The organism is Pediococcus parvulus (genome assembly GCF_964063155.1).
GTDB classification, from domain to species: Bacteria; Bacillota; Bacilli; order Lactobacillales; family Lactobacillaceae; genus Pediococcus; species Pediococcus parvulus.
In genome coordinates, this window is record NZ_OZ061292.1 from 1,960,834 (window position 1) to 2,018,504 (window position 57,671).

Annotated in this window: 48 protein-coding genes, 1 tRNA gene, 3 rRNA genes, 2 pseudogenes and 2 other annotated features (2 of these 56 only partly in view); of the genes and pseudogenes, 11 read left to right on the top strand and 43 right to left on the bottom strand. The window is 39.8% G+C overall.

The window, feature by feature from the left end:
- The 3 genes and pseudogenes from AB3217_RS09875 to AB3217_RS09885 form a co-directional block, all read right to left on the bottom strand.
- Positions 1-120 (bottom strand): annotated as a pseudogene (locus tag AB3217_RS09875) (family 1 glycosylhydrolase); its annotated part reaches 315 nt to the left of the window's first position; the annotation flags it as partial.
- A 33-nt stretch (positions 121-153) separates the two neighbouring features.
- Positions 154-507, bottom strand: coding sequence for a PTS lactose/cellobiose transporter subunit IIA (locus tag AB3217_RS09880; RefSeq protein ID WP_068806532.1), 354 nt, complete (start codon positions 505-507; stop codon positions 154-156).
- 33 nt (positions 508-540) lie between these two features.
- Positions 541-927 carry a PRD domain-containing protein gene (locus tag AB3217_RS09885; RefSeq protein ID WP_367366061.1) on the bottom strand — a complete coding sequence of 129 codons (387 nt, stop codon included), beginning with the start codon at positions 925-927 and terminating at the stop codon, positions 541-543.
- Between the two features lie 92 nt (positions 928-1,019).
- Here AB3217_RS09885 and AB3217_RS09890 point away from each other — a divergent pair, with 92 nt between their 5' ends.
- Complete coding sequence (locus AB3217_RS09890; protein WP_100078201.1) at positions 1,020-1,694, top strand: helix-turn-helix domain-containing protein; 675 nt, start codon at positions 1,020-1,022, stop codon at positions 1,692-1,694.
- Positions 1,691-2,584 (top strand): IS3 family transposase, encoded by an 894-nt coding sequence (locus AB3217_RS09895; protein ID WP_087128590.1) that lies wholly within the window; start codon positions 1,691-1,693, stop codon positions 2,582-2,584. The genes AB3217_RS09890 and AB3217_RS09895 overlap by 4 nt, the downstream gene beginning before the upstream one ends.
- Positions 2,585-2,598: 14 nt before the next feature.
- On the opposite strand, the gene AB3217_RS09900 is transcribed toward AB3217_RS09895, so the two are convergent.
- From AB3217_RS09900 to AB3217_RS09945, 10 genes and pseudogenes are all read right to left on the bottom strand, one after another.
- Positions 2,599-3,093, bottom strand: a complete 495-nt coding sequence (locus AB3217_RS09900) for a CAT RNA binding domain-containing protein (RefSeq protein ID WP_367366062.1) — start codon at positions 3,091-3,093, stop codon at positions 2,599-2,601.
- A 29-nt stretch (positions 3,094-3,122) separates the two neighbouring features.
- On the bottom strand, positions 3,123-4,877 hold the full coding sequence (locus AB3217_RS09905) for a PTS lactose transporter subunit IIBC (RefSeq protein WP_367366063.1): 1,755 nt from the start codon (positions 4,875-4,877) through the stop codon (positions 3,123-3,125).
- 242 nt (positions 4,878-5,119) lie between these two features.
- On the bottom strand, positions 5,120-6,532 hold the full coding sequence (lacG, locus tag AB3217_RS09910; protein ID WP_367366064.1) for a 6-phospho-beta-galactosidase: 1,413 nt from the start codon (positions 6,530-6,532) through the stop codon (positions 5,120-5,122).
- A gap of 13 nt (positions 6,533-6,545) precedes the next feature.
- Positions 6,546-6,941, bottom strand: a pseudogene (locus tag AB3217_RS09915) (lactose/cellobiose PTS transporter subunit IIB); the annotation flags it as partial.
- A 91-nt stretch (positions 6,942-7,032) separates the two neighbouring features.
- Positions 7,033-7,125, bottom strand: coding sequence for a hypothetical protein (locus AB3217_RS09920; RefSeq protein WP_332308924.1), 93 nt, complete (start codon positions 7,123-7,125; stop codon positions 7,033-7,035).
- Positions 7,086-7,871, bottom strand: coding sequence for an IS3 family transposase (locus AB3217_RS09925; protein WP_367366065.1), 786 nt, complete (start codon positions 7,869-7,871; stop codon positions 7,086-7,088). The genes AB3217_RS09920 and AB3217_RS09925 overlap by 40 nt, the downstream gene beginning before the upstream one ends.
- Before the next feature lie 35 nt (positions 7,872-7,906).
- Positions 7,907-8,632, bottom strand: a complete 726-nt coding sequence (locus AB3217_RS09930) for a helix-turn-helix domain-containing protein (protein WP_068806516.1) — start codon at positions 8,630-8,632, stop codon at positions 7,907-7,909.
- Between the two features lie 405 nt (positions 8,633-9,037).
- Complete coding sequence (locus AB3217_RS09935) at positions 9,038-9,850, bottom strand: hypothetical protein (protein ID WP_367366066.1); 813 nt, start codon at positions 9,848-9,850, stop codon at positions 9,038-9,040.
- Positions 9,851-10,775: 925 nt separating this feature from the next.
- Positions 10,776-11,432: a CPBP family intramembrane glutamic endopeptidase gene (locus tag AB3217_RS09940; RefSeq protein ID WP_068806510.1), complete on the bottom strand. Its 657-nt coding sequence runs from the start codon at positions 11,430-11,432 to the stop codon at positions 10,776-10,778.
- Positions 11,433-12,088: 656 nt separating this feature from the next.
- Complete coding sequence (locus AB3217_RS09945; RefSeq protein ID WP_057784977.1) at positions 12,089-12,601, bottom strand: TetR/AcrR family transcriptional regulator; 513 nt, start codon at positions 12,599-12,601, stop codon at positions 12,089-12,091.
- A 138-nt stretch (positions 12,602-12,739) separates the two neighbouring features.
- Between AB3217_RS09945 and AB3217_RS09950 the strand changes: the two genes are divergently transcribed.
- From AB3217_RS09950 to AB3217_RS09960, 3 genes are all read left to right on the top strand, one after another.
- Positions 12,740-13,402: a hemolysin III family protein gene (locus AB3217_RS09950; protein WP_057784976.1), complete on the top strand. Its 663-nt coding sequence runs from the start codon at positions 12,740-12,742 to the stop codon at positions 13,400-13,402.
- Positions 13,403-13,427: 25 nt separating this feature from the next.
- Positions 13,428-13,676 (top strand): hypothetical protein, encoded by a 249-nt coding sequence (locus AB3217_RS09955; RefSeq protein ID WP_260267777.1) that lies wholly within the window; start codon positions 13,428-13,430, stop codon positions 13,674-13,676.
- Between the two features lie 127 nt (positions 13,677-13,803).
- Entirely contained in the window at positions 13,804-13,998 is a 195-nt protein-coding gene (locus AB3217_RS09960; protein ID WP_057784974.1) for a hypothetical protein, read from the top strand.
- 68 nt (positions 13,999-14,066) lie between these two features.
- Here AB3217_RS09960 and ispE read toward each other — a convergent pair whose 3' ends face one another.
- From ispE to AB3217_RS10005, 9 genes are all read right to left on the bottom strand, one after another.
- The gene (ispE, locus tag AB3217_RS09965) at positions 14,067-14,921 is read right to left on the bottom strand and encodes a 4-(cytidine 5'-diphospho)-2-C-methyl-D-erythritol kinase (protein ID WP_057784973.1); all 855 of its coding nucleotides are present in this window, start codon (positions 14,919-14,921) and stop codon (positions 14,067-14,069) included.
- A 168-nt stretch (positions 14,922-15,089) separates the two neighbouring features.
- Positions 15,090-15,326, bottom strand: a complete 237-nt coding sequence (locus AB3217_RS09970) for a Veg family protein (RefSeq protein ID WP_057784972.1) — start codon at positions 15,324-15,326, stop codon at positions 15,090-15,092.
- 372 nt (positions 15,327-15,698) lie between these two features.
- Positions 15,699-16,571, bottom strand: coding sequence for a 16S rRNA (adenine(1518)-N(6)/adenine(1519)-N(6))-dimethyltransferase RsmA (rsmA, locus tag AB3217_RS09975; RefSeq protein WP_068806507.1), 873 nt, complete (start codon positions 16,569-16,571; stop codon positions 15,699-15,701).
- A gap of 10 nt (positions 16,572-16,581) precedes the next feature.
- Positions 16,582-17,133 (bottom strand): ribonuclease M5, encoded by a 552-nt coding sequence (rnmV, locus tag AB3217_RS09980; protein WP_057784970.1) that lies wholly within the window; start codon positions 17,131-17,133, stop codon positions 16,582-16,584.
- Positions 17,120-17,905 carry a TatD family hydrolase gene (locus AB3217_RS09985; protein ID WP_068806504.1) on the bottom strand — a complete coding sequence of 262 codons (786 nt, stop codon included), beginning with the start codon at positions 17,903-17,905 and terminating at the stop codon, positions 17,120-17,122. Before AB3217_RS09985 ends, rnmV begins: the two co-directional genes overlap by 14 nt.
- Positions 17,906-18,004: 99 nt before the next feature.
- A complete protein-coding gene (metG, locus tag AB3217_RS09990; protein ID WP_367366067.1) occupies positions 18,005-20,035 on the bottom strand; it encodes a methionine--tRNA ligase in 2,031 nt (676 codons plus the stop codon).
- 149 nt (positions 20,036-20,184) lie between these two features.
- Positions 20,185-21,033 carry a DUF72 domain-containing protein gene (locus tag AB3217_RS09995; protein WP_068806499.1) on the bottom strand — a complete coding sequence of 283 codons (849 nt, stop codon included), beginning with the start codon at positions 21,031-21,033 and terminating at the stop codon, positions 20,185-20,187.
- Positions 21,034-22,328: 1,295 nt separating this feature from the next.
- Positions 22,329-23,294, bottom strand: coding sequence for an AEC family transporter (locus tag AB3217_RS10000; protein WP_367366068.1), 966 nt, complete (start codon positions 23,292-23,294; stop codon positions 22,329-22,331).
- 41 nt (positions 23,295-23,335) lie between these two features.
- Complete coding sequence (locus AB3217_RS10005) at positions 23,336-24,964, bottom strand: malolactic enzyme (RefSeq protein WP_367366069.1); 1,629 nt, start codon at positions 24,962-24,964, stop codon at positions 23,336-23,338.
- Positions 24,965-25,207: 243 nt separating this feature from the next.
- Between AB3217_RS10005 and AB3217_RS10010 the strand changes: the two genes are divergently transcribed.
- Complete coding sequence (locus AB3217_RS10010; RefSeq protein WP_057784560.1) at positions 25,208-25,393, top strand: PspC domain-containing protein; 186 nt, start codon at positions 25,208-25,210, stop codon at positions 25,391-25,393.
- A 503-nt stretch (positions 25,394-25,896) separates the two neighbouring features.
- A complete protein-coding gene (locus AB3217_RS10015; protein WP_317763045.1) occupies positions 25,897-26,793 on the top strand; it encodes a LysR family transcriptional regulator in 897 nt (298 codons plus the stop codon).
- Positions 26,794-26,828: 35 nt separating this feature from the next.
- On the opposite strand, the gene AB3217_RS10020 is transcribed toward AB3217_RS10015, so the two are convergent.
- The 5 genes from AB3217_RS10020 to trpS all read right to left on the bottom strand — a co-directional run bounded on the left by AB3217_RS10020 (position 26,829) and on the right by trpS (position 32,118).
- A complete protein-coding gene (locus tag AB3217_RS10020) occupies positions 26,829-27,152 on the bottom strand; it encodes a hypothetical protein (RefSeq protein ID WP_367366070.1) in 324 nt (107 codons plus the stop codon).
- A gap of 103 nt (positions 27,153-27,255) precedes the next feature.
- Positions 27,256-28,212, bottom strand: coding sequence for an IpaB/EvcA family protein (locus AB3217_RS10025; RefSeq protein WP_367366071.1), 957 nt, complete (start codon positions 28,210-28,212; stop codon positions 27,256-27,258).
- Positions 28,205-29,506, bottom strand: coding sequence for a hydroxymethylglutaryl-CoA reductase, degradative (locus AB3217_RS10030; protein ID WP_367366072.1), 1,302 nt, complete (start codon positions 29,504-29,506; stop codon positions 28,205-28,207). The genes AB3217_RS10025 and AB3217_RS10030 overlap by 8 nt, the downstream gene beginning before the upstream one ends.
- A gap of 41 nt (positions 29,507-29,547) precedes the next feature.
- Positions 29,548-30,468: an exopolyphosphatase gene (locus AB3217_RS10035; protein WP_367366073.1), complete on the bottom strand. Its 921-nt coding sequence runs from the start codon at positions 30,466-30,468 to the stop codon at positions 29,548-29,550.
- A 630-nt stretch (positions 30,469-31,098) separates the two neighbouring features.
- Entirely contained in the window at positions 31,099-32,118 is a 1,020-nt protein-coding gene (trpS, locus tag AB3217_RS10040) for a tryptophan--tRNA ligase (RefSeq protein ID WP_057784554.1), read from the bottom strand.
- Positions 32,119-32,186: 68 nt separating this feature from the next.
- Positions 32,187-32,361 (bottom strand) — a binding site (T-box leader).
- 207 nt (positions 32,362-32,568) lie between these two features.
- Between trpS and helD the strand changes: the two genes are divergently transcribed.
- Complete coding sequence (gene helD, locus AB3217_RS10045; RefSeq protein WP_367366074.1) at positions 32,569-34,875, top strand: RNA polymerase recycling motor HelD; 2,307 nt, start codon at positions 32,569-32,571, stop codon at positions 34,873-34,875.
- 252 nt (positions 34,876-35,127) lie between these two features.
- On the opposite strand, the gene AB3217_RS10050 is transcribed toward helD, so the two are convergent.
- From AB3217_RS10050 to AB3217_RS10110, 13 genes are all read right to left on the bottom strand, one after another.
- Entirely contained in the window at positions 35,128-36,372 is a 1,245-nt protein-coding gene (locus AB3217_RS10050) for a KxYKxGKxW signal peptide domain-containing protein (RefSeq protein ID WP_367366075.1), read from the bottom strand.
- A 121-nt stretch (positions 36,373-36,493) separates the two neighbouring features.
- Positions 36,494-37,651: a cation:proton antiporter gene (locus tag AB3217_RS10055; RefSeq protein WP_367366076.1), complete on the bottom strand. Its 1,158-nt coding sequence runs from the start codon at positions 37,649-37,651 to the stop codon at positions 36,494-36,496.
- Between the two features lie 18 nt (positions 37,652-37,669).
- Complete coding sequence (locus AB3217_RS10060) at positions 37,670-39,001, bottom strand: NAD(P)/FAD-dependent oxidoreductase (RefSeq protein ID WP_367366077.1); 1,332 nt, start codon at positions 38,999-39,001, stop codon at positions 37,670-37,672.
- Between the two features lie 37 nt (positions 39,002-39,038).
- The gene (locus AB3217_RS10065) at positions 39,039-40,007 is read right to left on the bottom strand and encodes an ABC transporter ATP-binding protein (protein ID WP_367366078.1); all 969 of its coding nucleotides are present in this window, start codon (positions 40,005-40,007) and stop codon (positions 39,039-39,041) included.
- Positions 40,007-41,536 carry an ABC transporter permease/substrate-binding protein gene (locus AB3217_RS10070; protein ID WP_367366079.1) on the bottom strand — a complete coding sequence of 510 codons (1,530 nt, stop codon included), beginning with the start codon at positions 41,534-41,536 and terminating at the stop codon, positions 40,007-40,009. The genes AB3217_RS10065 and AB3217_RS10070 overlap by 1 nt, the downstream gene beginning before the upstream one ends.
- Positions 41,537-41,661: 125 nt before the next feature.
- Positions 41,662-42,897, bottom strand: a complete 1,236-nt coding sequence (codA, locus tag AB3217_RS10075; RefSeq protein WP_367366080.1) for a cytosine deaminase — start codon at positions 42,895-42,897, stop codon at positions 41,662-41,664.
- Positions 42,887-44,263, bottom strand: coding sequence for a cytosine permease (locus tag AB3217_RS10080; protein ID WP_068806471.1), 1,377 nt, complete (start codon positions 44,261-44,263; stop codon positions 42,887-42,889). The genes codA and AB3217_RS10080 overlap by 11 nt, the downstream gene beginning before the upstream one ends.
- A 136-nt stretch (positions 44,264-44,399) precedes the next feature.
- A complete protein-coding gene (locus tag AB3217_RS10085; protein ID WP_367366081.1) occupies positions 44,400-45,470 on the bottom strand; it encodes a hypothetical protein in 1,071 nt (356 codons plus the stop codon).
- Between the two features lie 80 nt (positions 45,471-45,550).
- Positions 45,551-45,624, bottom strand: a tRNA-Thr gene (locus AB3217_RS10090).
- Positions 45,625-45,724: 100 nt separating this feature from the next.
- Positions 45,725-45,841 (bottom strand): 5S ribosomal RNA (gene rrf / locus AB3217_RS10095).
- A 92-nt stretch (positions 45,842-45,933) separates the two neighbouring features.
- Positions 45,934-48,857: ribosomal RNA gene (locus AB3217_RS10100) — 23S ribosomal RNA — on the bottom strand.
- A 234-nt stretch (positions 48,858-49,091) separates the two neighbouring features.
- Positions 49,092-50,669 (bottom strand): 16S ribosomal RNA (locus AB3217_RS10105).
- Together the 16S, 23S and 5S rRNA genes with 1 tRNA gene alongside form the textbook arrangement of a ribosomal RNA operon.
- A gap of 378 nt (positions 50,670-51,047) precedes the next feature.
- Positions 51,048-52,241 carry a PLP-dependent aminotransferase family protein gene (locus AB3217_RS10110; RefSeq protein ID WP_260268001.1) on the bottom strand — a complete coding sequence of 398 codons (1,194 nt, stop codon included), beginning with the start codon at positions 52,239-52,241 and terminating at the stop codon, positions 51,048-51,050.
- Between the two features lie 161 nt (positions 52,242-52,402).
- On the opposite strand from AB3217_RS10110, the gene AB3217_RS10115 reads away from it, so the two are divergent.
- A complete protein-coding gene (locus AB3217_RS10115) occupies positions 52,403-53,308 on the top strand; it encodes a LysR family transcriptional regulator (protein ID WP_057784829.1) in 906 nt (301 codons plus the stop codon).
- A gap of 218 nt (positions 53,309-53,526) precedes the next feature.
- Positions 53,527-53,853: an inorganic pyrophosphatase gene (locus tag AB3217_RS10120; RefSeq protein ID WP_057784830.1), complete on the top strand. Its 327-nt coding sequence runs from the start codon at positions 53,527-53,529 to the stop codon at positions 53,851-53,853.
- A 794-nt stretch (positions 53,854-54,647) separates the two neighbouring features.
- On the opposite strand, the gene tyrS is transcribed toward AB3217_RS10120, so the two are convergent.
- From tyrS to AB3217_RS10135, 3 genes are all read right to left on the bottom strand, one after another.
- A complete protein-coding gene (gene tyrS, locus AB3217_RS10125) occupies positions 54,648-55,901 on the bottom strand; it encodes a tyrosine--tRNA ligase (protein ID WP_068805056.1) in 1,254 nt (417 codons plus the stop codon).
- A 57-nt stretch (positions 55,902-55,958) separates the two neighbouring features.
- Positions 55,959-56,160, bottom strand: a binding site (T-box leader).
- 47 nt (positions 56,161-56,207) lie between these two features.
- The gene (locus AB3217_RS10130; protein ID WP_068805053.1) at positions 56,208-56,534 is read right to left on the bottom strand and encodes an AzlD domain-containing protein; all 327 of its coding nucleotides are present in this window, start codon (positions 56,532-56,534) and stop codon (positions 56,208-56,210) included.
- Positions 56,519-57,229, bottom strand: a complete 711-nt coding sequence (locus AB3217_RS10135; protein WP_068805050.1) for an AzlC family ABC transporter permease — start codon at positions 57,227-57,229, stop codon at positions 56,519-56,521. Before AB3217_RS10135 ends, AB3217_RS10130 begins: the two co-directional genes overlap by 16 nt.
- A gap of 116 nt (positions 57,230-57,345) precedes the next feature.
- On the opposite strand from AB3217_RS10135, the gene AB3217_RS10140 reads away from it, so the two are divergent.
- Positions 57,346-57,671: the 5' portion of a methylated-DNA--[protein]-cysteine S-methyltransferase gene (locus tag AB3217_RS10140; protein WP_057784834.1), read on the top strand. The gene runs 175 nt beyond the window's last position; only the first 326 of its 501 coding nucleotides appear in the window; its start codon is at positions 57,346-57,348; its stop codon lies off the right edge, out of view.

Sequence of the window (57,671 nt, forward strand, 5' to 3'; positions counted from 1 at the left end):
ATCCCACATGGTTTTCCCTTTTCCATCAACCTTCGTGGCTCCTTCTACTTGATAGGCCGCAGTAGCACCTCCCCAAACAAAATTCTTTGGTAAAGACTTCACACGTTTCAATAGTGTCATACTAATTTCACTCTCCTCATTCTAGGCTCGCAACTACTTTGGTGCATCAATTCCGAGTTGTGTTTCTATTTTGTGAATACGTTCATATTCATCAATAAAGAATGTCACCTCATCTTTTAGCATCATGGTTGTCATTAATGTGTCTTGACCATGAACCATAATAAACGTCACATCCATGTCACTACCACCCGCTTCTTTACTAAGCAGTTTAGTTTGTTCATTGTGGGCATCCACAATTGATTGGTTAGATTCTTCAACCAAAGAGCGGGCATGGTCAAAATTACCTTTACGAGCCTCCTGCAAGGCCTCAATTAAATCAGTTTTAGCGTCACCAGCATAGGCAACAATAGCAAACCCAGTCATTGAAATTTCTTCTTTAGTAGCCATATTATATATCCTCCATTTATTTAGAAATTACTGCTAAGGCAGCACATTTTCACTTTCCTGAATTAACCTTTGAATGTGAATGATAAAGTAAACCCTTTCATTTTCATTCAAAGTAATCTTCAAGTTTGACTCTAACTGTCCACAAATCTTTCCAGAAATTTCATATGATTTTGGATAAAGTCGATGAAAATCTTGTTCAATATTATTATTCAAAACATGGTCATCAAGTGTTTTGTTCTGTACTCTTTCAACCAAATACTGTAAATGAATCATCAATCGATCAAAATAGTTCTGATTGTTTAAATTACGTTTTATCCCATATTCCTTGAACACCGCATTCACAATTCTGTTCACTTTCATACTTAAGGTATCGGTTGGATCTGATTCAGCATCAACACCTTTTGCATTAATAAAATGCAAGGCAATATTCTTTATTTCGGCGTGTAATAATCCCTTTATGGTTGTCAGATGAAATAATATAATTCATCTAATAACTATGGAGGGATATTTGTATGCCCAGAGCTAAGTATACAGAACTTGAAAAGTTAACCTTGCTTGAGCAATTCAGGCAATCAAAAATGTCTAGTGAGGCCTTTTCGAGAGAACATAATGTTAATGGTAATGTTTTTAGAACGTGGTTAAAACGTTATGAGCGTGATGGTTTTGAGGGATTAAAAGAAGCACGTCAGAATAAACATTATTCACAGAAATTAAAGTTAGAGGCAATTCACACGTATTCAAATGGTGACTATTCGCTTGCAGAAGTGGCTCTTAAATTTGGTTTACGTTCAACAAGTCAATTAGTAAACTGGATTTCCAGGTATAATGAGGACAAAACGGTGACGATGTCACCATCTAGAAAGTTGGTCCTCACTATGGGTAGAAAAACTACTGTTGAAGAACGAATTGCAGTTGTAGAGTATGTAACCAAAGATAAACATAGTTATAGCGAAGCTGCCACTCATTTTCAGGTTTCCTATCAACAAGCACGTTCTTGGGTGCTTAAGGCTCATGAAAGAGGCTATGAATTCCTCGTAGATAATCGTGGTCATCACAAAAAACAAGCAGCACTTACAGATTTGGATAAGGCTAATTTACGAATTCGTGAGTTAGAATCGCAATTAAAAGACAAAGAACTTTATGAGGCCTTCATAAAAAAATTTCAGGAACTACGGTACAAGGGGTGAAAAAACAGCATCAACTGGCTTACCAGGCAATTAAGGACGTCAGTAAAGGTCATCATGGAGCAATCACAAAGCTACTGGTAATTATCGGCGTCAGCCGACAAGCATACAACAAAGGACTCAAACGCCAAGAAACTGTTTGGGAATTACGGGATCAACGACTTAAAGAACGAGCACAATACTGGTTTGATTTTCATCATCAAGGAATTGGAGCTGGTAATTTATTGGAAAATTTACGCCAAGATGAACAAATTAACTTCCCAGTTACATTTAAGCAGGTCCGTCGAGTAATGCGTGAACTAGATATTCATTGTCAGATTCGCAAGAAAAAACATAACCGTGTAAAGCAATCGGAACAGTATATTCAGGACAACGTATTGAATCGAAAATTTAAAGTGACAGCGCCCAATCAAGTCTGGCTTTCTGACTCAACAGAGTTGTCATATGGTATTAACGGTGAATACAAGGTGCGCCTGAGCGGCGTTTTGGATCTTTATGGTCGGCGACTTTTGGCCTATAATCTCAGCATTACGGAAACAAGTGCCGCAGAAATTCAAGTTTTTCAACGGGCTTTTACTCAAGCAGGCGATGTGCATCCAATGGTGCATACAGACCGAGGCACGGCATATACCTCGAAATCGTTTAACCAATTTATGGATCAATTCCAGGTCAGACGTAGTATGTCACGGCCTGGCACGCCCTATGATAACGCACCAATGGAGCGTTGGTGGAATGAATTTAAGCTACGCTGGATGGATCGTCACCCAATGGCGAAAACCTATCCAGAACTTGTGAGCTTAGTTGAAGAAGGAATCATCTACTTTAATCACCACAACCGTTCAGCACAAAGAAATGGCCTCACCCCAGATGAATACTGGAATGAAGCCATTTAGATACATGTTAAAATTTATATTATTTCATTTGTCAACTTGACAGGGCCTAGTACAGCGTCTGGAAAATGGACATTTAAATTTTTATTAATCAACTTCAATACGTCTTTGGCAATTGCATATTCAGTTGGATAACGTTCATGAATATCTGGCACCATACTTGTTTGATATTTTCCGTTCATTAAATGCTTATACATTTGAAAAATGTGATCTGTTAGGGTGACATAGATATAATTTAAAACTGAATAATGGTACGTCTTCTTTGCCATATCAATAGCTGTAAACGAAGTGACAACAATATCAATCGGAACGTCCTTGAGCAATGTGGCAAAATGTTTTTTAATACGATCATCTTCCAAATACAAAAGGTTGTCCGCATTCGATGACAAAATTTCATCACCAGGACGCTTTTGATAACCAATACCCTTGCCGGATACAATGGCTTGCTTTCCTTTTCCTAGTTCAACGAGCACACTATTGTTATTGTATACGGAACGAATCACTAGTCGCATTTTCCCACCTCCAGTATGAATTTTTTGTATTATTTAGTAAAGTCTGTCCCTTTCAAATTATCCAAAACAAAGTTTAAAGCTTTCTCAGGATCTCGAGTTAAGGCAATATACTGTTGACCTTTAGTAGCAACTAACTTGATGCCTAATCGATCTGTATCGCTCTTTAAATCGTCATAATATGTTCGTACTTGGGGTGCCAATACAACCATATCATAGTTTGGTAAAATATCGTGATGTGACCCATAAGCACCAGCACTTGCCACAATAGGCTCCTTGTACTGTTTAGCAGCTGAAGTCAAGGCATTGGCAAGTTGTTCACTAGTACCACCACCAGCACATAACACAAGAACCTTAACCTCACGTGCAAGTCTCTGACTCAGATTCGAACTCGAATTTGTTTGTTCTGTTTCAGATACTGTTGCAGTATCGCTACTGCTTTCTTCTATAGCTGCAGCTTCTGCATTATTGCCAACTACTTGTGTGCCATTAGCACTAACAGCCTCCTGTGCGTCGACTTGGGCTTCTTTAGCAACTAAAGTAGCATCAAATGCACGACAGAATGGTAAATAAATTAATGTATCAAGAACAAGCAAGATGACCATCAAGAGCAAGGATATTGGCTGGAAATTAGTATCCATAAACGCCCCGATTGGTCCAGGTAAAGCCCACGATAGAATATACATAAAGCCATTCATATGAAGTAAATCAATGAATAACTTACCAATAAGAACATTGATCATTGGTGTTATAACAAACGGAATAAAGAAGTAAGGGGTCAAAATGATTGGGGCCCCGAACAACAAAGGTTCGTTAACCGCAAACATAACTGGAATTACTGACGCCTTACCAATTGCTTTCATCTGTTTTGAACGCATCAGAAAAATAAAGATAAAGGGAACGACGAACGTTGCACCAGTTCCACCAAGCTCACCAACGAAATTTAAAAAGTTTTCTGTTAAAGCATGAATTGGAAAATGACCAGCCTTGAACAACGTAAGATTAGCAGTAGTATTGCCATACAATGCGGCTTCAAAGGCTGGTTTGACAACTGAAGGACCGTGAATACCTAAGAACCAGAACATTGGAATTAAAAATTCAATAAGGGCTAATCCGGCATAACTGTCAGCACCTTTAAATAGTGGTTGAATCAATGTCGCAATTAAAGCCGAAAATGGAACGTGTAATGTTGCTCGAACGATTACATCTACAATGCCACAAGCTAATACAGAAAAGGCAAATGGAAAAATATCACGGAAGTTTTGTGAAATTGTTCCTGGAACTTCTTTCGGCATTTTGATCGTAATATCTCGTTCTACACAAAACTTGTAAATATTTACAGTTGCAAATGCAGAAACAAAAGCTGATAAAATTCCTTCAGTACCAAAGTATGTACCCAGATAAGCACCACTCTTAGTAGTTCCAATAGCTAGTAGCATGAAACCACACATTGCAGCCATCATGGTAGAAGTACTGTTGATAAATTTTCCACCTTTAATTTTGTGATTCATAGAACCAGTCAACGCTTTAGCCGTTGTACCAGCTACATAAAAACCAACAAATCCCATCGTATAATTGTAAATTTTGTTGAACCAATTAATTAGATCAGTTGGAACGTTTAACCCAATCAACGTTGGAATATTTGCTAAAAGAATAAAGACACTTGAAAAAAGAATAATTGGCATTGCTGCTAAGAAACCATCTTTAATTGCCATCAAGTAAATATTCTTGGAAATCTTTTCAAAGAACGCTTGATGCTTTTCAAGTCTACTAATTATGAAATTCATAATATAACTTCCTTCCTATATAAATAAAATTATGAAAAATTGCAAAAGAAAAACCACGAATCATGATAGAGTAAAACTCTAATCATAGATTCGTGGTTACGCCTAATCTAATAGTTACGATCCACTTCTAATGCCTAATATTCTTTCAACACGTTCATATTAGCACGATTGTTTGATTTTATAAACGCTTTATTTTTCAAAAACAGCCATGAATTAGATTAACATGATCCTTAGAACAGCTACTATTTCATCGTATCCGCTAATTCTTTAAACCACTCCGCACTCTTCTTGATATAGCGTTTCTGGGTATCGAAATCAACGTAAAATAATCCGTACCGTTTATTATATCCATTGGCCCAAGAAAATTGATCTTGTAGTGACCAGACGAAGTACCCTTGAACATTAACACCTTCACTACGAGCTTTCAACAAAGCCGCCACATGTTGATCGATATAATCAATTCGTGGTTCATCATCAATCACTTGATCTGCAGATACAAACTTATCTTTATAACCTAAACCATTTTCGGTGATATAAATTGTCTTCGAGTTTGGATACTCTTTCGAAACGCGTTTCAAAACATCATACAAACCTTCAGGATAAATATTCCAGTCCCAATCAGTTGTTGGTACACCAGGTTTTTGAACAATTTGACCCACACCATGAAAACTGAATGATGAAGAGCCTTTATCACCAGTTCCATTAAATTGATTACCACTTGGTCCATCATAAGCTTGGATAAATTGTGATTGATAATAGTTCATCCCAAAGTAATCGTTCTGGGTAGAAGCCTGCTTCAAAATATCCATATCACCATCTTGAATATCCAGTTTGGCGTTATTTTTGTCCAAAATTTCATTAATCAGACTCATTGTTTCATCAGAATATTCGCCCAAGAAGGTTCCGTCTAGTAAGAAACGGTTAATAAACGCATCATACAAAGCTGCTGCATGCTTATTTTCCGGCGTTTCAGTAATTGGATAGATCGGTTGTAAAACATGAATTAATCCAATTCTGCCATCTAAATTCAATGATTTATATAAATTAACTGCTCTAGCATGAGCCAATAACTCATTGTGTTGAACCTGAATGGCACTTGTGACATCAAAATGATGATTTGGCGGAAAATTTCCTGCAATATACTGTGACGAAGAAAGTGAAATTAATTCGTTGATTGTAAACCAATTTTTAACTTCGGTAAATTCTTTGAAACAGAACTCGGCATACTTAACAAAATAATCGATATTTTTGCGATTCAACCAGTCGCCTTGATCAAATAAGGTTTTTGGTGAATCAAAGTGATGTAAAGAAACATAAGGAATAACATCATTTTCAATACATGTTTTAAATAATTCATGATAATATTTTACGCCGGCTTTATTGGGCTCACCATATCCATCAGGAAAAATTCGCGTCCATGCAATTGAGACTCGAATTGCATTCAAGCCATACTTGTGTGCTAATTTCACGTCTTCAGGATAACGGTGATAAAAATCACTTGCAGGATCTGGAGAAAATCGACCTTGGGCTTTCAAATAATCATCCCACATGGTCTTTCCTTTTCCGTCGACCTTAGTTGCTCCTTCAACTTGATAGGCAGCTGTAGCACCGCCCCAAACAAAATTCTTTGGTAATGATTTTACTCGATTTAACATATTAACCTCCTAATTATGCAGTTGGTGTTGGTGTCTGCGTTGGCGTATGTGTCTCTGACTTTTCATCATTCGCAGATTTACCCGTTAATTTTTGTACAATAAATTCCAATGCTTTATCTGCATGTCTTGTTAGATCAATATACTGTTTACCAGTTGTAGTGATCATTTTTACGTTAGCCTTGTCAGTCTCTAGTTTCAATGAGTCACGCATGGCATCCATTTGTGGTGCCAACACAACAACATCCATATCAGGTAACAAATCACCATGAGCGCCATAAGCTGCAGCTGCAGCTTCAACTGGCAAATCTTTTTCTTTAGCCATTTTATTCAAAGCGTTGGCTAAAATACCACTTGTACCACCACCGGCACAGATAACCATAATATTCAAATTCTTTTTATCTTTAGTCATACTTACTGGAATTTCACCGCTGTCAACTTCAACTGGAGCATTAACTGCGGCTCGACTCCTTGTCAAGTAGACAGTTCAAATAATTAAAGTTTTATGAACTTTTCTGAACGGCATGATTCCGGTATTTTTCCGGGATCATGCCGTTTAATGTTGTTTGACGTCGTTCTGTGTTATGCCATGTGATGTATGCCTGATGATGCCAATGAGTTCGATCTCTGAAAGTGGATTCTTGAAGGCCATCTCTTCTGTTTTTAACTGGCTCCAGAAGCACTCCATTGCGCTATTATCACCCGGAGTTCCTGGGCGAGACATGCTGTGCACAATACCTTTCCCGGCCAACAGGGTGTTATAACTGACAGAGGTGTAAGCCGACCCTTGGTCGGAATGAAGAATCTGCGGCTTTAGGCCGTGAGTTGCCTTTAGGGCCTTCGTGATTGTTTCTGATACTAATTGTGTCGTTTCTGTACTAGCTACCCTCCATGCAATAATACTATGGTCATACAGATCCTTAATAGCGCTCAGACGTAATCGTTGCTTCTTACCTGGCCCGAATCTCAGCTCACTACAATCGGTTACCCAAGTTATGTTTGGGCGTTCAGGAGCGAAGTCGTGACTGCCGTCTTCGCAAAGTAATTTATTGGCGAGGATATACTCTTTCTTCTCTGCTTTGTGATCACGCTTGGCCACACGAATTGATGAGTGAATACCGTTATTACGCATGATGCGACGTACTCGTCCTTCACTGGCATGATAAGGTGTCTCTTCATTAATGTACATAGTCATAGTGCGTACACCGTAAATATAGTTTTTTGACTCTTCTCGTTCGATGATATAGTCCAAAATTGCTTCATTTTCGAGTTCATGAGCCGTAACTTTGTGGTGCGTCCACTTGTAGTATGCAGCGCGAGATACGCCGATATACTGGCACATGAAGCTAATTCCATAGGCTTGATTTGTGTCAGGATTTATTTTTTGTGCGAGCGTTTGAACGGTGACATATTTTTCTTCGCTAAGACATCCATCCTTTCTAATTCCTGGAGTTTTTTTAGCACGGCGACCTCCGTGGAGACATTGGATAGTCGCGCCTTTAAACGTTTTATTTCAAGAACCTTTAGTTCTAACTCTGTCAATTGACCGTTGTCTTCTTTAGCTTTACCACGACGGTCTGCGAGGCCCTCAGGGCCACCTTGTTTGATTTTTTTGACCCAAGTGTAAACTTGCCCGTAGGATACATTGAATTGCGTTGTCGCAGCGGTGTAGTTCATTCCGTTGGCAATAACCCATTGTGCAATTTCAATACGTTCAACCTGAGTAGTCTTTCTGCCGTCTTTCATTGGGGTAGTCCTCCTAGTGGTTGTGAGTGGTTTACCACTAGTATAACGTTTAACCCACTGATAAATGACAGAACCATTGGAAATATCGTATTGTCGTGCAAGCTGAGGATATGACGTGCTACCAGCCAAATAAGCTTGGACTACCTCCAGCATCAATTCTTTTGAGTAGACCCGCTGTTGGTGTTGGCTACGTAATGCATCTACGCCTCCGGCATTGTAGCGCTCGATCCACTGGGCCACCTGCGAATCATGCACACCGTACTCCTGCCTAATAGCTTTAGCAGACATTCCTCCTTGTACCAATTTAATATAGAAGACTTTTTCTTCCACACTATATCTCGAACCTTTTCGGCCCATAAAAAATACTCCTTCCTTAGCAGACAAGCTTTAATTATTTGCTTGTCTACCTTGTTAGGAGTATATCCGAGGCTGCATTAAGACGCAAAGCAATGGCAACCGGAATAACTTTCTTTCCAGTTATATTTTATTATCCTAATTTAATATACTTTAAGATAAGTTAAGTAACTTTTGACTTGATGATTCTGTTTCAAAAATCATAAAATGAAGGGTTTTGGAAAAGATTGTTATCTTTTCCAAAACCCTTCATTATGTTCATAAACTATTTTTTCAATCTCAAAAGTGCCCTAACTTTAGAAATCAGTATCAGAAGCGCGTTTGATAGGGCAAGTTCATTCAAAATATTTACTGCCTGTCTGATTTAACAAATACATGTACCAAACGGTTGATGGTCATCTTTAAGTTCTACGGAATCCATAAGAACCCCACCGGTTTAACAAATTCGACGGACTTAACATCTGGGACCTCCGTTTGTACACGCTGCTTAATCTCATTATCTGAAATTAATGTACGAACAGCATATTGAAAATCACCATTTTTTTGTGACACTAGTTGCCAATTGCCAAGATCCTTAACCAAATCCATATTGAGATTTTTATCAGAACTGGTAATCGTCACAAACTTAATGTCTAATACAGAACCGGAAAAATTCTTAGTAAGTAATCTGTATTTTTCATCAATTCGTTTATAGTATCCGGACGCTTTCAAAATAAAGGTTAACCCAACTAGCCAAATTAAAAATAGAACCCAAAATACAGGATTACTTAACAAGGCTCCTAACACACCAATACTGCTTTGACTAGCCGCACCGCTAAATGTCAATATTAACATCATTACCATCAATAATAATACGCCCAGTATAGCCCAACTAAGTTGTAGTTTAACCATCTTTTCACGCATGTTGGTTGCAATCTTACTACTTAAAATTATGTCCTCTTTATTTTTACTATTTGCTTTTTCCTTGTCCGTAGTAAAATAGTATTGAACATTAATTGGTGGATTCTTAATTTGATATTCTTGAATCAAACGTATTCGCTCCGAATCGGAGTTATTCATATTTAGTGGGTAATTAGTATTAACATTCCTGGCATTCTCTTTTTTTTTAAAGCCATAGCTATATTTTCCAACATTGCTAAGCTCCCATCCTTGTCTGCTATAATCATTTAACCATCTTTCCTCTTCCTCTGAGCCTTTAAGAAGAAACTTAATCCGTTTCATAATATTTTCCCTCGTTTCTGTACCCTGTAATTCCATCAATATTTTGTGTATCTTCATAAAGAAATTTTGTGGTCTATTAATGCATTTTCAGAAAGCAAATCATCTAGACGGTCCGAAGTATTCTTTTTCAAAAGTACCAGTCTGACCAAGTACTTTAAAAATAGAAAGTCTGTATTATTTGGAAAGGCATCTTCAACGACATTACCAAATTTTATAGATGCTTAATTTCATTGCTCTATGCCACTTTCTTTACTACCACCATTAATTTCGGATTGTTCTTCAGTTATCAACCAAGTATGTAATTTGTCTAACTCCATCATAAAGTCGAAAATAATTTTTAGCAAGCGCTTACATCTGCATTGTAGAATCGCTTATAAAAAATGTCAATTCAAATATAGTTTATGTATTTGTTTGACAATGTTTTTAACATCTAAATACCGTTGCGTATTTGGCCAGTGATGTTTCCTTCTCCGCCAAATCAAGATTACAAATCTCCACAACTGTGCATCAATATAGTTATTGAAAGTTTTTGTATGAACCATCTCAGTGCGTTTAACCAAATATTGTTTGTGAGCAAACCCGTCTGATCCATCATCTTGACACAAAAAAATCATCAAAATAAGTCAAAAAGTTAGTAATGAATTTGAATTTTTGAAGTTGATGACAACGTTGTCGATTCATTGATGCCGAACCTGGACTTTATCAAGTGCATAAACGTTAAAGTACGGTTCTTTTATCTGTTGAATACTACCACGGTTGAGCTCATTATTAACAGTTTGTTTGTTAACACCAATTTCAGTGGCAATCTGACGAGAAGAATTGTCTGCAGAACATTATCCGACAATTTTGTAGTTATTTTTATAAGGTGGCAACTTGCTTATAAAATTTGCAATATTTTTCTTTACCTATTAAAACTTCATACTAGTTAAATAAACACTAAAATCGTAACGATAATATTTGAAAACGAGTGACACAAAATCGCCATTTTTAAATCCTTAGTGACATAATAAACGCTCGCATAAGCTATTCCGGAACAAACCAATTCGAGAGTACCAAATGAAAACGAATAGCCATGCATAAATGCAAAAACCACTGCCGTAAGTGTTATCTGGATAATTGGGGATAGGCCTTTTAAAATGCCGCCCTGCAGTATGCCTTGAAATAAAATCTCTTCAAGAATCGGTGAAACTAATATCAACGTCACGAGCAATATTGGGCTCAGGCTACTACGTAAGACCCAAGTTAAATCAGAATTTGCAGCTGAATCATCTGACCATATGGAAAAAAAGGATTGTCCAACTTGTGAGAGTCCGGCTAGAAGTATTGCTAGTCCAACATTTTTAAATGTTGCTGGCTTCTTCAAAATTGCGGATCCATTAACTTTTTGATATAAGTAAAACACTAACCCAAAAGAGATAGCTGAACTGACTAACAGCAAAATAAGATGCCCTATAAAGCTAAAATCATGCACACTCTCATTAGGCCAAAAGCTTTCTGCCAGTGTGGGTATCTGAATAATAATGAAAAGCACTAGAAAACAAAGAAAGTAAAAAAATTTTGAAGCTAATTTAAAAAAATACAAAATATTTATCCTTTCGTTAAAAACATAATAATTTCCGAGATTTTTTGCTAAATTTCTATTATTAGACTTGCCGCTTTAGACATCAGTTGCACAATTTTTCTTACTAAAGTTACACAAGACGAAGCACGAAAAAAATCGAACTCTGTCGTTTATCTCTTTTAAATCAAGCACACCTGATTTTTTGTGTTTGACACCCTAATTACCATGCTTTTCATTTCCACTAAATTATACCAATTTTACTATGCAGATTGTACACGCTAAGGTTATCGTACGATATTATTAGATTAACGTCGGTGTTGTAATCCTTTATGCCTTTAATCACTTAAATTCACTTAAAAAATAAGTAACAAGAACACACAGAAATCTGCCATCAAGAAATAGCGGATCACCCATTTTTGATGCTAATAAAAGACGTCCTTAAGGCTTCTTTTCTAAAAGGTTATTGAACTGCCTATTGATGTGCACCCTCTCAAAAGAAAACTGCCGAGTACTTTATTTAGGAATAGCAGGTATCAAAAACAGTCCATAATAAAAACTCCTTATGATAATCAAATAACATGTTTAGGTCACCTGATTATCACAAAGAGTTCTGCTTATACACTTACGCCCGATTTTGAACTTTCTCGAACATTTCAAAGATTCCAAAAAACTTATTTTTATCTCAAAAATTTCCGACCAATCATAACCATTTCAGCATTAGATTCAACCATGTCATCTTTATCCCACTCAACAATCATCTGGGTTAACCCGCCTGCTACAAACGCTATCCACATTTTGGAAGCTCGGTCACGAATTTTCAAAACGTCTTTGTCCACTAGATCAGTAATATAAAATTGAAGTTTATCTAAAATAATCCCCACTAAGTCAGCTTTGATTAAAATATTAACAGTGCCACGATGTCGCCGAATCACTGTAAAAAAGGCATCTAAAAAAGCTGTCATATCATGCGTATTCATAACTTGAAGGTAACTAAAAAACTCTTGGAACACTTCATCGAATTGATATTCCAAGATCTGTTGTTTTGATTTAAAACTCCGATAATAGGACATGCGCGAAACAGATGCTTGTTTACAAATATCGCTAACTGTCACTTCATCAACTGAGTGGGTCTTCATTAATTCAAATAAGGCCAGCACAATCTTTTGTTTGGTACTTGAACGCTTTGCCATGATTTCCCTCTTTACTTTACTCTTTCTAACATCATACCATTTTCAGAAAATTTACGTAATTCACACGTTTTATAGATCATCTAGTTTCCAAAACCAGATGATTAGTATATAATATCTAGTTGAACGGAGGACGACCTAATGAAACCAACTTTTAAATCAAAAAAAATCATCGACATCCGTCACTCACAGCTGCTTAATGAAATTTGGAGCGCCATTACCCATGGAATTGGATTTTTCTTGAGTATTGCCGGAACCATTTTATTGCTTATTAAGGCTATTGGACTTGGAAAACCACTAGATATAGTCGCCTATACTATCTATGGTCTTAGTCTTTTAGTTTTATTCTTCTCTTCTACTATGTTTCATAGCTTATATTTTACGAAAGCTAGTCACGTCTTCCAAATATTAGATCATGACAGCATTAATTTTTTAATTGCAGGAACCTACACACCTTATTGTCTCCTTGCCATTCGCGGCCGTCTAGGAATCAGTTTATGCATCGTCATTTGGTTTCTGGCAATCGCCGGAATTGTCTTTCAATTCTTTGCGGTTGGTAAGTTCAAAAAAATTGAAACCCTTATTTACGTGTTAATGGGCTGGCTTTGTCTAGTTGGCGCCAAACAACTCTATGCCAGTTTAGGTTTAATTGGCATTAGTTTGCTTGTTGCAGGCGGTGTCGCTTTTTCATTGGGTGGCCTGATTTACAACATCCCCCATGTAAAATATGTACACGTTTGGTGGCATATTCTGGTTTTAGTGGGCGCTTCATTAATGTATTTCTCCATTTTGCTGTATATTTAGAGTAACAACAAACACGGAGGCAGATATGAAACGACCAAACAATCAATTTATGCTCTTTCAGTATCTTTTAGGCTACGCAGTAATGGCCTATTTTCTCTATAAATTTGGGTTTCCGGTCTCATTGATCATAATTTTAGTTGTCGTCAGTTTGAGCTTAGCCGGTGGTTCGATGTATCTTTCTCGCCATTTCAGCTGGACAAATTTGGGTCTGATGCTTCTTCTCATTGCCATCGGAACTGCTATTTTATTCTTGATTTTCAGTCGTTACTATTAGCTTATAACTTCATAAAAGAAAGCGATTGCAAAGATTAGTAAGTGATGCTACACTGGTGCCAATAATACAGTTAACCCAAAGTAGGTTGTTTATGTTTGGATTGTAATTTTGAACGAACGCGATTGTGATGAATGCAGATCTTTTAATTGGTGTAGTAGGTATCTTAATTGGTTTGTTTCAATTTTACAATGTTTACAAAAGTTGGCAAACATTGCGTGTGAGCATGAATGGTCATACTTCTCTATTCATGCCATTTGCAATTTGGTACAGTGTATTCTTCGGATTAATTTTCATTGGCCTGGGTATTGCTGCATTGTTATAACGACTTTAAGTAATTGATTACTTAAACGCGTTAAAAAAGGAGGGCCCCCATTTTTGGTGACTCTCTTTTTAGTTTAATGGCCTAACAAGATACACTTCCGGACAAAAGCCCTTTAAACTATTTACAAGGTGCTGGGCGCGACTTTCCTTACGACAAATGCCAAAAACAGTTGGTCCTGTACCACTCATTTGCGCAACATCGGCACCATACCTTAGCATGCGGTCTTTTAATTGTAAAATCTGTGGGTGCATCTGCCCTGTTACTGGTTCAAGCACGTTTCCTGCATTTTTGCAGATTGCCGAAAAATCATTTTGTTTAATTGCTTCCAACATTCCGTCAATTTTTAAATGACCTAAGCTTTTATGATCAATCTTTCGTAAAATCTTAGGCGTTGAAACGCTCAGTTTAGGCTTTGCAATGACAAAATACATTGCCGGTAATTGCCGTAGCAACGCCACTTTTTCACCCTTACCATAAACATGGGCTGTTTGACTAAACACACAATAAGGCACGTCTGAATCAATTTGAAGGCCTAATTCAGCCAATTGAGCCTTTGGGATACCTAGGTTCCACAAATTATTCAATCCACGCAACACGGCAGCAGCATCCGAAGAACCACCACCCATCCCAGCAGCAACCGGGATATTTTTTTTGATTCGAATCTTTGCACCAGCCTGAACATGAAACTCTTGTTGTAATAGTTTTGCAGCTTGATACGCTAAATTACGGCTATCATTGGGCAAAAATCCCGTGTCTGTATGGACACTAATGGCGCGTTTACCAGGCTTGGTTTCAATCTTTACATAATCGGCAAGATCTACCGATGTCATCACCATATTCCATTCTTGAAGCCCATCCGAGTGATTATAGGGTGTGTCTAAGAACAAGTTCAGCTTGGCCGGGGCTTTTTCCGTTGTCTCCATGCAATCACCTAGTTTACTAATCCAGTATTTTATCACAATTATACTTAAAAACTGGGTAAAGTACCAGCTCTGGAGAAAAAGCTTCATAACTCTTATCCTAAACATCATTTTATGTGCAAAAATGATAAATTTAGGCAAAATAAAAAGACCTTTGCGGCCCGATTATTTTTATTCTCCGAATGCAATTTCGATGTTCTTCGTTAGAATATCGGTATAGCTATATGATACCCGCTCAAAAGAATTTTCGTCTTGATCTAAATCAACAACGAAAACAGCTGGATATGTCTTATGAAGAATTCCATGGCGTTTCGTAATCTTCTTACGACCTGCTTGGGCAACTACCATCATTTCTTCTCCAACCTTATTGTCTAGCTTCGACTTAATTGTGGCTAGTGTGTTTGGCATTGGCTTCACCTTCCCATGTGAAACATTGTAACATAGTTTCACAAAAAGTGCAAATTATACCACAACGTTTGATAGCCTGCAACCGGTTTTTTATAAAATTAGGATTACATAGCTTTTGCCTCAACTACGTGGGCATGCTAATATATATTCCGTTCACTAATTTTTCTGAGGACGGCTCAGCAAGTCAAAGGGCAGAACCTAAGTATGACTCCTGCGGGATTGCGATCCCGCCTCCGTCACATGCTGCTCCTTTTCCCTATTTTTTGAGGACGGCTCGACAAAACAAGAGGCAATATCTAAGTACGCCTACTGCGGGGCTTCCCCCGCTTACGGCGCACTTAGATATTGCCTCTTACCATTTTGTCTCGCCCACTAATCTAGTTCATTCGTCAACCTTACAAAATCATCAACCGTCAACCGCTCTGGTCTTACCCCCGGCTTAATATCCAATTTTTCTAAGACCGCCGTTAACCTAGCCTTTGTATCCTCTTCCTTACCATAAATTCCCATCAAGTTATTCCACAACGTTTTTCTTCGATGCGCAAAACATCCATGCACCGTCTTATAAAACGCATCTTTCGAATATGGCTGTACCTCTCTTGGCTCACGATGCGTCAACTTCACAATTGCCGAATCCACCTTTGGTCGCGGCATAAACGCTTCCTTTGGCACATCAAACTCAATATCCACATTCATATCCAACTGCACTGCTACACTCAATGAACCATACGGCTTTGTTCCTGGCACCGCATTAAGGCGATCCGCCACCTCTTTTTGCATCATAACCACAATCTGGTCCAATGGCAGTGGGCTTTGCAACAATCCCTTTAAAATTGGCGTTGTAATATAATATGGCAAATTAGCCACCACTTTTAAAGTATGTTTGCCATCCAAATTTTCTGCAACCACTTTTGGCAAATTAACCTTCAAAATATCTGCATTAATAATTGTGACATTTTTGTAAGGATCCAGTGTTTCGTCCAATACATCCAACAAGTTTTCATCAATCTCAAACGCCAACACGTGGTGAGCATGACGCGCCAACTGCTCCGTTAACGCTCCAATTCCGGGTCCCACTTCGATCACATCATCTTCCTCAGAAATATCGGCAGCTGCCACGATATCCTTCAAAATTTGTGGTCTAGTCAAAAAGTTTTGACCTAAACTCTTTTTAGCGTTTAAGCCGTAACGTTCCAAGATTGCCCGTGTCCGAACTGGATCTGCAATATCAATTTCTTGTGTCATTTCTTACTCCTTATTTTTGATCTAATTCATCCACTGCCGCTTGAAAAGCCTCACGACTCACCTGAAACAGTTGAAGTCTCTTTACTAACTGTTTTCCATTCACATAACCAATATTCAGAATTTCACACAACTCCATACGCCGCTGTTTGGCGTGGGTCCCTGCAATTAAGTCAGCGTCCAGTAAATCATCCCTGGTAATCTGCAATGGTGCATCAGCAGCCTCTGTATACACTTTACCTAGGGCTTCTCGAATAACTTCAGGGGTCGCATGTTCCACGCCTAAACTCCCCTTTTTACTGGGCACTGCATCCCTTCTCGCCAAAAACGCATGCTTTACATCCGGAACCTCAGCCGAAATGGTCTTGCGGATTTTTTCACCGGAAAAGTCGGGATCCGTAAACACAATAACACCGCGTTCTGCTTGTAAACGCCGAATTTGTTCAATCGTTTCTTCAGAAATTGCAGATCCTCGTGTCTCTAGGGTATCCGCGTTTACCGCTTTTTTTATCCGAACAGTATCATCTTTTCCTTCAACTACAATAACTTCTTTAATTTTTTTCATCATCGTCTATCCTATAAAATTGTTTGGCATTTTCATACGTTGCTTTGCCTGTGACATCAGGATCTTCATCCCGCAAACGGGCCAACGCTTCAACCACATAAAGTGTGTAGGCAGGCTCATTTTGTTTTCCTCTAAAAGGAATGGGGGCCAGATACGGGGCATCTGTTTCCGCCATAATCCGATCTGCCGGTGTTTCTTGCACAGATTTATGCACATCATGGGCAGAATTAAAACTTGCAACACCACTGTATGAGATATGCATCCCAAGTGCCAAAAATTTATCAAGCCACTCTGGTCCACCATTGAAGCTGTGCATCACACCACCAAAGTTTTCTACATGCGCATTTTTTAAAATCGCATACGTATCTTCAAAAGCATCCCGATTATGAATTGCAACCGGGATATGAACCTTACTTGCCAGCTCCAATTGTTCTTCAAATACCCGCCGTTGAATTTTTCGCGGCGATTTTGTTTCATAATAATCCAGGCCAATTTCACCCAAAGCAACCACTTTCGAGTCCTGTAATTGTGCTCGTAAAATTTCTGCTTGGTCTTCATGAAAATACTTAGAATCTTCTGGATGCCATCCAACTACGGCATAGATATCTTCATATTGGTGCGCAAGTTTAATTGCGGATGCATTAAATTCAGCATTTGAGCCCACCATTGCCATTTTTTGGATACCTAACTTATGAGCATGTTCAATATAAGCTTTCTCATGTCCCAAAAAAGCCGGATCATTCAAATGCGTATGTGAATCAAATAGTTGCATGTTTACCTCCAATTATCAAAAACCAACCCAAGACACCGCAAACTGTTCACTTGGTCTTAGATTGGTCTTTACATTATCATCATGTTTTACAAAATCAACTTATTCAACTCCAGAACCATTAACCAAACTATTTGGTACCTCAACAACTTGAATATGACCATCATGTTCAGCTGATAGCAACATTCCTTGACTAATTTCACCACGCATCTTACGAGGCTTGAGATTAGCCACAATCAAAACTTTTTTACCAACTAGAACGCTTGGATCTGGATAATATTCAGCAATCCCAGAAAGAATCTGGCGGTCACCTTTATCACCAGCGTCGAGTTTAAACTTCAAAAGTTTATCGGCACCTTCAACGTTATCCACAGATTTAATCTCAGCGACCTTAAGTTCTACTTTATCAAAAGCTTCAATACGGATTGGCTTTTTAGTGATATTAAGTTCTGCTGCATCGTCGGTTTGTGCTGCTTTTTTAGCTTCTTCCATGGCAGCACGGCCCTTCTTTTTATCAGTTTTGGTCATTTGTGCCTTGATGAATTCGACCTCTTCTTTAGCGTCCAAACGAGGAAAAATTGGGGTTCCTTTTGCGACAACTTTGGTACCCGCAGGAATTGTTCCAAATTTCAAGTCAGCTAAATCAACTGTTTGCGCAGTTAAACCTAGTTGATCCAAAATTTTCGTTGGTGCCTGTGTCAAAATTGGCTGCAATAAATGCGCCAACAAACGTAAACTTTCTGCCAAGTGGTTCATGACACTTGCCAATTTAGCTTGATCAGCAGCGTCATCACTTTTAGCCAGTACCCATGGTTGTGTTTCATCAATATATTTGTTGGAGCGGCTAACCAGTTTCCAAATTTCGGAAAGTGCATCTGAGAAATGAAGAGAATTCATTAATTCGCGGTAATTAGTAATGACAGTTGCCGCTGTGGTTTCTAAGCCTTTATCAAATTGAGTCACACCAGATTTAAAGGTTGGAACGACACCATCTTCATACTTATTAATCATTGCCACTGTCCGGTTTAATAGGTTACCGAGATCGTTAGCTAAATCATAATTAATTTTGTCGACAAAGTCTTCCGGTGTGAACACCCCATCATTTCCATAAGGCATAGCTTTCAATAAATAGTAACGAAGTGCATCTAGGCCGTAACGTTCAACCAAAGTTTCTGGATAAATAACGTTCCCCTTAGATTTGGACATTTTACCGTCTTTCATCAATAACCAGCCATGGCCGACAACGTGTTTTGGTAATTGTAAACCAAGGGCATGCAACATGATTGGCCAATAAATTGTGTGGAAACGCACAATCTCTTTACCGACCATATGCACGTCAGCAGGCCAATACTTATCAAAGTTACTTTGATCATCGCTGCCATAACCCAGTGCGGTAATATAGTTTGATAACGCATCAATCCAAACATAAACCACATGTTTAGGGTTGTTTTTAACTTTTACACCCCAGTTGAAAGTTGTTCGTGAAACAGCCAAATCTTCCAAACCGGGTTTGATAAAGTTATTAATCATTTCGTTCATCCGCGTTGCAGGTTGAATAAAGTCAGGATGATCTTTGTAGTATTGCAATAACCAGTCTGCATACTTACTCATTTTGAAGAAATAAGATTCTTCTTTAACTTTTTGAACTTCATGACCAGATGGCGCTTTTCCACCGATTACTTTACCATTTTCATCTCGATAAACTTCAGCCAATTGCGTTTCAGTGAAGTACTCTTCATCAGAAACTGAATACCAGCCTTCATATTCACCTAAATAAATATCGCCACTATCTTCCAATTTTTGGAAAATTTCTTGAACAGCCTTTTCATGATAGTCATCAGTTGTCCGAATAAATTTAGTGTTGGAAATATCCAAAAGTTTCCACAGCTTTTTTATACCTTCAGCCATCCCATCTACGTATGCTTTAGGGGTTGTGTTTAAGGCTTCAGCTTTTTGTTCGATTTTTAAACCATGTTCGTCAGTTCCTGTTAAGAAGAAAACATCTTTGCCTTCTAATCGTTGAAAACGGGCCTCAGCATCACAAGCAATCGTTGTGTACGAATTCCCGATATGAAGCTTTCCTGACGGATAATAAATTGGTGTCGTTATATAATATGTGGGTTTGTCTGCCATTGAAGATTTCCTTCCTAGTTCTAATAATTTTATATTTTAAATTAATAATTTAAAGTAGAATGTTTTAACTTTAAGTATATCACAAAGAATCGCCGCGCAAAGCGTGTTTCACACGTTTGATGGCGGACAATTGAATTTTATTTACTTCATTAAAAAAGACCTAGTTGCAATGGCCCCAATCCGTCAAAATTAATTCCTAATATTTCCTTTAATCTTAAAGCATTTCCAGCTGCATCTTTACCGCTGTTATTGTTAAAAATGATGCATACCTCTTCAGCTTGCGTTTCTAATTTTTTGACAAGTTTCGCAAAACTTTGTAGTTCTTCCTCAGAATACTTGTAGAGTGTCCGCTTTCCGCGCCAGTTAGGCCCTTTTTCAACCCAGCCTTTTGCATTTTGACCATGTAATCGTAAAACGGCCAAATTCTGATTTGTCACCGTATCTACCAAAGGCACGCCATTAGGGACTGAGCTGGGTTCATCAACCGAAACATGACTCATGCCTAGTTTCTTCAAATAAAGCATGGTTTCATCACGAACCGCCGGATCATACCAGCTAGAATTACGAAATTCTACAGCAATTGGCAAGTCACCCATCAAAACCCGTACATCACGCAAATAACGAATATTGTCTAATTGACAGTTGAAATATGGTGGAAATTGAAATAGGATCGTTTTTAGTTGATCACTCTTAACTAAAGGACGAATCATTTGCCGAAATTCGGTAAAAACTAATCGGTGCTCATCTGACAAATAGTCATCAACATCCGCGCCATCATGTAAAGTCATTAGTTTGTTAGCCTTTAAAATAAATTGAAACCCCTCTGGAACAGATTTTTGCCAATTTTCAACGGTCGATACTTTTGGCACGCCGTAAAAAGAAGTATCCACCTCAACTACTGGAAAGTAGCCGGCATATTCTGTTAATTCAACTTTTCGATCCTCATGATCGATGAGAGCAGGATGGTCTGTCCATGTTGTTAATCCAATCGTAATCAATTCTCTTTGCCTCAGTTTATCGATATTTTAAGCCTAGTCTATCACAGCTTCTATACGCAATCAGTAGTTAAATATTCTTGTCGCGTTTTATTTGGATTCCGGATACTAAAATAGTTGCCTCTTAATTCAAAGTAACTGGTTGAAGGCGAGAATTTTTGTTTGAAACTTTTCTTGGTTCACTTCTGGTAGTAATTTTAAATTTTTTATGTGTCTACTGGTTGAATACACATGACTGAAAGTGATTTTTCCACCCACTTGTATTAATTTTGCCATACTAAATTTAATACGCAATTATAGGTGTAAAAAAGGCCTTAACTACTGGAAATAGTTAAGGTCTTTGGTATGTCATTTTGTTGACGCCCTTCTCGCACATTCATTTATTACGTGTACTTTTAAAGCTAGCAAAAATTAGAATAGACTACTAATATATTTTTTTATAGCGAAACGTGTTGAAGAGAGCAGCTTCCTCCGCTTGCCAGTTCTTGCGGTCTGAACCTCGGCCACAAGAATGGTCAACGTACGGAACATAATTGGTTATTAGTGTTTGTGGCTAATGACCATTCCTGCGTGTGGAGTAGTGCCAGTTCTTGCGGTCCGAACCTCGGCCACAAGAATGGTCAACGTACGGAACATAATTGGTTATTAGTGTTTGTGGCTAATGACCATTCCTGCGTGTGGAGTAGTGCCAGTTCTTGCGGTCCGAACCTCGGCCACAAGAATGGTCAACGTACGGAACATAATTGGTTATTAGTGTTTGTGGCTAATGACCATTCCTGCGTGTGGAGTAGTGCCAGTTCTTGCGGTCTGAACCTCGGCCACAAGAATGGTCAACGTACGGAACATAATTGGTTATTAGTGTTTTTGGCTAATGACCATTCCTGCGTGTGGAGTAGTGCCAGTTCTTGCGGTCCGAACCTCGGCCACAAGAATGGTCAACGTCCGGAACATAATTGGTTATTAGCGTTTTTGGCTAATAACCATTCCTGCGTGTGGAGTAGTAGCTACGATAGTCAAACGATTCCTAACCCGAATCATTGCCCTTTCTATGCGTTTTAATTTTTTATAACCGAAACGTGTTAAAGAGAGCAGTTTCCTCCGCATGCCAGTTCTTGCGGTCTGAACCTCGGCCACAAGAATGGTCAACGTCCGGAACATAATTGGTTATTAGCGTTTTTGGGCTAATAACCATCCCTGCGTGTGGAGTAGTAGCTACGATAGTCAAACGATTCCTAACCCGAATCATTCGACTATCTATGCTAATGCTCATAAACTACCGCTCTCTTTAACACTCTTTTTTATACAAACTGAATCAAACTCATCACAATCGGCACAACCACTATAAACAAAATTGTACTTGTCGTTACCAAGTTTGTCGCAAACTTCACATCACCATGCGACTCGTTCGCCAATATTGGCATTACCGCCAAACCTGGTGCCGCCGCCTGCACAATCAACGTCTGCATTTCCATCGTTGGAATTGCATGCCCCATACTTGCTCCCCACATAATCAACATCGTGATCACAATTGGTGACAACACAAATCGACCCAACAACGCAAAAATCGTATCTTTATCAAAATTAATACTCTTCAAACCGGCATCCGCCAACACAATCCCGATATAAATCAAGGACAATGGTGTAACCAAATTACCAACATAAGTTAATGTATTATTTGCCCATTCTGGCACCGGCAAACTCAAAATCAACCAAACTAACGCAACCAAAAAGCCTAACAATGGTGGTGGCAAGAGTTTCTTCCAGTTAAAGTTACCAGAACCTTTTTCACCCTTCTTCTTCGTTGGATCATCGTTTGAAATCAAGAACACACCAAATGCCCAAGTCGAAACGGTATTAGTAACATAATAAACCAAGAAATATGGCAAACTAACTGATCCAAACAACGCAATGTTTAAAGGTAGCCCAATAAAAATGGTATTTGCATTCACAACGGTATTCATAAAAATTCCACGCCGTCCTGGACGCACACGCAAAACCTTTACGGCCAACCAAGCGATGATGTAGCCAATAATGACCCCACCAAATGAATAAATTAAGCCACTCGAAAGACTAATTAATTTATTCAAAGTTAGGTACTTCATTACAGATACAAAGATTGAAGCTGGTAAAGCCACATTCATAATCAATTTTGAGATGCTGCCACTAAAGTTATCATCAAACCAGCCAATTCGGCGGAGTAAATAACCTAGGACCATCATTAGTAAAATTGTCACAATACTTTCAACAGAAGTTATAAAAGCCATGATAATCCTTCCTCTACTTAAATCCTTTTATTTTTAATATTTTAATACTTAGGTTCCCACTTCACATCGTTAATAGCCTGATCAACATCTGAAATAGGTTCTTGATTCAATTTTTGATCTACAGCACTTTGGGCAACGGCCTTTGCGACTGTAAATGAGAATTGATCAAGTTTTGAAACAGGAGGTAAAACAGCTGCTCCTGGTTTGTTACCATCCACAATACCACCCAATGAATGAGCAGCTTGTGAGATCATTTCATCATTTAATACCTTTGCAGTTGAAGCAATGACACCTAAACCTAATCCAGGATAAACTAACGCATTATTAGCCTGACCAATTTGGTAAGTGACACCATTGTAATCAACATCTGCAGCTGGAATTCCAGTTGCAACCAAAGCCTTACCATCACTCCATTTGATCAAATCTTCAGCCTTTGCTTCTGCAAGCTTCGTTGGATTTGATAATGGGAAGATAATTGGACGCTCAGTATGAGCAGCCATCTCTTTCACAACAGCTTCCGTAAAGGTTCCTGGTTGAGTTGATGTTCCCACCAAAATGGTTGGGTGAATGGCTTTAACAGCAGCTTCAAGCGTCGTTAGTTCATCAGCATTGGCAAATTCTGAACGTGAACGTGCAAATGGTTTTTGTTCTGGTGTCAAAGTTTGGTCATCATCAAACAATAAGCCTTGTTTGTCTACCATGTAGAAGTGTTTCTTAGCTTCTTCTGCGGATAAACCTTGTTGCAAGAACTCGTCGTAAATTCGCTTCGTAATACCGGCACCGGCAGTTCCTGCTCCGTATGACAAGTAAACTTGATCAGTCATCTTTTGTTTTGAAATATTCAAAGCACCAAGAATCCCAGCTAACACAATGATTCCAGTTCCCTGAATATCATCATTAAATGTGGTGATCTGGTCCTTGTACTTGTTCAAGATATTAGCAGCATTATCACGGCCAAAATCTTCAAAATGCAAGTACAGCTTAGGGAATAAGTCTTCAGCAGTATTCACAAACTGATCAACAAATTTGTAATAACGATCGCCAGTAATACGTTCGTGACGATTACCAAGGTACATAGGATTCTTTAACAAATCTTGATTGTTAGTACCTACATCAAGCACAACAGGCATTACTTGGCTAGGATCGATGCCGGCAGCAGCAGTATAAACCATGAGTTTACCAACCGAGATATCAACCCCGTTTGTGCCCCAGTCGCCAATGCCTAAGATTCCTTCAGCATCGGTTACCACGATCAAACGAATGTCGCGACCATCAGCGGCATTCTTCAATGAAGCTTTCATGCTGTCAGGATCATCGATTGACAAGAAAACGGCATTTTGTGATTGAATAAATAAATCACTGTAATTTTCGATGGTGTCGGCGATCGTTGGATCATACACAATTGGCATGAACTCGACAACGTGTTTACTAAACAATTTGTAAAACAAAACACGATTCTCGTTGAAGATTTCCATTAAGAAAATCCGTTTTTCTAAATCACTAGTTTTTGTTTGTAATTGGGCATAAGTTTGTTTAGCTTGATCATCCAAGGTTTGGACATAAGGTGGTAATAAACCAACCAAACCAAGTGATTGACGCTCTTTTTCAGTAAACGCGGTACCTTTATTTTCAAAAGGATTATTTAAAATTTCTACAGGACTTTTTGTCATATTCATAACCTCCAGTTACTTACTTTCTGTTCTCAACTAAGGGTCACTATACACGCCTCAAAAACTATAGTCAAATCTTTAAGAATGTATTAAAAAATCTAATAAGCTTTGTGAAAAGCCTAAGAGCATCACGGCTGACCATTATTAAAGTTTTTTAGGACTTTTAGATGGGATTTAATAGTCCAAAAAGTTATAATAAAAATAGTAAAGAAATAGACCGGAAAAATAGGAGGAGGAATAATTATGAGTAAAAAACTAACAAAATCATCAGATAAGATGATTGCAGGGGTAGTTGGTGGCTTTGCAGAATATATGGGAATAGATAAGACATTGGCACGAGTACTTTACGCGGCAATTTCAATCCCAGGATTTTTCCCATGTATTATTTTGTACATTGTGGCGGCATGGGTGATGCCGGAAAAAAATTAGTGAGCGGATTGAGACGGGTTTACTTTTACTAAATAAGGGCACTGGATGCGGGGAGAATTCCCCGCTGGAAGTGTGCTTATTTAGTAAAAGTGTGTCTCAAGGAGCTGTCCTAATTTAGTGAGCGGATGAAAACGTCCATGACTATACTCATAAGTGTGCCGTCAGCAGGATGAAGTCCGGCGCTAGGCATGCTTATGAGTATAGTCATGTTTTCAGGAGCTGTCCTAATATAGTGAGCGGATTGAGACGGGTTTACTTTTACTAAATAAGGGCACTGGATGCGGGGAGAATCCCCCGCTGGAAGTGTGCTTATTTAGTAAAAGTGTGTCTCAAGGAGCTGTCCTAAAAATTAGTGAGCGGAACAAACCGGGAGTCTTTAATCTATAAGTGAGATGGAGGTGGGATCGCAATCTCGCAGAAATCTTGCTTATGGATTAAAGACTGGTTTGAGGAGCTTAATTCAGGACCCGCCCAATCCCAAAAATACATCACGAGGCAAATACATGAACATCAAAGATTTTGAATATTTTCAAGCAATGATTGAAGAACGTAATTTTTCACGGGTGGCCGCCAAATTTAAAGTGAGTCAGCCAACTATTAGTACGGCCATTAAACGCCTTGAAACGGAATTCCAAACACAACTGTTTGTCCGTGATGCCAGCCAGCATAAGTTAACAACAACCTTAAGTGGCCAGCAACTGGCCAAGCACACTACCATTGTTTTGGATCAGGTAAATATTGCTCAAAGCGAAATTCGTAATATCAATACTGGAAAAGTCGTACTTGGTTTACCACCAGTAATTAGCCAGTCCTATTTCCCTCAGATTGCAGCGGAATTGGTCAAGCACGATCTCCTTTCACAAATCGTACCTATTGAACACGGTTCGGCAGAATTATTAAAACTTTTACTTAACGGCACCCTTGATATGGCTCTTGTGGGTTCCATCCAACCATTTGATTCGGCACGCCTATTTAGTCAAACTTTCGCACAAACTAAGTTTCACATCGTTGTTAGTAAAAAAAGCCCTCTTGCGGCCAAAAAGGGAATTTTGTTTCGTGATCTAAAAAATGAGAACTTCATCACCTTTGGGAGCAGTTTCGTTCATTCAGAAGCCCTCAACCAATTAAGTCATGCCAATCACTTTCGTCCAAAGATTATTTACGAAAGTAATGATCCACAAGTGATTCAAGGTATGATTGCTAAAAATGTTGGGTTGAGCTTTTTGGCTGAATCGGCCATTACAAATCCCGATGTGGTTCAACTAAAACTGTTAGATGATCCCCAACCTGAATTTTATATGAGTTTGGCCTATCGCACTAATCATATTCTGTCGCCGATTCAGAAAAAAGTCGTCGACATTTGTTTAAAAATGGAAAATAAAGCAGCTGGAAAAAATTAACTTTCCAGCTGCTTTATTATTAAGCGAATCTATTTTTAATATCTTTCAAACTGTCTAATGACCATAACTTCATCTTCTGACAATTGCCCACCAAGGTGACCAATTAACGTACGCCCAACTTTAAGATAATTTTTTCGAATTTGTGTAAAACATAAATCAATGATTGCAATTAAAAACGTGACAATCATAGCACTGTTCTGTGTTAACACGGCCCCAAATAAATTAACTGTATCGCCACTCAAAACTGTTCTTAAAAATGCAAAAATCATAATTAAATCAAGCACCACTTGAAGGCGCATGAGACCACGCATGCGATTTTTTAATTTAACAAGTTGCTGAAAGATATCCTGACGCTTCATGGTTCAGATCCTCCTGACTACAAACCGATGCTAACATCCATTATCTATCCTTTATTTTAAGCTAAATATAACTCTTGGTAAACTATTTGATTTCCACCAAAAATTATCGGACCGAATAGGCTAGATTTAGCTGTTTAAAAAGTGTTTCCACAGACATGCTGTATAGAGTCTTGAAATAATCATCCGTTTTTCCTTTGGGTGGATCCGGCAAAACAAACGCATTTTGTTGATCGTTAACCCCAATTCCAATATAGGCTCGCTCTTTAGTCTCTGCACTTTTAATTTCAGAATGAGAAATTTGAAACAACTGCCGTACTTCCAACCGCAATTGGCGTTTACTGAACACACTACCTAACGTCACAAACTCTTTGCTACCAACTGTTGGCAACTGCCATTTTTCAAGTTGAGCGTCAAATGCTTCAAAGGCTTTTACAACAGTTCTTCGCAAGGTAAACGGTGAATCAACCGGTTTGGCAGAAATAATTTGGTATACATTTTGCGCACCTGCCAGAGAAATGGGGTAATCGCGTTTGAATTGATCCGCTACTTTATCAAAGTCATTCCCGAAAAAGACGAGTGCATCCAAAATCGTTAACAAACGCAAATGCATCATCCCATCCATTTCACCATTTTCTTCTGGCTTAATGGTTTGTTGGACCCCTTTTAAATACTGTTTTTGAACCTCGTCATTCAATAAACCGTGCTGTTTTTGCCATTCATAAATTGTCAAATGAGTAATGGTATCATATAAAGTCGTGGTAACGATCATCAGTTGTTCGTCAAAATCACGATGTCCACTTGTCACGTTGAAAGAAATCGTTGGGTAGCCAGTCGCATCTAATAAAGCATGCTGCAATTCATGAGAAACGGTGTAATTCGGCGCAGTAACATCCTTCACATGAATGATCAAATTGCCATTTTGCCAACTTTGGTAGGATTGGTCATAACGCACATATCCGGATTTTTCCGTGCCATAATCGAACACCACATCACCAGAAATCTTCTGATTCACTTCATTCAGTAGTTCGTTTACTTCATTATTAAGTTGAATATCACTCATTACTTTCTCCTCGTAGTTGTTTTAAAATTTGCCGTGCAGTTTGTTCATCAATTACAGGTGCCTTTTCTAAAAGTAGCTGGGCTTCTGCGAGTTCAGCTGACGTTGCGCCATTGCTTAGCAACAATGACTTTGCTTGCAAATGCATGTGTCCTCGTTGAATTCCTTCTGAAACCAAAGCTTTTAAGGCCGCCAAGTTTTGTGCTAATCCAACACTTACAATGACTTCTTCTAATTCTTTTGCCGTTTTTACCTGCATCAAACGATGATTTAGTTGGGCTTTGCGATTAATCTTGATTGAACCGCCAACAAATCCCACTGGTAAAGGTAATGTTAAAGAACCTACCAAAAATTTATCTTCAATTTGCCAGCGACTAAGCCCTCGATATTGGCCATCTCGAGCAGCATATGCATGCGCACTGCTTTCAATGCTTCGCCAATCATTCCCGGAAGCCATTACGACAGCATCAACACCATTCATAATTCCTTTGTTATGCGTTGTCGCACGATAGGGATCAACCTGCGCTGCCTCACTGGCCATGACAATTCGATTGGCAATTTCATCTCCGTCAAACTGTTTTGTTGCTAAAGCAGTCATTGGAATTCGGCAGGTCGCAGTTGCCAAACACTCATCAGACAAATTACTCAAAATTGCCATTAAACTAGTTTGCCCAAGTTCAAGGTGTAAGAAATTCGAAACTCCTTCTAACATCGCATTAATCATATTAGCACCCATTGCTTCCTTTGTACCAATAAAAATATCTAATGAAACAAACTGGTGATCAAGCTTTCTTACACGTATTTTTTTTGCGCCACCCCCACGTTTAACAATGGATGGACGTGCATCATTAGCAGTCTGTAAAATTTTATTTTCATTTTCTCGCAAAAGCTGTGCAAGTTTTTCTGAATCATGAACATTTGCCATTAAAACTTGGCCCATCATCAATCGATCCGTTATCTTGGTCTGGATGCCGCCATCAATCGCCATTATTTTGGCGCCATTGCTTGCTGCTGCAATCACGGATGGCTCTTCTGTCACCATCGGAACTACTTTTTCTTCTCCGTTAATCACAAAGTTAACTGCAACACCTTCAGAAATCGGAAAATCCATCAAGTAATTTTCAATAATCTGATCACCTTGAGTGGTATTTTCATCTGCAATTATAGCCTCGTCGTCCGCAGTTAAGTTTAACTGTTTTTTTAGAATCGTCAGACGTTGCGCATAAGTTTGTTTATAAAATTGCTTTAAATTCATTAATTTAATTCTCCTAAAACCAAAAAACGCGGTGAAACTCATTTTTACAATGTGCTTTTCCGCTTTTGATATTTTTGTTTGGTTTAGCGATGCTGAACATACTCAGAAATGATGCCTTCACGGACACCACTTTCCGAGAAGATCACCCGATCAGCATCCAACATTTGGAGTAACATCACTAATGGTAAAATACCACCAATAATAATGTCAGCTCGTTGTGTTTCTAACCCTGGCATCTTTTTACGATTAATTAAGTTTCGGGATAACAAAGCTCGAAAAGTTTTGTTGACCACTTCTGTTTTTAAACGATAGCCATGAATATTATCTACTCGTAATATTCCTTGATGTTGGCGATTCATACGTGCCAAAGTTCGATTAGCGCCACCCAGTAAAATAATTGGTAATTGAACAGCATCCATAATCCACCAAATATCGCGAAACTGTTTATTCACAAAATTTTGAGCAGCAAATAACCGATCAGCGCGGACCACATTGTTTAAATGGAATCGTTCCGAAAGACTCACGGCGCCAAATGGTACACTTATCAAGTTGCGAGGTTTCCCATTTTCAACATGAATTAATTCACAACTAGCCCCACCAGTGTCCAGAATCAAACAATCCCGAATTTCCAGAGAATTCATGACACCTAAATAGTCATAATATGCTTCATCGTTACCCGACAAAACGTCAAGTTGAATGTCAATCTCATCTTGAACCCGGTTTAAAAATTCGGCTTGATTACGCGCCACCCGAACCGCTGCTGTCGTAATTCCACGTACCGTACGATTCGGATAGCTTTCATAGATATGCTTAAACCGTTTTAAGGCTGCCACGGTTCGGTCCATCGCCACTTGCTGCAGAATATGATTGCTGCCCATTCCTTCAGAGATGCGAGAGTCTTCCTTAATTCGCCGGACCTCATGAAAGCTTCCGTCCTCGTGAATTTCGTTAATTGCCATTCGAACTGAATTGGAACCTAAATCCACAATAACTAAGTTTTCCATTTTGACACCTCTCAATCCATCACGATAATTTAATTGTTCTTATTTTACCATGTTTTCGTTTAAACATGCGATGAACTTGCGATAAATGGGTGTCTGAGAAAATGTAAACTTACTAAAATTATGGTTTGAGTTTGATAAAGAAAGATTTCGCCTAGTTTATATTTTTGGACGGCTGCAGAAAACATGACTATAAACATAAGCATGCCCAGCGCCGGACTTCATCCTGCTGACGGCACACTTATGCTTATAGTCATGGACGTTTTTATCCGCTCACTAGGTTTTAGGACAGCTTCTCAAACCAGTCTTTAATCCATAAGCAAGATTCCTGCGGGATTGCGATCCCGCATCCATCTCACTTACGGACTAAAGACTCCCGGTTTGTTCCGCTCACTAATTTTTAGGACAGCTTCTCGAGACACACTTTTACTAAATAAGCACACTTTCATCGGGAAATCCTCCCCGCATCCAGTGCCCTTATTTAGTAAAAGCAGACCCGTCTCAATCCGCTCACTGGTTCTTAGGACAGCTCGGCAAAACAGGATAGAAAATGCAAGGCACGCCTACTGCGGGGATTTTTCCGCTTTCGGCGTGCCTTAGCCTTACATTTTCTATCCTATCCTTTTGCCTCGCTCACTTAAAATAATTAATTCCCATCGCATCCCGCACTTCATCCAAAGTTTGGTTTGCCACCTTATTCGCCTTTTCACTACCGCGCTTCAAAATATCATACACCCCAGGAATATCCTGTGCATACTGCTCTCTTCGCTCTCGAATTGGTTTCAACGTATTCTGCAACACTTCATTCAAATATCGCTTAATTTTAACGTCTCCCAATCCCCCTGCTTGATACTGGGCCTTCAAATCTGCCACTTTTTTCTTATCCTTATCAAAAATATCCAAATAAGTGAAAACTGTATTGCCTTCCACATGGCCCGGATCCGTCACCTTAATATGCTTTGGATCTGTATACATCGACATTACTTTCTTTTGAATCGTATCCTCATCATCCGACAAATAAATCGCATTATTCAATGACTTACTCATCTTTGCATTACCATCTAAGCCCGGAATTCTTCCCAATCCCTTTGGTGGGAAATATCCCTCTGGTTCAACCAAAATCTCTTTTCCATAAACATTATTAAACGTTCGCACAATTTCACGTGTCTGTTCCAGCATTGGCTCCTGATCATCGCCAACTGGCACCGTATCAGCCTTAAACGCAGTTATATCTGCAGCCTGACTCACAGGATAAATGAAGAATCCTGCCGGCACACTTTCGCCAAACTTTTTTTGCTTGATTTCTGTTTTGACCGTTGGATTTCTTTCCAAACGAGAAACAGTCACCAAATTCAAATAAGTTTCCGTCAACTCACTTAATGCAGGAATTTGTGATTGCACTAAAATTGTGGATTTTTCTGGATCAATCCCCACTGCTAAATAGTCCAAAGCTACCTGAATTAAACTATTACGAATTTTTTCTGGATCACGCGCATTGTCGGTTAAAGCCTGCATATCCGCAATCATAATATAACTGTCATAATTACCAGTATTTTGTAATTCAACTCGATTTTTAAGTGAACCCACATAATGACCAATGTGTAGCTTTCCTGTTGGGCGATCTCCGGTTAAAATTACGTGCTTTTTTGTCATAATAAAATCTCCTCTTCTTTGTGTTTTGTTTCAGTGCAAATAAAAAATCCCATCACTAGTAAGACTAGTAATAGGACGAATTCACCGTGGTGCCACCTAATTTGCAGAGTACTCTGCCACTCATTGCAGATATCGGTGCCCCGTTTAAGCGTTCTCCAAAACCCAATTCGTTTTTCTGAAATCTCTCAGCAAATGATTTCTCTCTGGCGGTGAAAAACTACTTTATTTCTTCACTGAACTTGATATGTTCATTGTACCTATCTTTAGTTTTGGGAGCAAGTCTTGTTTTTATAATAAATATTGATTCTTGTGCCAAATCTTCACCACAGGAACTTGGCCTCATCCTCCTGACAGCTCAACATCACCCGATTGACTTCGCTTGACTTTCTCCTCCAAACAGCCTAGAATATCGTAACACTAAAATGCTTTTACACTAAGGGAGTCATGCAATTGAGCACCGTTGATTCAAATGAACTTAAATCCGAACAAACCCGCGTTGATCACGTCATTCAAAAAATTGAAGCACAAGCCAATCACACTCAAAAATTGGTCGATCAGGCCCACTCCGAAACGCGATCTGTTGAAAGTAATTACTCTCAAAACGCAAAAATCAATACCTTTGAAGTTGATGATCGGATCGAAACCAATGCCGAAGTTCAACAACAAAAAGGCCTGGTTGCACGTGCCGTTGAAAACGAAAGTATCCTTAAACGACAAGTTGCTACCTACAAGCAGTTACAGGATTCACCCTATTTTGGCCGCATCGATATTCAAGATCCTGGTGAAACTGACGTAGAACCCCTATATATCGGAACCGCTTCGTTTGCTGATGAACACGAAAATTTTCTTATTTACGACTGGCGGGCGCCAATTTCAAGTATCTACTACAATGGCACTTTAGGAAATGTCTCCTACCAAACTCCTGCCGGTAAAATGAATACTGATTTGGTGAAAAAGCGCCAGTTTTCTATTCAATCTGGTAAAATCACTAACATGTTTGACACCAATGAAACTGTTGTTGATGAGATTCTGCAAGAAGTACTCGGACAACAGAATGATACTTACATGGCTAATATTGTAGCCACGATTCAAAAAGAACAAAATGACATCATTCGCGATACCACTAGTGATTTATTGGTTGTCCAAGGTGTCGCCGGTAGTGGCAAAACTTCCGCTATCTTGCAGCGAATTGCTTTTTTACTTTATCATAGTCGTACTTCGTTAAATGCGGATGAAATTGTATTGTTCTCACCTAATCGCTTGTATAGTCGATATATTTCTGACGTTTTACCAAGCTTGGGTGAACGAAACATGCGCCAAATCACGCTGGCTGATTTTCTCTCTCAACGTTTTCAGGGATTGAATGTTGAAACGGTTTTTGATCGATACGAGCACAATTCAAATATGACTGGCGCTGATGTAGAATTGGCTGAATTTATTGAAGGACCAGATTTTATGCGATTGGTTGCTAACTATGTGAACAATTTGTCCCCAGATAAAATTCAATTTACCAATGTCATGTTTGAAGAAAAGCCATTCTTTAAAGCCACTGATATTCGAAAAATTTATACAGATTTGCCGGACACAATGCGTCCAGCCGATCGCTTTTTAAAAACTAAAAACACGTTAATTAAACAATTAAAAAAACGACTTGATGAAGAAACCAATGCTGATTGGATTCATGAAACCATTGACCATTTAAGTAACGAAGAATATAACGACTTAATTGGCAAAAAGCGATTACGTGCATTTGAAAGTTATGACGATGAAATTCATTATTTAGGCCGCAAACTCGCTGCCAAACACTTCCAAGTTGTTTATGATGCTCTCTTTAATAATTATTTTATTGATGTTTATTCACAATATGTATCTTTTTTAAACCAAGTAGAATTTCCAAAAACAGTTTCATCAGCAGCAAAGCAAAAAAATCAGTTTGACTTTCAACAAGCTATTGAATATCATCGCTTACGCTTAATGGATGCTGCACCACTACTTTTAATGCGTGACTTATTCACTGGTAGTGGCCGCAACCGTCAAATTCAGCATATTTTTATTGATGAGATGCAAGATTATTCATTAGCACAAATGATGTACTTTAAACATGCGTTTTCAAACGCAAAATTTACACTTCTTGGTGATAGTGAACAAGCTCTCTTTAAAAACGTTGAAGCACCGCAAATCTTGTTAACCCATTTAAAAGAAGCTTTTAATGTTAAAAAAGCTAATTTAATCACTTTAAATCGAAGTTACCGCTCCACTTATCCCATCACCAGTTTTGCAAAAAAACTTTTACCTGACGGGGACCAGATTCAAGCCTTCAATCGCGAGGGCAGTTTACCAAGCGTCGTCATTCGTGACACAGTTGCGGATGGTAATCAGGCCTTAATTGCAATTTGTAAAAAAGAACTCCAAACATACGGAACAGTAGCTATTTTGACGCGTAACATGACAGAAAGTCAGCATGTTTTTGAGAACATTCATCGGGCTACTAACGCCAATCTGCTTTCAGATGCGGATTTAGCTTTGCCTAAGGGTGTCTTGATTATGCCCATTTATTTGGCTAAGGGGCTAGAATTCGACTCTGTTATTGCCTACAATATTTCACAAAATAATTACCCCGACCAAAGTTCTACCGGAATTTTATACACGATGGCTTCGCGGGCAATGCACAGTCTAACCTTGTTAAGCATTGGTGCTGCATCCCCGCTTATTAACGAAGTTGTTAATGATCACGAACATTTAGTTCAAATTAAATAATTTTTTTGTAAACAAAAAGCGATAAAATCAAACCAAAACCGGTTTGTCCTATCGCTTTTATTGAGTCTAAACTTTTCTGGTATTGGTGAATAACTAATACCAGTTTTTTGTCTATTTTAAAAATCAGAAAAATAAAAAGGACACCTGTCCTCTTTGAGTTATGATTTAATCACCAAAACAAATCGAAAAGAGAAAATTCAGATGTCCCTAATTATTTCTATCTTAAGTTTATTCGAAATAACTGACCTAATTTCATTTTTGTTTATTACCATGGATGGTATAAGTGCTACCACTCAAATTCCCATGAGCATCTGTTGCAAAATCAGCTGTTTGAACCATCATTTCTGATGAAGAGTTATCATCTTTATCACTATTACCTGAAGCACGCTCAGTTGTCTGACTTGCTTCGCTTTGCGCGTTACTAATTGCACGTGAAGTTTCTTGGAACTGTGTCACAGGAATAGCTGCTTGCTGATATTCGTCATTCAAATCGGCCGCTTCAACCGTGGTAGCTGCTGTTGCCCCCGCAAACTTAGATAAGTTTTCTAAGTATGGTGAACGATCTACTCGCTGATGTGTTGTCGTAACTTGCTGTAAGGCTGCTGTTGCGCGACTAACCTGTTGAACAACCTTAGAAATAGAAGCGGTGACCACACTTGATTCATCGGTTTTTGAACTACTTGTCTGAACGGTTGCTGATGACGCAGCTTTAGCATCCACACCTACAGAAGCTGAACTAGCAGTTGTAGAGGTCGATTTACTTGAAGCCGTTGAGCCAGCAGCGACTGAACTAATGCTCTCAGAACTAGCTTCAGAAACTGAGCTTGCTTCACTACTTGTTTGGTCGGCTTTTATATCAGAGGAAGAACCTTGGTCAGCTGAACTTGATGCTGAAGAAGCCACGCTGGTCGCCTCAGAACTGTCAGAAGCTGACACGCTACTAGCAACACTGCTAAACGCAGCCACACTAGACGCACTGGAACTGACAGCTACTGCAGAACTTGCGGCAGCTGCTGAACTGACGCTTGCACTTGAGCTACTTACGCTAGATGGCGTCCAAGTACTAACAGCAGAGCTACTTACACCACTTGAAACGACAGCCGAACTTGCAGCTACTGAGCTTGACGAAGCCACAGAACTGGTTGCTGAACTCGTTTTGGCACTTGAACTTGCTGTTGAACTGGCAACACTACTTGAACTTACTGAGGAAGTAGCACTACTTACAGCTACAGAACTTGCACTACTTGCTGTGCTCGTTGTTGCACTAGCCGCATAAGAACTGGAATATGCGTAACTGCTTGATTTAGTTGTTTTACCAGCCTGCGTCGTGTTATTAGTATCTGCTAATACTGGTGTTGTTTCATTAAAAGCCACGGCAGCATTGATACCAACTAAAACAAGCCCAGCATATAGCCATTGCTTATGCACTTTGTACATTTTAAAGTGCAATTTTTCGTCTTTCTGATGACCAAAAGTATGTTTATCACTATTCTTCATATATAATAACCCCCAAACTTACAGAATTTAAGATTCTCTAAAGGTAATTATACGACATTTTTTAAGTTTTGAATACATCATAAAGTAAAATTTATCACATTTATTTGTTCAATTGAATAACCTATTTCGTGGCTAAGTTCCGTTGATGCGTAATAGCATGTTTTAAAATAAACGGCGCAATAAGTGTGACCAAAATAATTACCAAAATGACATCTGAATAATGCGTGGGATCAATCAATTTAGCCGCAAACCCTATTTGGGCCGTGATTAAGCCCATTTCTCCTCGTGAAATCATTCCGGCACCGATGACGTAATTACTAGACAAATCAAACCCTGATATTTTGCCACCAAGGCCACAGCCAAATAATTTTGTCCCGATACCTAAAATGGTCATCAACAGCACAAAGCCAAGAGATTGCCATAAATGGGAAAAATTCATATTTAGGCCCACACTCACGAAGAACATGGGGATAAAAATCGCATAGCCAATTGGCTCTACACTTTCGCCAATTTCTTCGTGAGCGGGTGTCAATGCCACCGCAATCCCGGCAAAAAACGCACCAACTGCACCACTTAAACCGACTAGTTCAGCCAACCATGCCATGGATAAACAAATGACCATTGACATGATTGTGCGACTTGAAGTCATAAAAAGACGATCCGCCGTTCTCATTAAATATGGTGCAATCCATTTGATAAGTAGATAAACACCAACAAAATACAAAATTTGTTTTAAAATAACCAGCACCAAGTTCTGATTGCCGCTGGATTCACCCATCATGCTAACCATAATGCTTAGCAAAATCACACCAATAATATCATCCGCAACTGCGGCTCCTAGAATTGTGGCGCCTTCTTTGGTGTCCAATGCATGAAATTCCTTTAGCACTTCTACCGAAATACTAACCGATGTGGCCGAAAATACCACGCCCAAGAAAAAGCACTCTAAGCGGCTAAAATGAAAGAAAAGTCCTGAGGTTCCCATAATTACTACCGGAAAAATAACACCAATTACCGCAACGATTAAAGCGGGCCGCAAGTATTTTTTTAGCAGAGCAATGTTGCTCTCCAAACCAGCGATGAACATTAAAATAATAACGCCCAAATCGGAAAAAACTTGCACCAAACTGTTTAATTGAACCCAATTCAAAATAGCCGGACCCAAAACGACTCCGACTAAAAGTTGCCCAATGACACCTGGGACACCCATCCGTTGGCTATAATGCCCAACAAACAACGTTAAAAAAAGTACCAAAGCAAGTGTCCCAATGAATTCCATATAGTTACCTCCACAAGTTTACATTAAATAGGGTAAATCACTTGCAGCTGTTGGGTAAGCAAAAATTGTTTGCTTTAAGTTTTCAGGAGTTAACTGACGATTAATAGCCATCGCAAAATAGTTGATTAAATCATCCGCTTCACCACTCATGAGGCTTGCTCCAACAACTGCACCAGTTTTTTTAGATGTTATTACTGTAGCATGTGCCAACGGTTCGTTCAAGCGGTGATAGGTAAACCAGCCTGTCAAATCAAAGTTTTGAACAGTATAATTATTTTTTTGCGTTTGTGCTTCTTCGGCGCCGACACCAACCTTGGCCAAACGTGGCGTTCCATAGACAACGGTTGGAATCGCCGGATACTGAATAGCTTTAGTTTCACCAGCAAAAGATTCTGCCAAATATTGCGCTTCAAATCCAGAAACTGGTGTTAATTTAGGTTGTGATTTATCCACAACATCCCCGATCGCAAAAATATTTTTAGCAGTCGTTTGAAGATGATCATCAACCTTGATCCCACGTTTGGAAAATTCCACGCCAACTTTATCTAAATCTAAAGTGTCATCGTTGGGAACTCTGCCTGCTGTACAAAAGACTTTATCGGTTTGTAAACTGAAGCCTTGTGCACTCACTAACTCGTAGCCATCGGCATTTTTTTCAATCCGACTAATATCAACGCCAAAATGAAAGCGAACGCCCTGCTCTTCAAGTTGGGAAACCAATTGATTAACGTCTGCTTTTGCGAAAGCTTTCAGTGGTCGGTCATTATGATGAATAATATGAACCTCAGCACCCGCGGTAATTGCCATTGCCGCAAATTCAAATGCAATATAGCCACCACCGACAAATGACACTGAGTGGGGCATATTGGTCATTTTTAAGAAATCCGTACTTGTTCTAAAATGCTTTTTCCCATCAATATCAAGTAATCCCGGGCGAGCACCAGTGGCCACCACAAATTTATCGGCAATCACTTTAGTCTGATCGGCTAAAACAGTATGGTTATCAACAAACTTAACTGATCCATCAATGACAGTAATCCCAGCTTTTTTTAAACCAGCCTTGGTGCCATCCGAAACTGGATCGGTAAATGTCTTCTCGAATTTGATCAAAGCTGGCCAGTCAATATTTGGTGCACTCTGCAAACCTTTACCTACCAAATATGCAGAATGGCGCCGTGCTTCAACTGCCGCTAATAAAACCTTTTTTGGATCACATCCCCGATTCGGACAAGTCCCACCCCAAAGATTTTCTTCAATAACTGCGACCTTCAAATTTTGTGCTTTTAACGCATATGCAAGTGCAGAGCCACCGGGTCCAGCACCAATAATGGCAACATCAAATTTATCCATGATTTAACCCCTCCGTTTTTGACCTTTTGTCTACATTCTAACGCTTAACTTCACTAAGATAACGCATAACCTGTTGACGATTCAAATAACCAACCACTTGATCAGAACGGTTGACACTAACTTCTGCTGTTTTGCTTAATAGTTGAAAGGCCATTTCTAGTGTGTCGCTTTCGGTGAGTTGTGGTTCCAGATTGGTTCCGGTTTGTTTTCGATAAGTATAGCCCGTTTTAATCAGTTTACCGACTGGTGTTTCGAAGACATTTTTCGCGACGGTACCAGCAAAAAAGTTTTCAACAAATTCATTTACTGGATGTTGGGCAATATCATCCGGAGTATCCACCTGTAACAGCTTTCCATGACTCATTATGCCAATTCGGTCTCCCAGTTTCAGAGCCTCATCCATATCATGCGTAACAAACACAATTGTGTTGTGCATATTATGATGCAAATCTAAAACTAAATCTTGCAGTTGGGTTCGCACAATTGGATCCAGCGCGCTGAATGGTTCATCAAACAGAACAATCGGCGGTTTGGCAGCCAATGCCCGAATAATTCCAATTCGTTGTTGCTCACCACCGGAAAGTTCACTTGGGAGTCGATCACGATATTTTTCCGGATCAAGGCCGACCTGTGACAACAAACTATCCACAATTTTAGCCGTTTGTTTTTTGGGCATTTTTTTCATATCGGGAATGACACTAACATTCTGGGCCACCGTCATGGTTGGAAACAACGCAATCTGCTGTAAAACGTAACCAATATCTAAACGTAAACTTTGTTTATCAAATTCCTTCAGCTTTTTACCGTTAAAAAGAATATCACCATCCGTTTGTGTAATTAACTGGTTAATCATTTTTAACGTCGTAGTTTTCCCGCTACCAGACGTTCCTACCAAAACAAACAATTCTCCAGGTTTAATCGCTAAATTTAAATCCTGAATTGCTAGATTTTCGCCAAACTCTTTACGCACATTTTTAAATTCAATGATTGGTTGTTTATTAGTCATTATTTGGCATCCTCCAACAATCCATGAGAAATCAAATACTGTCTCGCGACTTTTGCTGCGGACTCTTTTTTTACATTGACCTCATAATTCATTTTTTGCATATCTTCATCAGAAATTTTTCCTGCTAATTTATTTAAAGCTGCCACAATTTTTGGATGACTGGAAGCTAATTTTTCAGACATCACTGGTGCTCCTTGATAAGGTGGAAAAACATGTTTGTTATCCTTTAACATAACCAAGTCTAATTGTTTTAACTGACTATCCGTTGAATACGCATCCCCGACGTTGATGTTCCCGCGTTTGAGCGCTTCATAACGCAAACTTGCTTGCATTGAGCTAGCTTTAATATTTAGATCGTACTTTTTATTAATTCCTTTGAGTCCATCCGTCCGGTTAATAAATTCAAGCGTCATGCCAGCCTTGATTTGACTTTCAATTGACTTCAAATCGCCAATGGTTTTTAAATTATACTTTTTAGCAAACGATTTTCTCACCACAAGGGCAAATGTATTTTGATATTTCATCGGCTTCAAATAAGTCATATTATATTGCTTTTTAAGGTCATTTCGCGCCTTAACATAAGTTTCGTGGGCGCTTAAATTCGAATTGTTTCCTGAACTTTTTACCAAGCTTTCTAACACAGTTCCCGAAAACTCTGGGTAAATATCAATACTCTTACTCTTCAACGCATTGAATAAGAAACTGGTGGTTCCAAAATTAGGTTTTAAAGTAACCGTCACGCTTTTATCACTTTGTTCAATCAAGTCTTTATACATATGAATTAAAATATTTGGTTCTGATCCGAGTTTCCCAGCAATTACAATATTTTCTTTGGGTTGTGAAACAGCTTGATAACCACTCACACCAACAAATCCCACAACGATTACCCCAACTGTGGCAATCACCGTTCGTAACCGTGCTGTCTGTAAAAATTTGATCAAGGTACTTAAAATGATCGCCAGTAATGCTGAAGTTACAGCGCCAATTACGATTAAGGAAGTATCATTTTGATCAATTCCCAATAAAATAAAGTTTCCTAAGCCACCGGCACCAATCAATGCAGCTAGGGTTGCCGTTCCCACAATCAGAACCAATGCTGTTCGGATTCCAGAAATAATTACAGGTAATGCGATTGGAATTTCCACTTTAAAAAGTTTACGCATTCGTGACATTCCAAACGCGTCTGCTGCTTCTTCTAAAGAAGGATCAATTTCATCAATTCCCACGTATGTATTTTGGAAAATGGGTAACAAAGCATAAATGACCAAAGCAATTATCGCTGGAACACTGCCAATTCCCACAAATGGAATCAATAATCCTAATAATGCCAATGAAGGAATCGTTTGTAAAACGCTGGTCACCTGTAATAAAAACTCGGCCACATTTCTATGATGAGTAGCCCAAATAGCTAATGGCACTGCAATCACGATTGCGATTAATAATGCTGTTAGCGAAATTTGCAAATGTTCCCATAACGCTTGAAGCAATTGCGTTCGCTGATCTAAAAAAGTATTCCATAAAGTTGTCATTATGACGCTCCCAATAAATTTATTGCTTCTATTCTCTCACATAACCTAAAAATATCCATGCAATATACTCAATAAAGCTCAATTGACCAAATCACTAGTCAATTGAGCTTTTAAGATTTTAGCTATTAGAAATTGAATTTTACTTCTTTAGGTTTTGCTGCGACTAAAATTTTTCCTTGCCGGATTGAATACAAAACTTCCGAACGCTCATTTAGTGCATTATAAAAATTATCGTTATTTAAAATGATACAGTTTGCGGGTTTACCAACTTCAATACCGTAATGATCTGTAATGTGTAAAGTTTTTGCAGCATTATTGGTCACAAAATTATACGAGTCCAAAATACTTTGATAACCCATCATTTGTTCAGCGTGAATCCCCATATGAACGGGGTCCATCATATTTCCGTTCCCCATGGGATACCACGGATCTTTCACATCATCTTCCCCAAATGAAACGTTAATTCCAGCTTCAGTTAAGTCCTTAATTCGAGTGATTCCTCGGCGTTTTGGATAGGTATCAAATCGGCCACCCAAATGAATGTTAACTAATGGGTTAGAAACCATATTAATTTTTGCCAATTTTAGAAGACGGAATAATTTATAACAGTAGGCATTGTTATATGAACCCATCGCCGTGGTGTGACTTGCCGTCACGCGGTCAGTCAATCCCGTTTCATAGGCTAAAGTAGCCAATACTTCAAGATTTCGAGAATTGGGATCATCGATTTCATCACAATGCACATCAATCAAACGATCATATTTTTCGGCTAACTCTGCGATGTAATGGAGTGATTGCACACCATAATCACGCGTAAATTCGTAATGTGGAATTCCACCAATTACATCGGCTCCTTCTTTAACAGCCGTCTCTAATAATTCTTTGCCATGTGGATATGACAAAACTCCTTCTTGGGGAAAGGCGACTAATTGAACTTCAACAATATCCTTCATTTCTTCTTTAACTTCCAGCAAAGCTTCCAATGCCGTCATAGTCGGGTCGGTCGTATCAACATGGCTGCGAACAACTTGAATTCCGTTTTCTACCTGTTTTTTGATGGTTGCTTTTGCGCGGGTTTTGACATCTTCTCGAGACAAGGTTTTCTTTCGCTCTGACCAAATCCGAATCCCATCAAATAAAGTTCCCGTTTGATTCCATTCCGGTTCACCTGCCGTTAAGGTTGCATCAAGATGCACATGAGAATCGATAAATGGTGGTAAAAGTAACTTTCCGTTGGCTTCAATTGTTTGTTCATTTTCATGACTCGCCAAATGGCTGCCAATTTCAATAAACTTTTCGTTTTCAATCCGTACATCCTGTTTATTTTCAGAATTTTCGATAAACACATTTTTAATTAACATGTTTCTCCTCCTTATTTAAATTGAACTTCATCACAAGATAGTAAACAAAACCAACAAGAATCATAACAATGAACGTTGCCCCCGTATAATCTTCGACCCAATTTATTTTCTGCAAAAGAAGATACACAACGACGCCCAAAACCCACAGTACAAACGCTAGCCAATGAATTCCACCTTGATACCAGTACTGACCTCCTTTTCTGGAAAGCTCCTTTGCTTGATAGTTTCTGTCCCGAATCAAGAAATAGTCAACACACATGATACTGATAATCGGACCGAGAACCATTCCCACATAGTCCAAAAAAGCTGTGAAAGTGTCTAAGAAGCTGCCAACAAAAACCGGAACAAATGTCACGACTGTGGCTAATATTGTCACTATCCACAGCGATTTTTTTAGGCTAATTTTTGGAAACATATTATTAACTGCCGATCCTGCAGCTTGCAGATTTACGGCATTGGCTGTCATACTAGTTAGTACAATGACAATCATCGCAATCGATCCCAGCCCAAGCCGGTTGGCAATGGTACTAGGATCTGAATTGTTTGCATCATACACACCTGAGGTAATGGCAATACTGATTGTGGCTACTAACCCAATAAATGCAAACCAGAAAACACCCAAATCTGCACCAATGAACGGTGCCGTTACGGCGATATGTTTTTTATTTGTAAAACGGGTAAAATCAGCTCCTGCGGTAACCCAAGCTAAGTTGAACGCAGCCAGTGTATCAATTGCAGCTCCAAAAGGCATTTTATGCATATTAGGAACTTTCCAGTTTGTGATTTGAGAAAATGAAACATCACGAAAAACAACGATCGATTCCCAAAGAACGAAAATAATTACAAGAATTATTCCTATTCGTTCAATAATTTGAATCGACCGTTGCCCGGAAGAAATACTTATTAAGTGCAAAATGCTCATAACCAAAATACCAAATACCAGACCTTTATTACCACCAGGTTGTCCATAGACCGGCCATCCCAACAATGAATGTAAAATGTACGACATAGACGTCGCCGCAATAAACGTGTTAACAGCTGTCCATCCCACGAACTGAGTGACATTAACCATTGATGGTACAATACTTCCACGAATACCAAATGAAGCACGAGAAATGGCCATCGTGGTTGCACCAGTTTTGTAACCCATGTAACCTACAAGTGATAAAAATATGTATGAAATACTTGACGCCACAATTAAAGCTTTAATACCGCCCCAAAATCCACAAGCAGCAATGATTCCACCAACGAACCATGTGCCATTGTTAGCGTTAGCACCAACCCAAGTCGCAAACATGTCCCAATAAGACATGTGTCGGTTCTCTTCTGGCACAATATCTACCGTGTATCGATCTTTGGTTTCCATAAAAAATTTCCTCCTTAGAATTTTTACACATTTTTATTGATTATACACTTCCTGTGAAAAAAATCGAGAACTTTTTTATTGAAATCTAACAATCTGATGCTATCAACCAAAATGCAATTACTTAATTTACTTTTAGCTAGTGACTTCTGAAGTGGGGACGCCCGTTCTCAACTTGAAAAATCTTTAAATGAAAATAGTGCACAAACCATTTTTGATAGTTAAAAGCAAATAGCATAATCAAAGTAACACCCACAACAAGTATTAATATGGCTAACAGAGTTACAGTTTCGAAGATGAAAAATAGCATTAGAATGCTGACTAGAAAAGTCAGAATTAGAATTTTAGATGCTAAAAATACAAAATACAGTATGCGAGCTTTATTAGAAATCATTTTTCTATCGTGTATGTAATGCGAACTATTTTTCATAAAGTTTGGAATGTTGATATTTCCACGACGAAATGCCAATTTTCGTCCTTGTGGAGTAGAATGCCAGCCTAAAACAAAGATGATCTTGTAGCAGATCTCCCATAAGCACAGCATAACAGGTGTCGCAAATAGAAAATAAATAAAAGCACTAATACTTTCGTTAGTGGTTGGAAATAAATAATTTCCAATCCTTCCTGTTTTTTGCGAAATCCAAATACTTGCTAGAACTAATATGGCCCATAACCACCAAATCTTAGCAGATGTTTTTTCTACCCGTTGTGCGTTATACATATTCAGTGTCTGTTCTACACTAAAACCCCGATCATTCTCAGTTTCGTGCACAGTATTACAAAAAATAATTGCTTTTTGGATCACGTATACTGTTTCATCTATATCAGATTGACGGGCCGCAACTAACGGAATGGCTATCCCTGCTTTACCATCGATCGGCGCCTCCAAAGAAAGATTAAGTGTCGTCACTAGATTACGTTGTGTAGTCGTAACATCTGCAAGATATTCCCACCCAATTAATTTTGGTTTTCTCTTGAAGAGTACTACTTTATTTAACAGCCCTCGTGATGAAAGGACCAACAAATTCGGTTTTATTAGTCTATAAACAGTAATGATAGACGGCAATCCAAAAACAAGCATAATAAAGAAACCCATAAAGTAATTATTTGAATCATATTTTGCTATTAAGGTTCCAATTACAACAAAAGCTGCGTTTAACAGAAGATAGAGTAGTTCATATAACCTGTACGCGTTTAAATAAAATTTCATAGCGACTCCGTCCATGCACATTCAAGGTGCAATTAGTGGCTTATTTTCAATAACCGATCTCTTGATTCCATTTAATTTGAAGCCACTTATCGGATTCGGACCGATGACCCCTTCCTTACCATGGAAGTGCTCTACCTAGCTGAGCTAAAGCGGCATAAAAATTACCCAAATAAGTATACCATATCTGTAAAATTTCCTTCAATGGCCGATATTTGGATAAAAAAAAAGCTTCCAATTAAGGAAACTTTTAGGTTGCATGGCAACGTCCTACCCTCGCAGGGAGCGATCCCCCAACTACTCTCGGCGCTAAGAAGCTTAACTTCTGTGTTCGACATGGGAACAGGTGTATCCTTCTCGCTATCGCCACCACACTTCTCCGATCCACCTTCGTGGCTCGTGTGAAAGAAATTTATTCTCTCAAAACTAAATAATATCGAATCCTTCTCTTCAAGAACACCACTTTGTGGTTAAGTCCTCGACCGATTAGTATTGGTCCGCTCCATGTATCACTACACTTCCACTCCCAACCTATCTACCTGATCATCTCTCAGGGGTCTTACTTCCATAAATGGAATGGGAAATCTCATCTTGAGGCGAGTTTCACACTTAGATGCTTTCAGCGTTTATCTCATCCATACGTAGCTACCCAGCGATGCTCCTGGCGGAACAACTGGTACACCAGCGGTATGTCCATCCCGGTCCTCTCGTACTAAGGACAGATCCTCTCAAATTTCCTACGCCCGCGACGGATAGGGACCGAACTGTCTCACGACGTTCTGAACCCAGCTCGCGTACCGCTTTAATGGGCGAACAGCCCAACCCTTGGGACCGACTACAGCCCCAGGATGCGATGAGCCGACATCGAGGTGCCAAACCTCCCCGTCGATGTGAACTCTTGGGGGAGATAAGCCTGTTATCCCCAGGGTAGCTTTTATCCGTTGAGCGATGGCCCTTCCATACGGTACCACCGGATCACTAAGCCCGACTTTCGTCCCTGCTCGACCTGTCTGTCTCGCAGTCAAGCTCTCTTCTGCCTTTACACTCATTGAATGATTTCCAACCATTCTGAGAGAACCTTTGGGCGCCTCCGTTACTCTTTAGGAGGCGACCGCCCCAGTCAAACTGCCCACCTGACACTGTCTTCCGCCACGCTTAGTGGCGCGAGTTAGAGGGTTCATACAGCGAGGGTAGTATCCCACCAACGCCTCCACCGAAACTAGCGTTCCGGTTTCTATGGCTCCTACCTATCCTGTACAAGCTGTACAAACACTCAATATCAAGCTACAGTAAAGCTCCATGGGGTCTTTCCGTCCTGTCGCGGGTAACCCGCATCTTCACGGGTATTATAATTTCACCGAGTCTCTCGTTGAGACAGTGCCCAGATCGTTACGCCTTTCGTGCGGGTCGGAACTTACCCGACAAGGAATTTCGCTACCTTAGGACCGTTATAGTTACGGCCGCCGTTTACTGGGGCTTCATTTCAAAGCTTCGCCGAAGCTAACTCATTCACTTAACCTTCCAGCACCGGGCAGGCGTCAGCCCCTATACGTCATCTTACGATTTTGCAGAAACCTGTGTTTTTGATAAACAGTCGCCTGGGCCTATTCACTGCGGCTGATCTTTCGATCAGCACCCCTTCTCCCGAAGTTACGGGGTCATTTTGCCGAGTTCCTTAACGAGAGTTCTCTCGCTCACCTGAGGATACTCTCCTCGACTACCTGTGTCGGTTTGCGGTACGGGTAGTTAAACTCTAACTAGAAGCTTTTCTCGGCAGTGTGACATCAGGAACTTCGTTACTTTAAATTTCACTCCCCATCACAGCTTGTCCTTAAAGTTGAAAGCATTTAACTCTCAACAAGACTCGCTGCTTGGGCGCACATATCCAACCGTGCGCATTCCTTAGCCTCCTGCGTCCCTCCATTGTTCAAACAAGTTTAACTAGTACAGGAATCTCAACCTGTTATCCATCGTCTACGCCTCTCGGCCTCGACTTAGGTCCCGACTAACCCTGGGTGGACGAGCCTTCCCCAGGAAACCTTAGTCATTCGGTGGACAGGATTCTCACCTGTCTTTCGCTACTCATACCGGCATTCTCACTTCTAAGCGCTCCAACAGTCCTCACGGTCTGCCTTCATTGCCCTTAGAACGCTCTCCTATCACGCCACCTTGCGGTGGCATCCACAGTCTCGGTAATATGTTTAAGCCCCGGTACATTTTCGGCGCAGAATCACTCGACTAGTGAGCTATTACGCACTCTTTAAATGATGGCTGCTTCTGAGCCAACATCCTAGTTGTCTATGCAACTCCACATCCTTTTCCACTTAACATATATTTAGGGACCTTAACTGGTGGTCTGGGCTGTTCCCCTTTCGACGATGGATCTTATCACTCACCGTCTGACTCCCGGACATAAATCAATGGCATTCGGAGTTTATCTGAATTCAGTAACCCAAGACGGGCCCCTAGTCCAAACAGTGGCTCTACCTCCATGATCCTTAATCCGAGGCTAGCCCTAAAGCTATTTCGGAGAGAACCAGCTATCTCCAAGTTCGTTTGGAATTTCACCGCTACCCACACCTCATCTCAGCACTTTTCAACGTACACGAGTTCGGTCCTCCAGTGCGTTTTACCGCACCTTCAACCTGGACATGGGTAGGTCACTTGGTTTCGGGTCTACATCTACATACTCAGTCGCCCTATTCAGACTCGCTTTCGCTGCGGCTCCGTTTCTTCAACTTAACCTGGCATGTAAACGTAACTCGCCGGTTCATTCTACAAAAGGCACGCCATCACCCCTTAACGGGCTCTGACTTCTTGTAGGCACATGGTTTCAAGAACTGTTTCACTCCCCTTCCGGGGTGCTTTTCACCTTTCCCTCACGGTACTGGTTCACTATCGGTCACTAGGGAGTATTTAGCCTTGGGAGATGGTCCTCCCGGATTCCGACGGAGTTACACGTGTTCCGCCGTACTCAGGATCCTGAACTGAGGGATCTTCATTTTGCCTACGGGGCTATCACCCGCTCTGGCCAGTCTTCCCAGACTGTTCGGCTATGAAAATCTTTGGTAACTCAAATGTTCAGTCCTACAACCCCAGGAAGCAAGCTTCCTGGTTTGGGCTGTTCCCCGTTCGCTCGCCGCTACTTAGGGAATCGATATTTCTTTCTCTTCCTGCGGGTACTGAGATGTTTCAGTTCCCCGCGTCTACCTCCAGCCACGCTATGAATTCACGTAGTGGTAACAACGGATTAGTGTTGTTGGGTTTCCCCATTCGGAAATCTCCGGATCAAAGCTTACTTACAGCTCCCCGAAGCATATCGGTGTTAGTCCCGTCCTTCATCGGCTCCTAGTACCAAGGCATTCACCATGCGCCCTTTATAACTTAACCTAACTTTACCAAAGGTAAAGTGGTTTTGAGTTTAGCGATTATTTTTCGAACTAATCTTGTTTTAAAACTCTATAAAACGCGGTGTTCTCGGTTTAATTACATTATAATAAATAATTAAAATTAGAAAATTTTTCGATATTATTTAGTTTTCAAAGAACAAATTTTGAGAGTAAACCTCTCAAAACTAAACAAAGTTTCGACAATGTGTAGGTTTCCGTTTCTAAATATCCTTAGAAAGGAGGTGATCCAGCCGCAGGTTCTCCTACGGCTACCTTGTTACGACTTCACCCCAATCATCTGTCCCACCTTAGACGGCTAGCTCCCGAAGGTTACTCCACCGGCTTTGGGTGTTACAAACTCTCATGGTGTGACGGGCGGTGTGTACAAGGCCCGGGAACGTATTCACCGCGGCATGCTGATCCGCGATTACTAGCGATTCCAACTTCGTGCAGGCGAGTTGCAGCCTGCAGTCCGAACTGAGAACGGTTTTAAGAGATTAGCTAAACCTCGCGGTCTCGCAACTCGTTGTACCGTCCATTGTAGCACGTGTGTAGCCCAGGTCATAAGGGGCATGATGATTTGACGTCGTCCCCACCTTCCTCCGGTTTGTCACCGGCAGTCTCACTAGAGTGCCCAACTTAATGCTGGCAACTAATAATAAGGGTTGCGCTCGTTGCGGGACTTAACCCAACATCTCACGACACGAGCTGACGACAACCATGCACCACCTGTCATTCTGTCCCCGAAGGGAACGTCTAATCTCTTAGATTGGCAGAAGATGTCAAGACCTGGTAAGGTTCTTCGCGTAGCTTCGAATTAAACCACATGCTCCACCGCTTGTGCGGGCCCCCGTCAATTCTTTTGAGTTTCAACCTTGCGGTCGTACTCCCCAGGCGGAATGCTTAATGCGTTAGCTGCAGCACTGAAGGGCGGAAACCCTCCAACACTTAGCATTCATCGTTTACGGCATGGACTACCAGGGTATCTAATCCTGTTCGCTACCCATGCTTTCGAGCCTCAGCGTCAGTTACAGACCAGACAGCCGCCTTCGCCACTGGTGTTCTTCCATATATCTACGCATTTCACCGCTACACATGGAGTTCCACTGTCCTCTTCTGCACTCAAGTCTTCCAGTTTCCAATGCACTTCTTCGGTTAAGCCGAAGGCTTTCACATTAGACTTAAAAGACCGCCTGCGCTCGCTTTACGCCCAATAAATCCGGATAACGCTTGCCACCTACGTATTACCGCGGCTGCTGGCACGTAGTTAGCCGTGGCTTTCTGGTTGGATACCGTCACTGCATGAGCAGTTACTCTCACACACGTTCTTCTCCAACAACAGAGTTTTACGACCCTAAAGCCTTCATCACTCACGCGGCGTTGCTCCATCAGACTTTCGTCCATTGTGGAAGATTCCCTACTGCTGCCTCCCGTAGGAGTCTGGGCCGTGTCTCAGTCCCAATGTGGCCGATTACCCTCTCAGGTCGGCTACGTATCACTGCCTTGGTGAGCCTTTATCTCACCAACTAGCTAATACGCCGCGGGTCCATCCAGAAGTGATAGCCGAAGCCATCTTTTAAAAGTAAACCATGCGGTTTACTTTGTTATGCGGTATTAGCATCTGTTTCCAGGTGTTATCCCCCACTTCTGGGCAGGTTACCCACGTGTTACTCACCCGTTCGCCACTCACTTTATAGCTAAAATCATCTTCGGTGCGAGCACCTCTAATTCATTCAACGAAAGTGCGTTCGACTTGCATGTATTAGGCACGCCGCCAGCGTTCATCCTGAGCCAAGATCAAACTCTCATATTATACTTGAGTTTTTACAAGCTCATTTGTTGTTTCATTGTTTAAAGCGAATTGACTTCGCAAATTGTTTGCTCCAAAATTTTCATTTGAAGACCCTACACATTTTGTTTCGTCGAAACTTTGTTCAGTTTTCAAAGGTCTACCAATTGTCTTTTAAGAAAAATTTCTTTTTCCTTTGCGACAACTTTATTAGTATATCATCTGGCTAGCAGCTTGTCAACAAAAACTTTTAATTCTTTTTTGAAGAAGCAAGCTGTTCTCCGTCAGGCAACGTATATAAATATACCAAGTCATAAACATTTCGTCAAGCATTTTTTGAAATTTGTTTTGATTTGTTTCATTTTTTGCTGAAAATCACCGTGTTTTTCACCTATACCAATTTCAGATTGACTGCTTTTGATACCCATCGGATAAGCCATTTCCTAGTCGTTGAACGCCTAAATCAATTTGTGAAAGAGAAACGCTACTAAAACTAACTCTCGCGCCATTTTTATGTGATTTATCTGGAAACAGATTGGTTGAAGGAATCACCATCACATGAAAACTGGGCTTTAACTGTTTTGTTTGTATACTTTCTAGGTCGATATTCTCCGGAACAGTAATCCAAGTGAAGAATCCACCCTGTGGTTTCGTATAACTTACATTGTTTGGCATGTATTGTTGCATTGCTTTCATCATAGCATCCCGTTTGATTCGATAACTTTTTCGCAACTTCTCTAGATGGTTCGACAAACTATACTTTGATAGATAAGCATTCACTGTTTGAATCATGATATTTGAAGTCTCTAGATCCGCACCAGCTTTCAATTCTTGCAGCCGATTAAAAACTTGACCACCAGCTGATAACCATCCCAAACGCAATCCGGGAGCCAAGATTTTTGAAAAACTTCCTAATTGAATTACACGATTTTGTGTGTCCATTGACTTCAATGTAGGTAATGGCTCCCCTTCGTATCTTAGCCAGCGATAGGGAGCATCTTCCAAAATCAAAACATCATAACGGTTAGCTAATTCAATTAACTGCTGACGTTTTTCCAATGACATTACAATGCCAGTAGGATTTTGAAAATCTGGAATCGTATAGATAAGCTTTATGGAATTTTGAATTAGCATACGTTTTAGTTCAGTTAAATTCATCCCATCATCTTCCATGCTAACGGAAAAGTAATTTGGTTCATAAGCATCAAACGCAGCTAATGCGCCAATATATGTTGGGCCTTCTACAACCAAACCGTCGCCTTTGTTAATTACAAGCTTAGCAACTAAGTCCAATCCTTGCTGGGCACCTTGTGTCATCATAATCTGATTAGCACAAGTTGCTGTGCCATCAGCATTCAACAAATCAACAATTTTGCTTCGCAGCTCAGCAGATTCCTCACCCACCTGATACTGTAAGGGTGACTTTTGGTTAGTAACTGCAATTTGAAAACTGTCTGCTAATTCTTGGTTGGGAAACAAGCTGGCATCAGGAAAGCCACCCGTAAAAGAAATCATTTCAGGATCTCTACTTGGATAGATAGCATTCAACCCACTTTTTGAAGTTAACGAAACTCGACTAGCAAATTCTTCTTCCATTACAATTCCTCCATACTTTTTCGGTTTCCTTATTGACTCTATGATACTAATTATTTAGTATGAAGTAAAACTCAACGTTCTCAATAGAGCGTGAATGCTTTTCATCACTAAACTATTTGAAATTTACGTTTCATACTTATATATAGAAGGAAGTGCATTAGATGGCTAATTTTTCATATGAGATTTTTGCTCAAGTCGTGACCACTAACAATTTCGGTCAAGCCGCAAAAATACTAAACGTAACCCCAAGTGCAGTCAGTCATGCGATCAGTCAATTAGAACATGAACTAGGATTTCCATTATTTATCCGTAACCGAACTGGTGTGGAACTGACACCAGATGGCCAACAAATTTTACCTGTCATTCAGCACATTTTAAACAGTGAGGCTCAGTTGCAACAAGTTGCCGATCAAATCCGTGGTCTAAATTTAGGAACCGTTCGAATTGGCGCATTTAGTAGTGTGTGCATAAACTGGTTACCCAAAATTATTCGCCGGTTTAAGAAAAAATATCCTGGCGTCGAGGTGACAATCACCCAAGGGACCTTTTCAGAAATTGCCGAAATGACTCGCATTGGCTCTGTCGACATTGGCTTTGCCACACTTCCAGTAGATTCGCAGCTTCAAACAGAATCTCTAATCGAGGATCCTATCTACTGCGTCACTCCAGCAGACTTTGTACCCAAAAACAAAACTTATATTACAACCGATGACATTGGTGATTATCATTTTATTCTTCAACAAATTGACTATGATCGTGATACCAAGAAAACTTTGGATCAATACAACGTGGCCCCGAAAGCCATTAGTTATTCAATCGATGATCAATCCATCCTTTCTATGGTAGAAAGTGGACTGGGTTTTGGAATTTTGCCTAAGCTAGCGCTGCAAAAGTTGACTGGTGATGTGAATGTTTATCCCTTTTCACACCAATACAACCGCACAATCTGTCTCAGTGTCAACAAAACTCAAGCTGCATCCCCCTCTACAAAACTTATGATGACCGAAATCCATGATTACCTGACCCAACACTATCAAGATGATTACTTGGGGCATCGTTCAAAATAAACATAAAGCTAATCTCTGGTTGTAAGTTAACTCTTGTGGCCGGTGTGCAACGATATATTTATATAGATGGTGAAATTTGTTATTTTCAGAAGATCCATATTGTTCAAAAATAAACATGTGAGACTTTCACAAACCAAAGTTCAATCCACTGTTAAACAATTAGTGGATATAGATTGATTGGGCGGCCCAAAGAGTGACATATGAGGAGGATCTTTAGTATGAATAAATTAAAACTGCAGGTTACAATCGACAGACCAAAAGGATATGTGGATCAGTTTGGAAACGTATATCCATTAAACTACGGCTATATTTCTGGTATTATTGGCGGCGATGGTGAAAAACAGGATGTCTATGTGATATCAAAAAATGCAGAAACTCCCATCGGAACTTTTACTGGTATACTTGTCGCAATCATTCATCGTGATGATGATGTTGAGACAAAATGGGTAGTTACATCTGAAAAAGAAGTAATATCCGAAAAAGAAATTTTTGAAAATACCCAATTTTTAGAAAAGCATTTCAACTCAAGAATAGAAATCCTGTAAATCTGCTGCTTTTCAAATGAGTATAGTAGCATTTAGAGCGTTTAAACAGACTTTACTAGGCAGATAACAGAATCGTCTTAGTTTCTCTGTTCATTTTAAGGCTAAATTGACATATCCATTTCTGAAATGCTTTTACCTATTCTTATTGGTGAAAAATCTGTGCGTTTAATACTAGCAAGAAGTTATTACCTTTAATAAAATCTAACATTAAAATAATAAACACGTACGATCCCAAATACCCATAAAGCGCCAAATTATCAAACAGCACATTGCCTAAGATAATTTGACGCTTTTTTGAATTTTCCCATATCTTTAGAAAAGCTTCTGTATATAGAAGAGCAAAGATTTCAAATTATTTCTAGGTGTTTAATCAGTAGGACCGCTCGGCAAAATAAGAGGCTGATTATAACCACGACTCCCGCGGGATTGCGATCCCGCATCCGTCACCCAGCTTCCCTACTTTTCTCCGCTGAGCTTTAGGACCGCTCGGCAAAATAAGAGGCTGATTATAACCACGACTCCCGCGGGATTGCGATCCCGCATCCGTCACCCAGCTTCCCTACTTTTCTCCGCTGAGCTTTAGGACCGCTCGGCAAAATAAGAGGCTGATTATAACCACGACTCCCGCGGGATTGCGATCCCGCATCCGTCACCCAGCTTCCCTACTTTTCTCCGCTGAGCTTTAGGACCGCTCGGCAAAATAAGAGGCTGATTATAACCACGACTCCCGCGGGATTGCGATCCCGCATCCGTCGTGGTTATAATCAGCCTCTTACCATTTTGCCTCGCGCACTCTACTTAATTCGCACCAAGAAATACTTCTTCTTTCCACGACGGACAATGACAAACTTCCCTTCAAAGTGAGCACTTGGATCAATCTCTGCATCCACATCCTGCACCTTTTCACCATTAATCCAGATCGCACCATTCTTTACATCTTCTCGCGCCTGTCTTCTCGAAGCCTCAATCTTCGTATCATCAACCAACCACAATATAATGTTTTTCTTCTCAGCACTAACCTCAACAGATGGCATATTCTTAAATCCCTGTTCAATCTCTTCTGCAGTTAAATCCTGCACCTCACCAGAGAACAAAGCCTGAGTAATATGCTGTGCCTCAACCACCGCCTGTTTGCCATGCACAAATTCCGTCACTTCTTCTGCCAAACGACGCTGAGCCTCACGCTTCTCAGGCTCCGTACGTACCTTTTCTGCCAACGCCTTAATTTCGTCTTCATCAAGGAATGTGAAGTACTTCAAATATTTCACTACATCCCGATCATCCTGGTTAATCCAGAATTGATAGAATTCATATGGTGACGTCTTCTTAGGATCCAGCCAAACAGCTCCACCGGCCGTCTTACCAAACTTAGTCCCGTCTGCTTTCAACATTAATGGAATCGTCAGCGCAAACACATCTGTATCTGAACCTTCAATTTTATGGATCAAATCAATTCCAGCAGTAATATTACCCCATTGATCAGCACCACCAATTTGTAACTGAACATTTTCATGTTTATATAGATGAAGGAAATCAATTGATTGTAAAATCTGGTACGTAAACTCTGTGTATGAAATCCCTACTTCCAAACGACTTGCGACAACTTCCTTATTCAACATTGTATTCACATTAAATAACTTACCGTAATCGCGCAAGAAATCTAACAAAGAGATTTTTGAAAGCCAATCGTAGTTGTTCACGATAGTAAAGTTTTTCGTCCCAAACAGCTTGATCATTTGTGCGGATAACGCATCTTCATTATGTTTAACCTGCTCCATAGTCTGTAGAACTCGTTCAGAGTTTTTACCCGAAGGATCACCAATGGCACCAGTTCCACCACCAATTACAATTACCGGATGGTGACCCTGAAGCTGGAATCGTTTCAACATCATAAAGGGAATCAAATGGCCAATATGCAAACTATCACCAGTTGGATCAACACCGCAGTATAAACCAATTTGTTTCTTATCTGTAAGTTCATGTAATCCTTCTTCATCCGTTGTTTGATTGACGGCACCCCGCCATTTTAGTTCATCAATAATATTCATGTAATCGTCCTCCTTATTATTTTTGATATAAAAAAAATCCCTAAAGTCAATAAAGACTCTAGGGACGAATTTTTCCGCGTTACCACCCAAGTTATTACATTTCAATGTAATCACTCAACATCGATAACGGGATGAATCGCTAATTTAGGATTAGAAGCTCAACAAGTGTAATTCACAATTATCACATTCTGGTTCGCAATCCCACCAGATCTCTGAAATGTTGGATAATCTGCTACTTCGGTTGTCTCAATGCTTTTAATGTTAATTACATATTAAGAGAGTTGATTTCGCAAGTCAAGCATCTTTTTACAAAACTAGGCGAATCAACGCCATACAAATAATTCCGACCACCACAATCACAATCAAACTTTTAGAAATAATGGCGGCGATAAACGTGGGCACAGTTGCCAACAAATTATCGAGATTGACCGTTGGTAACGAGCCAGCGTGATGAGTAAAAATGTTTTCCATAATCAGCGCCGTCATAATGACAATGGGCACAAAACTCAAATAGCGAATCAACCACTTTGGTAAATCGAAGTTTTTAACCAGTACAAACGGAATTACCCGCGACAGCCATGTAACCAAGCCACAGCCAATAATTGCCCACATAACTTTCATCGTGATCGCCATTGTTCCACCACCATTCCTAAAAAGCATCCAATCAATGTCGTGGCAATCAACGCCACATTATCAGAAAAGAAGATTGTCAAGCCATACATTAACGCACAAACAATGACCACCATAACAACCTGAAATCCAAATGCTTTGCTGCGATCGGTAATCATTTGCAGGTAGAGAAGCCCGATAAACATCGCCACAAGGGCAAAATCAAGACCAAACGCTTTTGGATCGCCAACCAAATTTCCAAGAATGCCACCAGCTGCCGTGGCCAACGCCCATGTGAGATAGGCAACCAGATTGGCCCCGTGAAACCAGCTTGGTGCCAAACGATGATTCGTAAAATTAAGTTTGTTCATGCTTAACGCGAAAGATTCATCTGTTAGCAAAGTACCAATCCCAATGTTTTGCCAAATCGAATCTTGGCGAAAATATTGAGCTACCGTGGTACTCATTAAGATAAAACGCGCATTTACTAAGAATACAGACAACATGATAAACGGAATTGAACTGCCAACCAGCAATAAACTTACCATGATGAACTGTGCCGAACCAGCATATGTAATTAAAGACATCAAGAAAATTTCTAGAACACTCAAACCACTCGTTTTTCCGACAATTCCAAACGCCAAACCAATGCCAATGTACCCAAATACAGTTGGCAACGCATCTTTAACACCTGTTTCAAAATTTAGTTTATCATTCACTCAAGTTCATCCCTTACCCACTTTTATTTCCGCCAACAGCCTTTTTAACAAAAAATCAATTTATAAACGTTTTATTTGTTATAATTTAGACAAACTATTGTTCAGGAGGCACCCCTATGAAAACCTTGTATATCGACCACATCACCGTTGGCTCTTACACTTATCTTTTGGCAGTAGGTGACCGCGGTTTAGCTTTTGTCAGTTCGAACACTGATGGCGAAGATGACCTGCAGCATTATTTTCCTCACGTTCAAAAAGTGAAAAATTCGGTTAAGACCAATGCCTACGCACTAGCACTTAAAAAACTGTTAACCGGCGAATCGCAAAAATTCTCTCTACCAGTAGAGTTCAACGGAACCCCTTTTCAAAAATCTGTCTGGCAAGCTCTTTGCAATGTTCCTTATGGAGAAACGACAACTTACAGTGCATTAGCCGAAAAAAT

What these genes read in the sequence shown, in the direction of transcription:
- AB3217_RS09930 (WP_068806516.1), bottom strand. Translation starts at nt 8,632, where the DNA reads ATGGGCCGAAAAGGTTCGAGATATAGTGTGGAAGAAAAAGTCTTCTAT.
- lacG (WP_367366064.1), bottom strand. Translation starts at nt 6,532, where the DNA reads ATGTTAAATCGAGTAAAATCATTACCAAAGAATTTTGTTTGGGGCGGT.
- AB3217_RS10050 (WP_367366075.1), bottom strand. Translation starts at nt 36,372, where the DNA reads ATGAAGAATAGTGATAAACATACTTTTGGTCATCAGAAAGACGAAAAA.
- AB3217_RS09960 (WP_057784974.1), top strand. Translation starts at nt 13,804, where the DNA reads ATGAATGCAGATCTTTTAATTGGTGTAGTAGGTATCTTAATTGGTTTG.
- AB3217_RS10085 (WP_367366081.1), bottom strand. Translation starts at nt 45,470, where the DNA reads ATGAAATTTTATTTAAACGCGTACAGGTTATATGAACTACTCTATCTT.
- AB3217_RS09970 (WP_057784972.1), bottom strand. Translation starts at nt 15,326, where the DNA reads ATGCCAAACACACTAGCCACAATTAAGTCGAAGCTAGACAATAAGGTT.
- AB3217_RS10000 (WP_367366068.1), bottom strand. Translation starts at nt 23,294, where the DNA reads ATGGCTTTTATAACTTCTGTTGAAAGTATTGTGACAATTTTACTAATG.
- AB3217_RS09890 (WP_100078201.1), top strand. Translation starts at nt 1,020, where the DNA reads ATGCCCAGAGCTAAGTATACAGAACTTGAAAAGTTAACCTTGCTTGAG.
- AB3217_RS10015 (WP_317763045.1), top strand. Translation starts at nt 25,897, where the DNA reads ATGAACATCAAAGATTTTGAATATTTTCAAGCAATGATTGAAGAACGT.
- AB3217_RS10115 (WP_057784829.1), top strand. Translation starts at nt 52,403, where the DNA reads ATGGCTAATTTTTCATATGAGATTTTTGCTCAAGTCGTGACCACTAAC.
- AB3217_RS10110 (WP_260268001.1), bottom strand. Translation starts at nt 52,241, where the DNA reads ATGGAAGAAGAATTTGCTAGTCGAGTTTCGTTAACTTCAAAAAGTGGG.
- AB3217_RS09935 (WP_367366066.1), bottom strand. Translation starts at nt 9,850, where the DNA reads ATGAAACGGATTAAGTTTCTTCTTAAAGGCTCAGAGGAAGAGGAAAGA.
- codA (WP_367366080.1), bottom strand. Translation starts at nt 42,897, where the DNA reads ATGTTAATTAAAAATGTGTTTATCGAAAATTCTGAAAATAAACAGGAT.
- AB3217_RS10025 (WP_367366071.1), bottom strand. Translation starts at nt 28,212, where the DNA reads ATGAGTGATATTCAACTTAATAATGAAGTAAACGAACTACTGAATGAA.
- metG (WP_367366067.1), bottom strand. Translation starts at nt 20,035, where the DNA reads ATGGCAGACAAACCCACATATTATATAACGACACCAATTTATTATCCG.
- AB3217_RS09950 (WP_057784976.1), top strand. Translation starts at nt 12,740, where the DNA reads ATGAAACCAACTTTTAAATCAAAAAAAATCATCGACATCCGTCACTCA.
- AB3217_RS10005 (WP_367366069.1), bottom strand. Translation starts at nt 24,964, where the DNA reads ATGACAAAAAGTCCTGTAGAAATTTTAAATAATCCTTTTGAAAATAAA.
- AB3217_RS10070 (WP_367366079.1), bottom strand. Translation starts at nt 41,536, where the DNA reads ATGACAACTTTATGGAATACTTTTTTAGATCAGCGAACGCAATTGCTT.
- AB3217_RS09945 (WP_057784977.1), bottom strand. Translation starts at nt 12,601, where the DNA reads ATGGCAAAGCGTTCAAGTACCAAACAAAAGATTGTGCTGGCCTTATTT.
- AB3217_RS10065 (WP_367366078.1), bottom strand. Translation starts at nt 40,007, where the DNA reads ATGACTAATAAACAACCAATCATTGAATTTAAAAATGTGCGTAAAGAG.
- tyrS (WP_068805056.1), bottom strand. Translation starts at nt 55,901, where the DNA reads ATGAATATTATTGATGAACTAAAATGGCGGGGTGCCGTCAATCAAACA.
- AB3217_RS09905 (WP_367366063.1), bottom strand. Translation starts at nt 4,877, where the DNA reads ATGAATTTCATAATTAGTAGACTTGAAAAGCATCAAGCGTTCTTTGAA.
- trpS (WP_057784554.1), bottom strand. Translation starts at nt 32,118, where the DNA reads ATGACAAAAAAGCACGTAATTTTAACCGGAGATCGCCCAACAGGAAAG.
- AB3217_RS09900 (WP_367366062.1), bottom strand. Translation starts at nt 3,093, where the DNA reads ATGCGACTAGTGATTCGTTCCGTATACAATAACAATAGTGTGCTCGTT.
- AB3217_RS10060 (WP_367366077.1), bottom strand. Translation starts at nt 39,001, where the DNA reads ATGGATAAATTTGATGTTGCCATTATTGGTGCTGGACCCGGTGGCTCT.
- AB3217_RS10010 (WP_057784560.1), top strand. Translation starts at nt 25,208, where the DNA reads ATGAGTAAAAAACTAACAAAATCATCAGATAAGATGATTGCAGGGGTA.
- AB3217_RS09925 (WP_367366065.1), bottom strand. Translation starts at nt 7,871, where the DNA reads ATGTGCCAGTATATCGGCGTATCTCGCGCTGCATACTACAAGTGGACG.
- AB3217_RS09880 (WP_068806532.1), bottom strand. Translation starts at nt 507, where the DNA reads ATGGCTACTAAAGAAGAAATTTCAATGACTGGGTTTGCTATTGTTGCC.
- AB3217_RS09985 (WP_068806504.1), bottom strand. Translation starts at nt 17,905, where the DNA reads ATGCAACTATTTGATTCACATACGCATTTGAATGATCCGGCTTTTTTG.
- AB3217_RS10055 (WP_367366076.1), bottom strand. Translation starts at nt 37,651, where the DNA reads ATGGAATTCATTGGGACACTTGCTTTGGTACTTTTTTTAACGTTGTTT.
- ispE (WP_057784973.1), bottom strand. Translation starts at nt 14,921, where the DNA reads ATGGAGACAACGGAAAAAGCCCCGGCCAAGCTGAACTTGTTCTTAGAC.
- AB3217_RS10035 (WP_367366073.1), bottom strand. Translation starts at nt 30,468, where the DNA reads ATGGAAAACTTAGTTATTGTGGATTTAGGTTCCAATTCAGTTCGAATG.
- rsmA (WP_068806507.1), bottom strand. Translation starts at nt 16,571, where the DNA reads ATGACACAAGAAATTGATATTGCAGATCCAGTTCGGACACGGGCAATC.
- AB3217_RS10020 (WP_367366070.1), bottom strand. Translation starts at nt 27,152, where the DNA reads ATGAAGCGTCAGGATATCTTTCAGCAACTTGTTAAATTAAAAAATCGC.
- AB3217_RS10030 (WP_367366072.1), bottom strand. Translation starts at nt 29,506, where the DNA reads ATGAGTTTCACCGCGTTTTTTGGTTTTAGGAGAATTAAATTAATGAAT.
- AB3217_RS10120 (WP_057784830.1), top strand. Translation starts at nt 53,527, where the DNA reads ATGAATAAATTAAAACTGCAGGTTACAATCGACAGACCAAAAGGATAT.
- AB3217_RS10080 (WP_068806471.1), bottom strand. Translation starts at nt 44,263, where the DNA reads ATGGAAACCAAAGATCGATACACGGTAGATATTGTGCCAGAAGAGAAC.
- rnmV (WP_057784970.1), bottom strand. Translation starts at nt 17,133, where the DNA reads ATGAAAAAAATTAAAGAAGTTATTGTAGTTGAAGGAAAAGATGATACT.
- AB3217_RS09955 (WP_260267777.1), top strand. Translation starts at nt 13,428, where the DNA reads ATGAAACGACCAAACAATCAATTTATGCTCTTTCAGTATCTTTTAGGC.
- AB3217_RS10130 (WP_068805053.1), bottom strand. Translation starts at nt 56,534, where the DNA reads ATGGCGATCACGATGAAAGTTATGTGGGCAATTATTGGCTGTGGCTTG.